Below are 57671 nucleotides of genomic sequence, written 5' to 3'. Positions count from 1 at the left end.
CGCTCGGGCCTGGCGGACCTCGGACGAGAGCCGCGCCTCCTGCTCCGAGCGCCTGCGGGTCAGCTCCTCGCGTGCCCCGGACTCCGCTTCCACCCGGGACTGGGCCTCGGCGTGCGCCTGCTCGGCGGCCTCGGCACGCGCCTCCGCCTCGGTTCGCGCATGCTTCTCCTCCGCGACCCGGGCCTGCAGGGCGGCGCGCGCCTTCTCCAAGCGCTCGGCCCGGGCCTCCAGCTCGACGAACTGCCGCTCCGCGTTCGCGGCCCTCGTCTCCGCGTCGACACGGGCCCGCTCCAGTTCCTCGGCGTGGCCGTCCGACGTGGCCCGCGCCTTCTCCAAGCGCTCGACCCGAGCCTCCACCTCGATACGCAACCGCTCCGAGGTCGCCGCACGCGTCTCCGCATCGACACGGGCCCGCTCCAGCTCCTCGGCCTGCCCGAGCGCCTCCGTGCGCTCCCGCTCCGCCTTGCTGGCGCGCTCGTCCGCCCGGGCACGCGCCTTCTCCGCGGCCTCGGCGTTCTGCTCCGCCCTGGCCCGGGCACGTGACTCCACCTCGGCCCGCGCTTCCGCTTCGGAACGAGCCGCGTCCGCCGCCTCGGCGCGAGACTCCGCCTCGGTGCGGGCCTTCATCTCCGACTGCACGCGCGCATCCGCGTTCGAGCGCGAGCGTGCTTCCACCTCGGCCCGCGCCTTCTTCTCGGCGGCGGCTCGAGCCTCCGCTTCCGCGCGCGCCTTCTCCACCGCGGCGATGCGTGCCTCCGCATCGACACGGGCTCGCGATTCGGCCTCGGCTCGGGCCTCGGCCTGTGCACGCGCCTGCCCCTCCGCCTCGGCCCGCTCTTGCGCCTCCGTCCGCCCGGCCTGCTCCGCCTCGGCTCGGGCCTCCGCCTTCGTCCGCCTTGCCTGCTCTGCTTCGGCCCGCGCTTCCGCTTCCGCCCGCCTGGTCTGCTCCGCCTCCGCCCGCGCTTCCGCTTCCGCCCGACTGGCCTGCTCCGCCTCCGCCCGCGCTTCCGCCTTCGCCCGACTGGCCTGCTCCGCCTCCGCCCGCGCTTCCGCCTTCGCCCGACTGGCCTGCTCCGCCTCCGCCCGCGCTTCCGCCTTCGCCCGACTGGCCTGCTCCGCCTCCGCCCGCGCTTCCGCCTTCGCCCGACTGGCCTGCTCCGCCTCCGCCCGCGCTTCCGCCTTCGCCCGACTGGCCTGCTCCGCCTCCGCCCGCGCTTCCGCCTTCGCCCGACTGGCCTGCTCCGCCTCCGCCCGCGCTTCCGCCTTCGCCCGCCGTGCCTCTTCTACCTCCGCCCGTGCTTCCGCCTCCGCCCGCCCGTCCTGCTCCGCCTCCGCCCGCGCTTCCGCCTTCGCCCGAGCCGCATCCTCGGACGCGGCGCGCCGCTCCGATTCCGTACGCCGCCGCTCCTGCTCCTCGGCCTTCGAGCGCCACTCCCCGAGCTGCCTCTGGAGCACCTCCAGCTGCTGGTCGCGCTCGCGCACCCTGGCCGCCTCGGTCTCCACTTCCTGGCGCCGCTGCGCCTCGGCCGTGCGCGCCTGCTCGAGCTCCACCTCCCGCGCCCGCGCCGCCTCCAGCTGCCGCTCCACCTCCAGCCGCAGCGAGGCCTCCAGGCCCCGCTCCTCCGCGAGCGTCGTGAGCCGCGTCCGCTGCGCCTCGGCCTCGCGCCTCAGCGACTCCTCCCGGGACCACGCCTCCTGCTTCAGGCGCTCCAGCTCGGAACGGAGGGAGGCCTCGCTCGCTCGCGCGGCCTCCAGCTCGCGCTGCATGCGGCCAAGCGATTCCTCGTAGGTGTTCGTCGCCTCCGCCCGCTTCTCCAGCGAGGCCTGGAGCTCCGCCACAAGCGTCTCGAGCTCCGTGATCCTGTGCTCCGACTCGCGCCGGCGCCCCACCGCGCCATCCCGCTCGGACAGCACCTGCGCGATCCGCCGCTCCGCCCGCATCAGGCGCACTTCCAGCACCGCGACCGCGTCATCCGCCGGGAGCGACCCCACGTCCGGCGCATCCACCGACCCGGCCACGGGCCTCAGCGGGAACTTCGCCGTGGTCTCCACCACTCCCTTCGACACGGGCCGAGCCTCGTCCTCCCCGTCCGCCTCCCGCGCCCCTTCCGGTGCCGCCCCGGTCTTCACCGGCGCGGCCTCGACCGGCTCGCTCCGCGGCACATCGGCGGTCTCGGAGCCAAACCAGTCCGAGCCCACGCTCTCCTGCTGCGGCTCCTCCCAACCTTCCGGTGCGTTGCCCTCGGCCGGCAGCGGCGCATCCGCCGGCACAGGCTCCAGCTCCGAGCCATCCAGGTGCCGCTGGGATGGGGGCTCCGACTCCTCCGGCGGGAGGGCCGGCGTGCGCCCTATCGGGGTCGGCTCCACATCGAAGAATCCCTCCTCCCCGAGCCGGGGCACGTCCTTCTTCCGCGGCTCCGCGGACGACAGTGCCTCCGCCGCCCCCCGCGCCTCCCGCTCGCGCGCCAATGCCGCTTCAATCTCCAGTTGAGCGAGCCGCTCGGCCTCCGCACGGGCCTCCGCCTCGATGTCGACGACCTTCACCGGAGGCAACGAGGGCAGAGGATGGAGCGGTTCCGCCACGGGCGCCGCTCCCGTCACGGGCCCCATCTCGACCGGAGTCACCGCCGTGATGGTGGGCAGCGCCGACCCCATCGCGGGGGTGCGCGCGAAGAGCCCCGCCGACGACGTGGGCAGCGAGGGCTCCTCCTGCCGCAGACGCCGCTGGGCGGAGGACTCCCGGCGCACCTCGACCTCCGCGCGCCGCAGCTCATCCTCGCCGGGCCTGGCGGGAACCTGGGCCGACCCGGCCACCGCCTGCTCCGTCTGCCCGAAGAGCGACTCCGCCTCGGCGCCAGGGTCCGGCTCGAACATCCCCGCGGCCGCCGGGCCCGGAGCCTCCCCCATTCCGATGGCGGGTGGCGTGGTGGGAACGGTGCCCACCGCCTGCTCCGTCTGTGAGAACAGATCCTCGGCGTCGAGGGAGGGCGCGGCGCCCCGGGGCTCGTCCGGCTTCGGCAGATCGTCGAAGAGCGCGTGCTCCAGCGCGGCGTTGCGGCCCGGCGCGGAGGACCGGGGCACGAGTCCCGGGGGCCCGGACCTCACGGGGACGGGCTCCGGAGCCGAGGGCGTCACGTCCTCCTTCACCGCGTACCAGGCCTCCGGGCCCGAGGGCGAGCGGATGACGGCGGCCACCTGCTCCATGAACCCGGGACCATCCAGGGGCAGGGGCGCCACCGGAGCGGCACTGCCGGGCACGGGCTCGCCGAGCAGCAGCACGCGCGCCAGCCGCATGTCCGGGTGCAGCCCGAGCTCCTCCAGGACGAGGTGGCCCCGCCCGCTCTCCACCCCGGGCGCCAGGATGATGAGCACGGGCAGGTGGTGGCCGAAGGCAATGAGGGCATCGGCCACGGAGGTGGCGAGAATGACCTCATAGCCCTCGCGTGCGAGCAGCCGGCGCACGGTGGCGATGGTGGCGATGTCGTCGTGTACGAGGAGGACCGATTCGGCCATTGGAAATCGGGGGCGAGTCTACAGCATGGCCGCCGGATCCACGTCGATCGTGACACGCACGGCGGACGGAAGGTCGACCAGCTTCGCCTCCAGGCGGGCGAGCAGTGGGGCGAGCGCCGCGTGGGTGGGGGCCTTGAGGAGCAACTGCCACCGGGTACGACCGCGGATGCGCGCGATGGGAGCCACGGCGGGCCCCAGCAGGCGCACCCCCCAGGAGGCCGGGGGCATGTTGCGGCCGATGAAGTCCCCGAGGAAGCGGGCCACGCTGGCGGTCTGCTCGGCGCTCTCGCCCTCGAGCCGCACCGCCGCCATGCGGGTGTAGGGCGGCCAGGCCAGCACCTTGCGCCGCTCCAGCTCCCGCTGGGCGAAACCGTCGAAGTCGTGAGCGAGCACGCGCTGCACCGGGTCGGCCTCGGGGTTGTAGGTCTGCACGAGCACCCGCCCCGGCTCCTTCCCCCGCCCGGCGCGGCCGGCCACCTGGGTGAGGAGATGGAAGGTGCGCTCGGAGGCGCGGAAGTCGGGGATGGCCAGAGAGGTGTCCGCCATCACCACGCACACCAGCGTCACCCCGGGGAAGTCATGCCCCTTGGCCACCATCTGCGTGCCCACCAGCACGTCGATCTCCCGGCGGGCGAACGAGGCGAGCATCTCCGTGAGGCGCTCGGCGCTGGTGGCCGAATCCCTATCCAACCGGGCCACGCGGGCCTGGGGAATGCGCTCGGCGACCTCGGCCTCCACGCGCTCGGTGCCAACGCCCAGCTTGAGCAACGGGCCGGTGCACTCGCGGCAGTGCTCGGGCACGGGGTGGGCGTCGCCACAGTAGTGACACACCACCCGGTTCTGCGAGCGGTGGTAGGTGAGGCACACGTCGCACTCGGAGCACTTCACCGAGGTGCCACACACCTCGCACAGGAGGAAGGTGCTGTGGCCGCGGCGGTTGAGGAAGAGGATGACCTGCTGGCCACGCTCGATGGTCTCCGCCATGGCGTCGAGCAGCGGCGGAGAGAGGATGGGCGCCTCCTCCTGCACGAGCGGCTCGCGGGGACGCTCCTGGCGCAGGTCCACCAGGGAGATGGTGGGCATGGGCCGGTCGTCGACGCGGTTCTTGAGCTCCAGCTTGCGGTAGCGGCCGCGGCGGGTGTTCTCCAGCGTCTCGAGCGAGGGCGTGGCCGAGCCGAGCACCACCACGGCCCCGGCCTGCTTGGCGCGCACCACGGCGAGGTCGCGCGCCTGGTAGCGCAGCTTGTCCTCCTGCTTGAAGGAGGGATCATGCTCCTCGTCCACCACGACGAGGCCGAGGTTCTCCACGGGAGCGAACACCGCCGAGCGCACGCCCACGGCGATGCGCACCGTGCCCTTGCGCAGGGCCTGCCAGTGGAAGAGGCGCTCACGGTCCTTGAGGGCCGAGTGCAGCACGGCCACATCCCCGCCGAAGCGGCTGCGGAAGCGGCCCACGAGCTGCGGCGTGAGCGCGATTTCGGGCACCAGCACGAGACTGCCCCGGCCCCGCTCGAGCGCACGCTCCACGGCGCGCAGGTACACCTCGGTCTTGCCGCTGCCGGTGACGCCGTGGAGCAGGAAGGGCTGGAAGCCGCCGGTGTCGACGGCCACCTGGAGCTCCTTCACCGCGGCGTCCTGCTCTGGGGTGAGCTTCTCGGGACGACCCTGAGCGAGCCCCTCCTTCACGCCGGGGGCGATGACCTCCTCGTCGATGCGGACGAAACCCCGCTCCACGAGCTTGCGCAGCGTCTCGCGCGCACCGGGAATGGCGTGGGCCACCTCCTCGATGGGAGCCCTGCCTCCCACGGCGAGCAGATAGGCCAACGCGGCGGACTGGGCGGGGGCGCGGCGCAACACGGCGGGGGCCTCGGCGACGAGCGCCACGGCGAACTCCTGCACGTCCGGCTTGGCCTGCTTCTCCTCCTCGGCCTTGGTGAGCCCGGGAGGCAGCGCGCTCTTGATGACCTCGCCGAGCGGGTAGCGGTAGTGCTCGGCGGCGAAGCGCAGCAGCGCGATGAGATCCGGCGGGAGGGAGGGCGAGTCCTCCAACACCTTCATGATGGGCTTGAGCTTGACGCTCTCGCCCTCGGGAGGAGGCGCGGCGGGCCCGAGGAAGAAGCCGAGCGACATGCTGCGCCCGAAGGGCACGAGGATGCGTTGACCCGGCGACAGACGCCCGGAGAGGCCGTCGGGGACGACATAGGTGAACTCGCCCCGGACGGGACGGCCGACGGCGACGGAGGCGAGGTTCGAGGGGCTCACGGCGACTGGGGACCACTGTAGCGGCGCCCCCTGACACCGGTAGTTTCTGGCCGGAGTGCCCCCGAGGGTACGAGCGCACCGTCCGGGAATGCACTGCGGGTGCTGGAGGCAGAAGAACGCCTTACGCGGAGCCCTACTTCGTGGTGGGCAACGGGAGAAGCCCCCGCGGGTCCCACACGTACTCCTCGCTGGGCGTCAGCCGCATGTTGGTGAATCCATGCCGCGCCACGAAGCGCTCGAAGCGCTCGGAGACGGTCAGGATGCCCTGCAAACCCCGGGGATAGAAGATGTCCTCCCCCCGCCAGGTGCCCGGCTCCAGGGTGAAGCCGTGGATGGCATCGATGCCCTCCGAGCGGCACTCCTCGCACGTGGGAGGTTTCGAGTAGCGGATGCGGCTGTGCGAAAGGTCCACTGCTGCGCGACCGAAGCAGGGCGTGACGGCCAGGTAGCGGGGAATTGCAGCGGGCCTGGGACCACGCCGTTTTCTGCGCACCCGCACGACATCTACGAGGTGAAAACCCTCCAATCCCGTGAGCCCCTCTTCGTGGAAGGCCCGGGCGAACCGCTCGGACACGAGCAGGTCATCCCCAGCAACGTCCATGAAGTCGCCGAGCTCTTCTCCATGCAGCACCAGTTCGACGCGATAGGGAGGCAGCCACATCATCATCCCAATGGGGTCACCACATCGTGGGCAGTGGGCACCCTCTGCGCGATTAATGGGCTCGGTCTTTTCAGCAGCGGCGTCGTACCGGGACCAGAGAACGCCCTTTTTCAGGACGTAGAAGCGCGGGGCAGCAGGGAACTCAGAACCCATGCGGGAACCTCTTGAGCATCTCGGGCCGACTGTAGATCTCCCGAAGGAAGGTCTCGAACTGCTCCGCTGTCGCCTTGCGGTGACTCTGGAGCCATTCGATGACCTCCTCGTCCACTTTCCGGTGCCAGTCCTGATAACCACAGTGGGCAGCCTCATCCACAGCCCGGGTGACGAAGCGGGGATCGCGCGGTTTATAGAGACCTCGAAGGGTCAGGTGTTCCCCCAACTCCTTGGCGATGGGCCGGGAGATAATGTGGTGCTCCTGGCCCTTGCATTCGGGAGGCTCTGGCGAGGCGGGAGATGACTCGCCCTCGGCTTTGACCTCTTTGGCCGCTTTGTGTGCGGCCTCCAGCGTCGCCGCCGCCTGCGCCGCTGCTTCCAACCGGTTGGCCAGTTCCACGTTGGTCTGCCGCAGCGCCTCGCAAGCAGTGGCGACTCCCTGCTTGCAGTAGCACACCACCGAAGACTCGATCCCCTCACACGGAATCTGCGCGAGCAGGACCAGCAAGACGGCGAGCATGAGACACCTCCCGGGCGACGGCTTGGAGCTTGGGAGGCTACCCTCTCAGGGGTTGTCCCAGAGCCCACAAACGGCTGCGCGGCGAGCCAGGCTCCGAAGAGCCCGACCCGCCGCGCCCGAGACGGCCCACGCAGGGGCCGCGCTTCTTCACTCCGTCATGCCCTCAGCGGCTTCACGTTCCGCGGGCACTCCCAGTAGGTGTACTCGCACGTGGCGGTCGCGGGATCGCACGGCACCCGCATCACGGTGACGAGCTCGCACGGGTGCTTCGGCTCGTCGCGCACCGGGCTCGCGGGCACAGGGGCCGGCGAGAGCGGTTCTCGGCTTCGTGGCCATCGAAAGGCTGGCCCACCTGCCGCGAGACGCCTCCCCGCGGCTGCTCCTCCTTCGTCTGCTGCGTCGCGACCTCCGACGGCAGGCACACCACTGGCATCACCGACGCCGACCCCAACACCGCCCCCAACACGCACAGCTTTGTTCGCATGGAACCCCCTTGCCGGCTGACACCATCCTTCACGCCCATGGCGTGTCGGTTCCGGTTCAGCGGCAAGGGCGCAAACTACTCGATGGGTCTGACATACCCCGAGGCATCCACTGCGCCCTCTCGAAAGCCTCTCGCCCTCCGGTGGCCCAGTGTTTTCAGGCACTTATGAATCCAACCCAGACGAGCGGGAACACATCAGCCCACTTCTCCGGTCATATCGTCCATCGGGTGGCGGACGATGCGAAGTCGAACAGAGCCCTCAGGCCCTGAGCATCGCCAGGGCGCGCTGGAAGTCCTCGGGCAGCGGTGCCTCGACGCCCACCACTCCTCCCGTGGCGGGACTCGGTAGCGATAACCGAAACGCGTGCAGCGCATGACGGCCGAGCGCCTTCGCCGCCGGATGCGCCCGGGTCTCCTCGGGTCCGTACAGCGAGTCCCCGAGCACCGGGTGCCCCGCCTCCGCCATCTGCACACGAATCTGGTGCGTGCGCCCTGTCTCCAGCTTCACCTCCACCAGCGTCGCGCCCTTCAGCCGCTCGCGCACCTCGTACGAGAGCGCCGCTCGCCTCGCCGAGCGCACCTTCGTCGTGAAGCGCCTCGGGTCCTGGGGATCTCTCCCGTACGGCGCCTCGAGCCGATCGCGCTCGGGCGTCTCACCCAGCACCAGGGCCCAATACCGCTTGTCCACGCGCTTCTCCTGGAACGCACGGTCGAGCGCCGCCACGGCCGCATCGGTGCGCGCGAGCGCGAGACAGCCGCTCGTCTCCCGATCCAACCGGTGCACCACCCCCGGCTGCTGGACGCCCTCCACGTCGAACGGTGGCATCCGCGCCGCCACCAGCTCCACCACCGAGGGCACACTTCCCCCCTGAGGCTCCACCACCAGGCCCGCGGGTTTGTTCACGATGATCAGCGAGGCGTCGTCGTGGAGCACGGGCAACTCGGGCCCCACGGTGACGCGCTTCGCCGGGGCGCGCGGCGCGGGGAGGTTGAGCTCGACCTCCTCGCCGCCCCAGAGCTTGCGCGTGATCTGGCACTTCTTCCCCCGGATGCGCACGAGGCCCTGCTCGATGAGCACGCGTGCCCGCACCAACGAGAGCCCGGGCACGTGCGCCGAGAGGAACTTGTCGAGCCGCTCACCGGCGGACTCGCGAGGGACGGAGATCTTCTGGAGCGACATGAGGCCCCCCTTCTACGGCGGGGCCCTCCGAGAAACCACCGCCACCTCGCCGCCGAGGCCTCGCTCCGGGTGCTACTTCACCACGAGGTCCGAGGGCTGCCGGGGCGCCACCTCGTAGGTGTTCTCGTACTGCGCGGAGAAGCCCGTCACCTGGATGTGCTGGCCCACCGTGAGGGAGTTCACCGTGTCCGGCGCGAAGCCCGCGGACCCGTGGACGTACACCTGTACCTCGCCCGAGCCGTCATCGATATACACCTCATAGCCATAGGGCAGCTCCGCATGGACGGGCCGGGACACATTGCCGGAGACGCGCACCAGCAGGCCCTCGGTGGACTCATCGATACCCACGGTGCGCACGTCCTTGGGACCCACCTGCTGGGTGCCCTCCAGCTTCTCGACGGAGGCGGGCTCGCTCTCGAGAATGCGCAGGTTGGCCTCCTCGTTCAGCGTGCCCTTCACGCGCACGTGGGTGCCCAGCCCGAAGTCGAGCTTCTGCGCCAGCTTCACGTAGATGCCGCCCGTGCTGTCCTGGAGGGCGAAGCCCTCGTTGCCCAAGGCCGAGGCGAAGGCCCCGGGCTGCACCGTGACGTACCCCTCCACGGTTACCTCGGTGCCGTTGTCGCGCTTGCGCGCGTCGGTGATGGGCGTGGACTTGGGCTGCTCGGAGCCGGAGTCACCGCAGGCCGCGAGCACCGAGAGCGTCAACAGCAGGAAGCGCGGCCCCATGGGCACGCGCGACGAAACCGCCGAGCAGGAGAGGGTCATGAACCCCCGGATAACGAGCGCTCGATTGCACCGTCAAGCAACGGACGCACGAGGCGTGGGAATCGTTCGAAACCCGGCGCTTCGCGAATCACCCACCACGCGGCTGCGCATCCGCGCGCACGTGCGGTGAGCCCGGCGTGGCGGACGCCTGCCGGCGCTCCCAGCGGTACAACGCGGCGACGAGGGCGAGCGTCCCGGCGAGTCCCCCCACGAAGAAGGGCTGACCGCTCACGAGGACGGCGATGGCGCAGAAGGCCGCCAGCTCGAGCTTCCGGGCGCGCGTCATCGCCATGACCGTGCCCCGGTCGTAGCGCACGCTGACGATGGAGGCCTCGGGCACGCGAATCATCCGCCGGAAGAGCGCCAGGTTCTGCAGGTGGATGGAGATGACCGCGAAGCGTGTCACCACCAGGGCGCCACACACGACCTCGGACATCACACTGTAGGGCAGGCCCGTCGCCTGCTCCGCCGACCACTCGAGGTACGCCACCGCGGCGGGGAAGAAGACGGCCCCGAGCACCAGCGTCAGCAGGAACCGCCGGGACACCCACTGCCCCTTCTCCACCGCCTGAACGAAGAGGGGATTGAGCTCGATGCTGCCCCCGACCTGCATCCGCTCCGCGAGGTTCCCCCGCGCCCGCAGCCGCGCCGTGGCGATGGTGAGCAGATAGTCAGCACAGTGCAGCACGAGCCACACCACGCCGATCCCAACCGGACTCCAGAGCCAATCCATGACACCTCCTCCCGCCAGCGCATAGCACGAGGCCCCGGAGCTCCGGTACGGCCGCTCACCCTCCGCGCTGCCTGAGACGCTCCAGCTCAGCCTGTGACTCCGCGAGGCGCCGCTCCAGTTCCTCGCGCCGCCGCTCGGATTCCTCCAACTGCCGGGCCTCCTCGTCCGCGCGCCGCTGCAACCCCTCCACCATCCCCTGCATCCGGGCGATGAGCTCCTCATACTCCAGCAGCAGCGCGTTCCCCGCCCAGAAGCGCAGCCGCCCCTCCTCCACCTGCAACTCCAGCCCCAACACCACCGAGCTGTAACGGCCCTGCTCCACTGTGATGGGGGCGTAGATCCTCGCCTCGGCCGAGGGCAGCCGGTAGCCCTCCAGCCGCTGACGGGCCCGGTCGTAGATGAAGTACTCGGGGATGCCCAGCCGCGCGTAGCGCTTCACGTTGTACTCGGCGTCCTTCTTCCGGTCGCCTCCGACGTGGACCTCCAGCACCCAGTCCAGCCCCTTGCCCTCCTGGCTCACCACCCACTTGTTCCGAGGGTGTGTCTCGGCGTCCAGCACCACCAGCAGATCCGGCGCGAAGCGGCGCTCGGCGGGGTAGTACACCGGCAGCTCCGAGCCCAGGTACACCCGCCGCTGTTGCCGGGAGAAGTACCCCTTGAGGGCCTGCAACGCGCCCATCTTCGCCTGGGAGTGCAGATCTCCCTCGGGCATCGCCATCTCGTCCCACGTCACCTCCCCGGGCAAGGCATCCACCACCCGGGCCCGCTCCACCTCGCTCATCCGCTCCCACTCTTCCCGCGAGGGCGCCTGGGGAAAGGCGTCCTCCCGCTCGTGTTCGTCCCGTGCCATGCCCTCCAGAGTGAGACGCGCGGCAGGTCCGGTCAATCATCCCCGGGGGGGCCGGTGAGCAAGCGGTGGGCCATGTGACACGGGCTCGCCACGCCGAGTGGGACGCCGCCAGGGCACGTCTCACCCGGCGGACGGTTCAGGCTCGCGCCACCAGTCGCGCCTCGTGCCGCCCCTCCTCCGTCCACCCCTCGGAGTACGAGACGATCTCCAGCCCCTGGAGCAGCCGGGGCAGCTCGCCGTCCTCGAGCAGGAAGCGCGCGGAGGGATGCGCGTGCCGTTGCAGGTTGCTCCGGGTGGGCTGGGCGAAGACGAGCAGTCCGCCCGGCGCGAGCACCTTCGGGAGCTCGGCGAACAGCGGCCGCCAGAGGAAGTTCAAGCAGAGCACCAAATCGAAGGGCCCGGGCGGCAGCGGCTCCAGCTCCACGTCCAGCCGCTGAAGCCGGAGTTCCACCCCCGCTCCGCGCGCGGCCTCGGCGGCCCGCTCGAGCGCCACGTCCGAGATGTCCGCTAGGGTGACGTCCAGGCCTCGCCTCGCGAGCCACAGGGCGTCATGCCCGGCGCCTCCCGCCACATCGAGCGCCCGGCCCGTGCGCGGGAGCCGGTCCGCGAGCGAGCGGAGGAACCCGGAGGGCTCTCCGGTCCCCACCTGCTCGCGGTAGCGGGTGTTCCACCTCTGTCGATCCTGCTCGGGCATGGGGACGCCCGGACTCAGAGGAGCGTGTCGGCGATCTTCGCCCGCGTGTCGCCGGTGAGCACCGTGAAGCGCATCACCCGCTCGTCCCCGCGCCACACCTCGATGGAGCGCGGCAACATCTCGCCCGTCGCCGGCGAGGTGTAGTCCAGAAAGCGCACGTCCCAGGCCGTGCCCTTCGCGTCCTTGTAGCGCAGCCGCGCCGGCCGGAAGCCTTCCTTGTACACCCAGAACTGCGGCTTGCCCTCGCCCTGCTGTCCCAGCACGTACACCACGTCCCCGCCAAAGCGGGCCAGCGACGTCGTGCGCGGCTCGATTCCCAGCGAGCGCAGGTACGTCTCCACCGCCTCGCGCCCCTCCACCGCCGACTCCCAACGCGACGCCAGCAGGGCGCATACCTGCTGCACCGCCTCCGACAGCGCCGGAATCTCCGAGCCCTCCACGCGCTTGCGGCCCCCGGACATCACCGAGGCCACCGTGTTGCCCTCCCTCGCCTTCGCCTCGAAGCGGCAACGTCCCGGGACCTTCAGGTACACCGAGCCATCCGCCTCCAGCTCCGGCCGATCCGTGGGCAACCCCAGCGCCGCTCCGGCCTCCTTCACCGCCGGCCCGTAGAAGTGCAGCGAGCCGTCCGCCTTCAGCGCGGAGAACTGCACGTCCTCGCGCGCCGCCACCATGCGGCGCATGATGGCTCCGCCGGGCAGCACGTATGCGCCCGCGCCCATCGCCACCAACACTCCGAGCAGGAAGACCGCCCGCTTCATCACGGCTGCCCCGTGCGGACCACTTCCGCCATCCACGCGAGCAGACTGTCGCGCAGCTCGGGCCGCTTCATCGCGAAGGCGATGTTGGCCTTCAGGTAGCCCAGCTTGTCGCCCGCGTCGTAGCGCTTGCCCTTGAACTTGTAGCCCAGCAGGCCCTTCGTCTTCTGCAGCGTGGCCAGGCCGTCCGTGAGCTGGATCTCCCCGCCCGCGCCCGGCTGCTGCGTCTCGAGGATGCCGAAGATCTCCGGCGGCAGCACATAGCGGCCGATGACGGCCAGGTTGGAGGGCGCCGTGCCCTTCTTCGGCTTCTCGACAATGCGGTCGATGCGGATGACGCCGTCGCCGATGTCCGTGCCCGCGGCGACGCCGTACATGTGCGTCTCCTCTTCCGGCACCTCCATCAGCGCCACCACCGCCAGGCCGTGCTGGCGGTACACCCGCGCCAGCTGACGGATGCCCGGGTCGTCCGAGTCGATGATGTCGTCGCCGAGGATGACGCCGAAGGGCTCGTGGCCCACCACGTCCCGCGCGCACAGCACCGCGTGGCCCAGGCCCAGCGGCTCCTTCTGGCGCACGCTCACGATGTTGGCCAGCTCCGAGATGGCGCGCAGCTTGCGGAACTCCTCGTCCTTGCCGCGGGCCTTCAGCACCGCCTCCAGCTCCACCGCCAGGTCGAAGTGGTCCACCATGGACTCCTTGCCCCGGCCGCTGATGAGGATGACGTCCTCGATGCCCGCCGACACCGCCTCCTCGACGATGTATTGGAGTGTCGGCGTGTCGACGATGGGCAGCATCTCCTTGGGAATGGCCTTCGTGGCCGGCAGGAAGCGCGTGCCCAGGCCCGCGGCCGGCACGACACACTTGCGGATCAGGGGCTCTTTCGTCGTCGATGGGGTGGACATGGGGCGCCGAATCTAGTGATGGCCCTCTCCTCCATCAAGACAGTTAGGATGCACCCCCCATGTGGCACCGCTTGATGCTCCTGTCCGCCCTCCTTCTGTCCACTCTTGCTCTCGCCCAGGAGGATGCCGGGGCGGGGACCGTCACCGCACCGCGTGCCGAGGATCTCCGGGATATCCTGAGTGCCCGCGCTTATGGCATGGGCGGCGCCTGGAGAGCCCTCGGCGTCGGAGCCGAGTCGGGCACCGGCAACCCCGCCACCCTCGCGGCCTTCCACACCTACCGCATCGAGGCGACCGGCGCCTGGGACTGGGTGGGCAAGGATGCCTTCGGCATGGTGGCCCTGGCGGACTCGTCCACCAGCATGCTCGCCGCCGGGGTGTCCTATCAGCTCGTCTCCCTCGGCAAGGGCGCGGAGCGCGCCACCGCCCACGTCAACACGGTGTCCATGGCGCTGCCGATCGCGGAGAGCCTGATGATCGGCGTCACCTCGCGCTACCTGCTGATGCGCGGAGCCCGGCAGGCCAACGCCCTCACCGGTGATGCCGGCATCCTCTTCCGCCCCAGCGAGGCCTTCTCCCTGGGCGTCTCCGCCCACAACCTCATCAACACCGGCAACCCCGAGCTCACCCGTTACTACTCGGCCCACGCCGGAGTGTTCGCCGGGATGCTCACCATCGCGGCCGACGTGCGCGCGGACTTCGAGACGAACAACCGCACCACGTTCACCTATAACGGTGGCCTGGAGTACATCCTCGGGCAGAACATCCCCGTGCGCGCGGGCTACACCTGGGATGGCTTCACCCGCTCCTCCCAGCTCGGCGTGGGCATCGGCGTGCTGACGCAGGGCGGCGGTATCGACCTGGCGTACCGCCACGACTTCGGCGGAGAGAACGGGCGGCTCATCGCCCTCACCTTCAAGGTGCAGGTGCGCTGAGCGCGCTCAGCCGCGCAACGGCAGGTAGCGCTCGGAGGCGGAGAAGCGCACCAGCTCCACCAATTCCTGCTCGCTGGACTTGAGGGCCCGCAGCGCCGCCACGGCGGGCCCCGGGCCTCCACAGGCGACGAGCCCCGCGCGGTTGGCCGAGTGCCGGGCCGCCTCGGCGAGCGCCGCGGCGTCGAACTCCCGCTGAGCCGCTTCCAGCAGCACCAGCGCCCGCTCACGGGCCCTGGGGTGCAACGCCTCGCGCACCACGCGGGCCTCGGGGCCGAACTCCGTCCCGCCGCGCAGCACCGAGGCGAGGATGGCCACCGCGCGCAGCAACTGGTCCTTCTTCAAACAACGCAGCGCGAGCAGGTCCGGCCCGAGGCAGGACAGGGCACGCCCGGCGAAGAAGCGCAGCTCCGGCTCTGGCAGCACCTGACGCACCGCCCCCCTGCCCACCAGCAGTCGCGGGCCACCCGGGTGGACGAGCGAGAAGGGAGGGCCCTCGTCCTCGGAGAGGAAGAGCTCGGGCAGCTGCACGTCGAGGAGGCGGGCGACGGACTGCACCGCCTCCAGGGCGGCACGCGCACCCGGGCCCGAGTCCGGACGGAGCGGCTCGGAGGAACCCGCGGCCCTGCCGAAGGTGGGGAAGAGACGGCAGAGGGCCTGGCCCACGGAGGCGAGCAGCTCACCCGCCGGGTTGCGCAGACCGGGGTGGCGCAAGCCCGCGCGCTCCTCGGGAGTGAGCGTGCGGCGAAGGGGCCGGGGTACGGCGCCGCCCTTCTCTCCCACGAGTGCCGCGGCCACCTCCGCCATCAGCGAGCCGCGCGCCGTGTCGCCCCGGCCCGAGAAGAAGACCGAGAGCTCCCGGTAGGCCGCCGCGTCGAGAGGCCGCTCGCGCACGCGCTCGATGGCCGCCGGACGGGCCGTCTCCATCTGGGCCGGAACCGGAGCCGGGGCGGGCTTCGCGGGAGCGGCGGTGGGCCCTCCGGAAGCAACGGGGGCGGGAGCCTCGGGCACCCCGGGCGCGGAGACCCCGGTCGCTGCTCCCCGGGCACGGCGGCGCACGGCATCCATCTTCCCCGGAGGAGCCTCCCAGGCGATGACGCGGGTGCCCTCCACGGGCATCGGCGCGGCGGGAGGCTCGGGCGCGAGCGGGGACCGGCTCACGGGAGCGGCGGGCTCACGAGCCCGAGGAGGCGGACTCGCGGGGGCCTCGGGCTTCGCCGACAGCGTGACGACAACCGCGGGCATCTCGAGGACGGTGGGCGCGGACTCGAGCGCGGCGGGAGCCGAGGCCGCCGGCGTGGGAGTGAGCTCCACCGAGCCGGGCGGCGGGATGAGAATCGCGGTTCGAGGCCCGCTCGGCTCCCTCCTGGGAACGGCGCTGCGAGGCGACTCGGGGTGCATCGAGGGCGCGGCACGCTCGACGATGGCGGTGCGCAGGTTCTCCGCCCGGTTGGCGTACACCTGCGCGCGGGCCGCGTCTCCGAGCACCTCACGGCAGAAGCGCGCCAGGCGCTCCCAGGTGCCGCGGCGCTCCTCATCGTCCTCGGTGGCGGTGGCGGCGTGCTCCATCGCCCAGGCGGCCTCGCCGCTCTTCCCGAGCGCGATGAGCCGGTCCACGAGCAGCAGCCACGCTTCCTTGTGACCGGGCTCGAAGCGCACCGCCTGGCGCAGCTCGACGAGCGCGGCCTCAGGCTCGCCCAGGGCCTCCAAGGTGGCCACCAGCTCGAGCCGGGCCTTGCGAGCCACCAGTCCGCGCGGCTCGCGAGCGAGGCGGGCGCGCAGCAGCCGGCTCAACCCGGCCCTGTCCCCCAGCTGCCGTGTCAGCTCCAGGAGCTGGTCCTGGGCGAGGACGTCCTCGGGGCTCTCCGCGAGCACCTCCGACCAGGCCCAGTGGGCCAGCCGCGCATCGGCGAGCGCCCCACCCGCGAGCTCCGCGAGGCACCGCAGCCCCTCGGCGCGATGGGGAGTCCTGCGGGGCACGGCGGCGAGCGCGGCGCGCAGGCGCTCAGTGGTCCCCGCCCGGTCCGCGTCGGCCACGCACCGCGCGAGCCCCATCAACGCCGGAATCGAGTGGGGGGAGATGGCCACCGCCGCCTCGAAGTCCGGGCGGGCACGGTCCCGCTCACCGGTGGACAGCAGCCGCTCACCGCGAGCCAGGAAGGCGGCGGCACGGGCCCGGGGGTTGCTCGCGCGCTGCACCGCCTCGTCGAGCACGCGCCGCACCACCCAGTCATCACCATCAGCGCGCTGGGACAGCAGCCGCACCTGCTCGGCGAGCGCGGCCCGGTCTCCCGTGAGGGCGACAATCTGACCGTACACCCGGGCGGCCCCCGCCGTGTCCTGCAGCTCATCCTCGAGCAGCTCGGCGAGCCGGGTGAGCGTATCGGCGCGGACTCCCAGGTCCTTCGCCCGGTCCGCGCTGGCCAGATAGAACTGCGCCAGCTCGCGCCACGCCTGGCGCGCGATGAGCTGGGCTTCCTGACGCGTCTCCTCCGGATCCTCCTGCCGGGGCACCAGCTGGCGGGAGGGCACGGTGTCCTCGTCGCCGCCCCAGGGAATGGGGGCATCCGTCTTGAGCCCGGCCGGCAGCGGGATGAGTGGGGACTCGAGCCGGGACACGGGCGGCTCGGTGGAGGTCTCCTCTTCCTCCGGAAGGTAGGGAGTGACATCGACCGTCGTGCGCCGGTGGCTGGAGGCATCCCCGGCGGAGTCGTCCCGTGGAGCGGACGTGGGCGACTGGGCGAGCGCGAAGGGCAGATCGGACGCCTCGGAGGTGGCCTCGTCCTGCAACCACGGAGCGGGCATCTCGAGAAGGGTGCCGTGCCGATCGTCCGCGGGCTCCTCGGGGGCCTTGGCCCCGGGCGCGGGCATCTCGAGAAGGGTGCCGTGCCGATCGTCCGCGGGCCCCTCGAGGGCCTTGGCCTTGGCCTCGGGCGGGGGCGAACGCGGAACGAACCGCGCATCCGGAGGCCCCGAGACCTCCACCGTGTGCTCGTCTTCCAGCCAGGGTGCGGAGAACTCCACGGTCTCGCTCCGGTGAGCCAAATCCTCGGCGGCGCTGGCGTCCTGGCGCACCGGCTCCGGCACGTCCTCGAGCGCCTCGCCCTGCACGATGGGGAACACCCCGGAGCCCTCCTCGGCCTGGGGCACGGGGGACGCGGAGGCCAGGGATTCGGAGGAGTCCTGAGGAGTGATCTCCTCGCCGGAGATGCGGCGGAAGAGGACATCCAGAAGCCGGCGGGCGCGGCGATCTCCGGGGGCCTCGTCGACGAGCGCCTGGAGCGCCTCGACGGCGCGGGGGAGCTGATTCACCCGGCGCAGCACGCGAGCGAGCTGAAGCCGCACGGCGCGGCGGGTGTCGCCCCGGGTATTACCGAGCGAGGACGAGAGCAGCGCGATGGCGGCCGCCTCGGTGCCGGCGCGCAGCGAGAAGGTGACGAGCGCCGAGGCCAGACGCGGCGTCATGGGCAGGGCACGGCTGGCCCGCACGAGCTCACCGAAGGCCCGGGCGGCCTGTCCCTCGTTGAGCAGGCGGGTGGCGCGCTGACGGTGCCGCTCCACGAGATCGGGCACATCAGTGCCCTCCCTGGTCGAGGGCAGGCCAGCGGGCGAGCGCTGGCGCGTGTCGGCAGACTCCGACGAACCGGCGTCCTTGCCGTTTCTCACGCCACCCATGGGTGCGGCAGTCTACACATGATGCCGCCTCCGGTCGTCACCGTCCTGTTGCCCGCCCGAAATGCCGAGCGCACCGTGGCGCGCGCCGTGGAGAGCCTGCTCGAAGGCACGCTGCGTGAAATCCGGGTGCTGGCGGTGGATGACGGCTCCACGGACGGTACGCGCAAGGTGCTCGAGGGGCTGGCGGCGCGGGACAGCCGGGTGGAGATGCTCGAGGGGGAAGGCCGGGGTCTGGTCGCCGCGCTCAACCTGGCGCTCGCGCATGCCACCTCCCCCTACGTGGCGCGCATGGACGCGGATGACGAGGCGCTGCCCCGGCGCCTGGAGGCGAGCGTCGCCGCGCTGGAGGAGGACCCGGGCCTGGGCGGAGTGGGCACGGGCGTGGAGCTGTTCCGCGAGGACCAGCCGGTGAGCCCCTCGATGAGGGACTACGCTGCGTGGCTCAACGGCCTGACCACCTCCGAGCGGCTCCACCGGGAGCGCTTCGTGGAGAGCCCCATCTGCCACCCCTCGGTGTGCCTGCGACGGAAGGCAGTGGTGGCAGTTGGAGGATGGGAGCACGGCGACTTCCCGGAGGACTATGACCTCTGGTTGAAGCTCATCGACAGGGGCCACCGGATGCGCAACCTGCCGGAGGTGCTGTTGCGCTGGCGGGACAGCTCGGAGCGGCTGACGCGGACGGACCCGAGGTACGCGCACAAACGCTTCATCTGGGTGAAGGCGCGCTATCTGGCGCGCAGCCGCGAGGTGGCGGGGCGTCCGCTGACGGTATGGGGGACGGGACCGGGAGGGCTCATCCTCACGCGCTTCCTGCTCGCGGAGGGAGCGCTCGTGGAGCGCTTCATCGACGTGCACCCTCGCAAGGTGGGCACGCGCATCCACGGGATACCGGTGGATCCACCGGAGTCACTCGGAGCGCCGCCCGAGAACACACACCTGGTGGCGGCGGTGGGAGTGCGAGGCATCCGCGACGAGATCCGCGGAGCCCTCACCGCGCTCGGCTGGACCGAAGGCGTGCACTTCACCTGCGCGGCGTGACTCCCTTCGCAAAGCCTCTCACCCGAGAGACAGGCCACCTGGCAGGCAATTCCTTGCATGCTCCACCGGAGAGACTCCAGGGCGAAAGGAATTCTCGCGACGGTCCTCCTGTTTCCCGGACCCATGGCCCTCCCTTGAATGGACTCCGGGTACGCAGACAATGCCTGACATGTATATCCGCCAACCGGCGAAGCAGGGCCACGAATCACCATGCAGCCATCTTCCCGACCCAAGGCCCCACTCGCCCGAACCACGCTCCTCAAGATGGGGGTGCGCATCGCGGTCATCATCACCGTCTCCACCATCTTCAGCTACCTCCACATGCTGCGCACCCTGCGCGGCGAGGCCCTCCAGCAACTGAAGCAGCACGTCTCCGAGCGCAGCCAGCGTGAGCAGGCCCTCTTCGTGTTGGCGGAGGACAATCACGCGCTCATGAAGAAGGCCCTGGAGGAGAGGATCCGCGCCCTCCAGAAGGAGGACGTGAGCGCCCGTTTCGACAGCCTCTTCGTCCGGATGCCCGACGGCTCGGTCCGCAACCGTCCCGAGAGCTTCGACGGCACGAAGAGGCCCGGCGTCTTCGTCGCCAGGAACGTCCCGCTCGATGACGATCTGCGCCGCCGGATCCTCGCCTCGTATGACATCATCAACCAGTACGGGCCCGCCTTCCTGACGCGATTCAAGGACACCTTCTTCACGCTTCCCGAGGGGCCTGTCATCTCCTACTGGCCCGGGAAACCCAACTATTGTCTGGAAACCGCGCCCGACTTCATGCTCCTCGACTGGGAGTATTTCCAGATCAGCGTGCCCGAGAAGAACCCGAGCCGGCAGACGGCCTGGTCCAGCGTCTACAAAGAAGACATCAGCACGCAGTGGATGACCACCATCACCACTCCGCTGGACATGGACGGCCGCCATGTCGCGTCGCTCAGCCATGATGTCCTCCTCGATGAGTTGATGACTCGCACCATCAGCGACCACCTGCCCGGTGCGTACAACGTCATCTTCCGGGATGACGGTGCGCTCATCGCCCATCCCGATCTGAAGGTGCAGGGCAGCACCTTGCAGCTCGGCTCCGAGCAACAGCAGAAGCACCTGCGGAGCATCATCGAACGGGTGAAGGCGCGCCTGCCCAACGAGACCGTTCTGGAGCTCCCCGAATACGGCGAGTACATCGCCGTGGCACGGCTGAAGGGCCCCGGATGGAACTTCGTCACGGTGTTGCCCGGGAGCGTGGTGTCGCAGCCCGCCATCCTCGCGGCGCGCTACGTCCTGCTGCTCGGCGTGCTGTCCCTGCTCCTGGAACTGGTCATCATGTACTGGGTGCTCCAGCAGCACATCTCCCGCCCGCTGATCTCCCTCACCGAGGCCACGGATCGGGTGAGCGCCGGTGACTTCAAGGTCGCGCTGAGCACCTCCCGCGAGGACGAGCTGGGGCAGCTCGCCCGGTCCTTCCGGCTCATGGCGGACCAGATCCAGCGGCGCGAGGAGGAGCTGCGGCAGGCCAATGAAGGACTGGAGCAGCGGGTCGAGGAGCGCACCCGCGAGCTCAAGGAAGTCCATTCACAGCTGGTGAAGACGGCGCGGCAGGCGGGCATGGCGGAGATCGCCACCAACGTGCTGCACAACGTGGGCAATGTCCTCAACAGCGTCTACACCTCAGCCCAGGTGGCCAAGGAGCGGATGAACGGGATGCGGCTCGAGCACGTGGGCCGGGTGGCGAACATGCTCCAGGAGCGCCAGGACGACCTCCCGATCTTCCTCACCCAGGACGAGCGCGGGCGGCACCTGATGCCCTTCCTGAGCAAGCTGGGGCAGAACCTGCTCGACGAGCGCCATGAGATCGACATCCTGCTCGATGACGTGGGCCGCTACACCGAGCACATCGGCGACATCGTGAAGGTGCAGCAGAACTACGCCCGGACTCCCCGGCTGCACGAGCCGGTCGTCCTGGAGGAGCTGCTGGAAGACTCGCTGCGCATCAACGCGGCCGGGCTCGCCCGGCACCAGGTGAAGGTGGTGCGCAACCTGGCCCACCTACCCCCCCTGCTGACCGACAAGCACAAGCTGCTGATGATCCTCGTCAACCTGGTCAGCAATGCCAAATACGCCATGGATGATGTGCCCCCGGCCGAGCGGGTTCTGGACGTGAAGCTGGAGCAGCCTTCCCCCAACTACATCCGCATCGAAATCCATGACAACGGCATGGGCATCGCGCCGGAGATGCTCACCCGCATCTTCCAGTATGGCTTCACCACGCGAGAGGAGGGCCACGGCTTCGGCCTGCACTCCAGCTCCCTGGCGGCCCAGGAATTGGGTGGCTCGCTGAACGTCCAGAGCGCCGGAAAGGGACAGGGAGCCACCTTCACCCTGGAGATTCCCTACCACCCCGCCCCGGAGAAGTGACGCCCCACGGGAGTCAGGGCGAGGGCGCCAGGGGCGGGGGCTCTCCCGCCGTCTTGAGGAAGAGGACGACCTGGAGCCCTCCCTTCCCCGAGGAGAGGGACAACTGAAGCTCCTGCTCCCCCCGGCGGAAGAGCCCGGGCGACTCCTCCTTGTAGCCGGCGTGGGTGAGCTGCTCGCGGTACCAGGCCCGCACCTGGAGCTCCTTCGCCGCCACCTGATAGGTGAGCGTTTGCGCTCCCTCGAAGTTCCCCTGGAGGGCATTCGCCGCCCCGGGGAACACAGGCAGGAGGCTGGAGGACCCGACCGGTTGCAGCTCGCCCAGCTTCGCCTCGCCGAGCACCACCTCCGTGAGCCTTCCGGGCTGAGGACGGAGGATGACGGTGTACGAGGTGAAGGTCCGCGTATCCAGCGCGGTGAGTTGGGGCTCGGCGGACAACCGGGGCTGTTGGCGCTGGATGTAGAAGCCGGCCTCGTCGAAAGCGGTGGCGAAGTATTGGATGAGGCGCTCCACCTTCTCCCGCGAGGTGTAGACCTGGAAGCGGATGGGAATGCCTCCCACGTTCATCCGGTCGGATACGTCCACCGAGGACACCAGTCCTAGCACCTTCCAGTGAAAGGGATCCGGGGCCGCCTCCGCCGGAGGGGCCGCCATCAACAACTCGAGCACGAGCAGGCAGCTCAACATTGCGACAACCCCAGGAAGCAGATGTTGGACGGACGGCGCACGGCCGTCGGTTTGTGGTCGATGCCACCCGTGTTTCGCGGCCGATCCCTCTCATCCTGGGACTCGCCGCGCGGGGTGTCCCGCTCGATGTAGTCGTCCTCCTCGCCGCGATAGCTCATGAAGAAACCGCTCTCATCGATGGGGCTCGTCCCGACGAAGAACCGGGCGAATTGAGAGGCTTTGCGGCCGGCGGAGCGCTTGTTGTTGTCATACACCTTCTTCGCCGCGTAATAGAAAGCCGGGTTCTCGGCGCAGGGCGTGTCCGGCTGCTCGGGCTGAAGGGGGCAATGCCGGCTCACCTCGGGGTCGGAGAAACCGAAGTCTCCGAGGAGGATGCCGTACTCCCCTCTGCACTGGCCCCCCACGGGCCGGCCCACCGAGCACACCTTCATCTCCAGCCGGACGGCGTGCCGCTCCTTGAAGAACCCGTCCTTCCCCTCGAGGAATCGCGAGGGCAACGTGGGCAGCGCCTCGAGGTGGGCCTCCGCGGCGCAGCTGATGCCGCCCAGGTTTTCATAGACACCATCGAGCACGCTGTCCGTGGCGTTCCCCACGTTTTGCGGCGGGTAGGTGCCCCAGGTGCCGGGCTCGGGTGAGCGCAGGGCGGGACGCTGACCCCGGGGGAGATCGAAAGCCACCCGATCTTCCCGGGAGCACCGCACCCGCAGCTCATCCACCCGGGTGAAGACCTGGGTGATGTGAGCGCGGTCGCCTCCGGTGGAGCTGCGTCCGTCGAAGTCGCGGTAGCGCGCGTTGGCATTGGCCATCACCCGGGGCGCGATGGAGGGGAAGGCGCCGAAGTCGCCGACGGAGTCCTCCCGCCCCCGCATCCGATGCACCCGAAACGCTGTGCTGTCCCAGAGCGGAGAGACCGCCGCCTCGTGCACCTTGACCGACAGGTAGCCTACCTCGGAGAAATGAATGCCAAACATCACCACGGTGATGAAGACGAGCAGGCTCAACGCCAGCTCCAACGTGGACTGGCCCCGGGGGGCTCGCTGAAACGTGCCCATCAGTGCACCCCCCTGTAACCAGCGAGGATGAGCTGCCGGTAGGCCTCGGCGGCGCTGCCTCCCACTGTGTCTGGGATATCGGTGCCGCCGCGCCTCAGGTCGCCCCCGGCGTCGATGTCCGAGGCCACGAGGGTGGCGCGCCAGAAGGGGTTCCAGAGGTTGGGCGGCTCATTCCAACGTCCGCGCCGGTGGTAGTAGGCCAGCCCCGTGGCGAGCGCGGACTGCACGCTGATGTCCGTGCCATCCGCCAGGTGCAGGCCCCGGTTGTCGAACGTGCTGCTCCGGGCGGAGGTGAAGTGGAAGCGGAAGAAGAGGTTCCAGGGATCGCCCAGCGTCCCGCGCTCCTTGTAGTCCCGCTGGGCGAGCGCGAAGAGCTTCGGCTGGGCCCAGAGGTTGTCGGCCGTGCGGTCGGTCGTGTTGAACGCCATGCCCCCAACGAAGGTGTTCGGGCAGTACTCCCGCGGGAAGCAGGGCAGCATCGTGTGCCGGTATTGCTTCTCCATACCCGGGTCCTCGTTGCCGATCTGCGCGCTGGCGGGCGTCCACCAATGGTTGTCGCTCGTGTCCTGTTGGTCAGTGGCCTTCACGCCCGCGGTGGCCCCCACGCGGAAGGGCACGCAGCCGGGGAAGAGGATCTCCACTTGGGCATGGTCCTCGGCCCAGGTGAACCAGGTCTTGTCCGCCCGTCCGCCGTGCCCGAGAGCCGAGCCCCAATAGGCGCTGCCGCCCCCATTGGTGATGCGCATGCTGCCCCCCGCCGCGGCCAGTGCCCCCAGGATGCCCCGGGGACCCGTGAGGGCCGGCATTCCCTGGCGGCGGGTGATGAACTCGTAGCCCCGGCTGGCCATGGCCATGTCCATCGCGTGGTCGTCGCCCGCGCTGGTGGCATGCACCAGTTCGCCCACGGAGACCGGCGTGGGCCCCGCGTGCAGCTCGTGCGGGTAGCGGCTGCCTTCGCTCGCCAGCGTCGCCAGCTTCGCGGTGAACGACTCCTCCCCTCCCGAGACGCTCTCCTGCAGCTGCTCGAACATCTTTCCCTGCATGACGGCCAGATAGAACGCGAGGATCTGGATGTTGAAGGCTTGCACGCCGGCCTCGGCATCCAGCTTGTGCCACTGCTGCTCGATCTCCGCGTTCTGCACGTCCAGCGCTTCCAGGGCGGCGGCGGCCCTGGGGCAACCCCGAGCGGCCATGCGCGCGGCATTGACGTTCGCGCGCATCATGCTGGTCCAGCTGATGAGGCTCATCACCCCGGAAATGGCCACCATGTGACCCGTTGTGGCGCGGCGCATGAGGGCGATGCTGTTGAAGGTGCGCGCCGTGGCCACCGCGCTGCTGTAGGCAGCCAGGTCCGCCACGCTCTGTGTCTCCATCTTCTCGCGCACCTTCATGGAGAACGACAGCGTGAGGCAGACCATCAATGTCACCAGCATCATCGTCAGGCTGAAGAGCACCAGCGACTGGCCGCGGCGGAGGTGGGGGGAGCTCATAGGCCCTCCGGAGTGAGGGGACAGTTCTGCGTCCGGAAGTAGCGCAGACGCGCGGGCGTCATCATCCGCATGGCGTAGGTGGCCTGGAGCGGGAAGGCGTACTCCCGGCGCTGGGCGCGTGCGAGCAGCTCCTCCCGGATGGACACATCGAGCGGCACGGACGACTGTCCGGTCCAGCGCGCCTGGTGCGCCGGCTGGAGCGGATCCACCGAGGAGTATTCACGCAAGCCCAGGTGGGCCAGGAACATCCGCCCCAGGACCCAGTTGGCGAAGGGAATGCGCATGGGGAACCAGAAGATGAGCCGCGCCTCCAACCGCACCACGTCCTGCGCACCCGCGTAGCGGTTCACGTCATCGAAGGCCTCTTCCTCGTTCACGGAGACCGTGCCGCGCAGCGGGCGCTCCCGGGCAATCCATACAATGGTGCCGGTATGTCCCGTGTCTTGCTTTGGGTGATAGTAATTGTCACGGTGGGTGCGGAAGGCCGTTCCCAGCGCCATCGGAGAGTCTGTCCGGGCGAAGGTGGGCAGCAGCGCCGCAATGGCCGCGTGGGTCATCGCCTCGCAGTCACCATGTTTGACACTCCCCGTGCGTACAGCTCGGAACGCCGCGTACTCGGTCAGCACCCGCGCCTGCAGCAGCAGGAAGAGCTGGAGCGTTCCCAGAATGAGGAAGATCGACAAGGGCAGCGTGAGCGCCGCCTCCACCGCCGCCTGGCCAGACTGTCTGCCCGCGAGGCGATTCCCTGATTCCATGCGCGCGCACTTATGTCCTTGCCGGGTCCAGAAATCCACCCCGAACGGGCAGTCGCCGTAATTCCGGACTTCCGTGTTTATTGGAAGGCAGGAAAGACTCCCACCATTTGGGATTGGAAGATGAGCGTCCATGGCCGGGCGCTACTGCATTCTTCGAGCCATCCCCGGCCCGCGCCCTCGGCAATCACGGACATGGAAGCGCGCGGCACGGACCTACCCGTCGGCGCGGGTCGCCTCAAGTTGCACCCCACGTCATGCTTTGCGTATAGACGCCATCGGTGGAATCCTCGAAATCCCGGAGGGACCCCCAACTTCGAGCGGCTCGCCGTTTGAATCAGGTGCATCGTCATGAGAGAGCCAAGGAGCCGAGGTAGGGGAAGAGGCTCGCACGAGCCCGCGCCGGACACCGGCCGATCCACCCGGATCGTGGATCCGGATGACCTGCCGCCCATCTCTCAGGTGGGGCGCTACCTGCTACTCAAACGGCTGGGCGAAGGCGGCATGGGCGTGGTGTACGCGGCGTATGACCCCGACCTGGATCGCAAGGTAGCGCTCAAGCTGCTGCATCCGGACGAGGACCCGATGGCCGCGGAGACCGCGCGGGCACGGCTGCTGCGCGAGGCGCAGGCCATGGCGCGGGTGTCCCATCCCAACGTCATCCCCATCTTCGACGTGGGCCTGTGGGGCGCGCAGGTGTTCCTCGCCATGGAGCTGTCGGATGGGGGGACGCTGAGCGCGTGGTTGGAGGAGGAGCACTCCTGGCGCGAGGTGCTGGAGCGCTTCCTCGACGCGGGACGGGGGCTGATGGCGGCCCACGAGGCGGGGCTGGTGCACCGCGACTTCAAGCCCTCCAACGTGCTGGTGAGCCGCGCCGGCCGCGTCTACGTCACCGACTTCGGCCTGGCCCGCCAGGTGGGAGCCTCGCCCGAGGAAGAGCCCCTGTCCGAGGAGGCCCAACAGCTGCTGCCGCCCGAGCGCCGGATGTTGGAGACCACCATCACCCAGGACGGGGTGGTGATGGGCACGCCCAACTACATGTCACCGGAGCAGTTCCGGGGAGGTGAGTTGGATGCGCGCTCGGACCAGTTCAGCTTCTGCGCGGCGCTCTACTGGGGCCTCTACCGCAAGCGTGCCTTCGAGTCCGCGAAACTGAGGGCGTTCGCAATCACGCAGTCGCGGAAGCAAGCCCGCCGCACCGCGCCCCTGGAGCCAGAGCAGAAGGATGGGCCCGGGGACATCATCCTGGAGCCGCCGAAGGACAAGAAGGTGCCCGCGTGGGTGCGCCAGGCGCTGATGCGCGGGCTGGCGCTCGAGCCCGGGGCGCGCTTCCCCTCGATGAAGGCGCTGCTGGAGGCGCTGTCTCAGGAGCAGCGCCGCGTGAAGCGGCGGCGGTGGGTGGTGGCGGCGAGCACCGCGGCGGCAGGACTGGCGGTGGTGGGCGGGGCGCTTTACCAGCAGTCCCAGGTCTGCGCGGGCGCCCGGGAGCTGATGGCCGAGGTGTGGGGGCCGGCGGCGCGAGGGAAGCTGGAGGCGGCCTTCCTCGCCACGAAGAAGCCCTTCGCCCAGGAGACGGCCTCGCGCGTCACCCAGGTGCTGGAGGACTACGCGGCCGGTTGGACGCGGCAGCGCACCGAGGCGTGCGAGGCCACACGCGTGCAGGGGGTGCAGACCGACGAGCTGCTGTCCCGGCGCGTGGTGTGCCTGGAGCGGCGGCGCAAGGACCTGGCGGCGGCGGTGGAGCTGATGGCCGAGGCGAACGGGACGGTGGTGGAGAAGGCGCTGGACACGGCGCTCGCGCTGCCCTCGTTGCAGGACTGCGCGGACGTGGAGTCGCTCTCCGAGCAGCAGCGGCTGCCGTCGGACCCGGCCAAACGCGCCGACATCGAGCGGCTCGAGGGACGGCTCGCCGAGGTGAAGGTGATGGTGGACGCCGGCCTCTACAAGGCGGCGATGGAGAAGGCGCGCCAGCTCGAGGCGCCCGTGCTGGCCACCGGCCACCTGCCGCTGATGGCCGAGCTGCGCCAGCACCTGGGCTGGCTCCAGGAGCAGCTCGGCGAGTCCGCCGAGGCGTCGCGGCTGCTCTCGCAGGCAGTCTACGACGCCGAGGCGGGACGGGCGGACAAGCTGAAGGTGTCCATCTTCAACAAGCTGCTCTTCGTGGAGGACGGGCAGAAGCACTTCGGCCAGGCAGAGGGCTGGAGCGGGCTGGCGCAGGCCACGCTGCAACGCCTGGGCGGCGAGCCGGCACTGGAGGCCGAGGTGCTGGTGAACCGGGCCAACCTGGCCATCTCCCAGGAGCACTACCCGGAAGCTCGCACGCTGCTGGAGCAGGCGCGGGCGCTCCAGGCGAAGGCACTGCCTCCGGGCCATCCGAAACGGGCGCGCACCACCTTCCTGCTGGGCCGCGTGCTGCTGGACATGGGCGAGCGCCCGCTGGCGGTGGAGATGTTGGAGGAGGCGCTGAAACAGACGGAGGCGTCCGTGGGCGCGCTGCACCCGGACATGGCGCGGCGCCACGGTCTGCTCGCCGGGCTCCTGCGGGAGATGGGCCAGCCCGAACGGGCCCTGGAGCACGCTCGCGCGACGGCCCACATCCGCGAGGTCACCTTCGGCGAGGACAGCCCCCAGCTCGCCGAGGCCCAGGACGAAGTGGGCATGTGCCTGCTGGCGCTCAAGCGTTACGACGAGGCGCTGAAGGTGTATCAGAAGGCGCTCGAGGCCAAGCGCCAGGCGCTGCCCCCCGACGACGAGCAGCTCCAGTACTCCTATGACGGGGTGGGACAGGCGCTGCTGGGGCTGGGGCGGGCACGCGAGTCCATCGAGCCACTGCGCCAGGCCGTCTCCTTCGCCTCGGTGCCGCCCGAGGTGCTGGCGGACTCGGGCTTCGCCCTGGCCCGTGCCCTCTGGGAGTCCGGACAGCAGCCCGAGGCACGCACCGAGGCGGCCACGGCCCGCGAGCGCTTCACCCAGGCCGGGCTGTCCCCGCGCGTGGCCGAGGTGGACTCCTGGCTCCAGTCCCTCCCGAAGGAACCCGAGCACCGCACCGCCCGCCCCCCGCGTCCCACCCGCCGCCCGGCCCACAGATGAAACCGCTCCCATCCAACGAGTCCCACGCGGCCGACGAGCGTGGTAGCGTCCAACGCGTGGCGTTGCGCGATGACGAAGAGAATACGGCCGCGACAGCGACCCTGCAGCGATCGGGTCCCGGCCGGGTGCGGTTGAAGCTGCTGGTGTTGTCGGGTGCCGAGGCCGGACGCAGCTATTCGCTCGAGCAAGGCGAGTACACGGTGGGCAAAGCTCCCACGTGCGACATCGTCCTGGAGGACAAGACCATCTCGCGCCAGCACCTGAAGCTGGAGGTCCACGAGGACCATGTGCTGGCCACGGACCTGGACTCGCGCAACGGCTCCTTCTGCGAGGGGCTGCGCTTCTCCGAACTGGAGCTGCGCGCGGGCAGCGTCGTCACCCTGGGCACCACCGAGCTCAAGCTGGTGCCCGAGGACACCCGGGAGCGCTCGCTTCTGCTCTCCTCGAGGGACCACTTCGGCTCCCTGGTGGGCACCAGCCGCAAGATGCGCGAGGTCTTCACCCTGCTGGAGCGCATGGCGCCGGGCGGCTCGGACGTGCTCATCCAGGGCGAGACGGGCACGGGTAAGGAGTTGTGCGCCGAGGCGCTCCACCAGGAGAGCGCACGGCGCAAGGGGCCCTTCGTCATCGTGGACCTGGCGGGCATCGCCCCCTCGCTCATCGAGTCGGAGCTCTTCGGCCATGTGAAGGGAGCCTTCACGGGCGCCCAGAGCGATCGCGCCGGAGCCTTCGAGCGGGCCAACGGCGGCACCGTCTTCCTCGACGAGGTGGGCGAGCTGCCGTTGGATCTCCAGCCCAGGCTGCTGCGAGTGCTGGAGCGCCGGCAGGTGAAGCGGGTGGGCGCCAACGACTACCGCACCGTGGACATGCGGGTGGTGGCGGCGACGCACGTGGACCTGGAGGGCGCGGTGAAGGCGGGGAAGTTCCGCCGGGACTTGTTCCACCGGCTCGCGGTGCTGCGCGTCACGCTGCCGCCCCTGCGCGAGCGGCCCGACGACATCCCCCTGCTCATCGACACGGTGCTGGAGCGCATGGGCCGGCCGCCCAGCGCGCTGTCGGACCAGACGAGGGCACTGCTCGCCCAGTACCCGTGGCCGGGCAATGTGCGCGAGCTGCGCAACGTGGTGGAGCAGGTGGTGAACCTGGGCGAGGAGGCCCTGCCGGAGCTGGCTCCCCTCCCCGGCGAGGAGCTGCGCACCGGATCCGCGACGCTCGAGCTGGAGCTGCCCTTCAAGGAAGCCAAGGAGCGGCTCATCGAGGGCTTCGAGCGCGACTACCTCAAGGGCCTGCTCGAGCGCTGCGAGGGCAACATCTCCCGGGCCTCGCGCGAGGCCGGCATCGACCGCGTCTACCTGCGCAAGCTGCTGCGCAAGCACGGGCTCGAGGACCGGGACGGATAGGCCTCCCCGAGTAGGGACGCGACGCCTCCGAGGGGCACGCCGGACATCCGGTGTGCCCCTTTCGCTTTTCCTCGGGCCGGCCCTGCGGTGGTGGTGACGGTTGTCACCAGGTGGTGACTCTTGTCACCAGGCGGAGACACCAGCCCGAGCCGCAACCCGCCCGAATCTCATGGCGACAATCTCCTGACAGGCTGGGCCGGCGAGCGGATCGACCCAGTGGAATTGAAGGTTTCCGCTCTCAGGCCTCATGACGCGGTGCGTGGCACACAACATGCTCCATAGCACGCACATCAGACACCGCGGTGGGTGAAGCCCACCCAGAACAGAAAGCAGCAGCCATGCAGATCAACAACCGCCTCCCGAAGTCGCCCGTTGCCCCCACGTCGCCCGCGGCCAAGGAGACCGCGGTGTCCGCGCCGAAGGGCCAGGCCCGAGCCGCCTCGGGCTTCGAGTCGGGCTCGAGCTTCACGCCGGCCGCGAGGAACCCGGTGACGCTCACGACCCCGCGGGCCCCGAGCACCGGTCCCCTGTCGCTGAGCAGCAAGGAGGCGCAGAGCGCCATCCAGACGTCGCTGGACTATCTGCAGAAGCAGTCGAGCACCGGCAACCGCGGCATCGTGCCCGGCCCGAGCGCCTCGCAGTCCGTCGCGCCCCGCTCGGTGGAGAAGGATGACCTGGGCATGACGCACGTGCGGATGGACCGCCAGCACGAGGGCGTGAAAGTCTTTGGCGAGCAGCTCATCTCCCACCTGGACAAGGACGGCAAGGTGGCGAGCCTGACGGGCGAGCTGTCGAAGATTCCGGCCGGGCTGGGGAAGGATCCGGTGAAGCTGTCGGGCCAGGACGCGCTGGCGATCGCCCAGAAGGAGTTCGCCGGGAAGACAGACGCGGATCGCCCGCCCACCTCCGAGCGCGTCATCGTGCAAGGCAAGGACGGCAGCTACCACGCCGCCTACCACGTGCAGCTCACCAACACCCAGGACCTCGAGGGTGACAAGCGCCCGCGGCGGATGAACTACTTCGTCGACGCCAACAGCGGCGAGCTGCTCAAGAGCTTCGACCAGATGGGCGGCATCGAGCTGCCCCGGGCCGGCAAGCCCGGCGCCGGAGCGAGCGCCTCCACGCCGACCACTCCCACCACGCCGACGACGCCGGGCACTCCCGCCACGGGCAAGGCGGACGACACCACGATGTACAGCGGCAAGGTGGACCTCTCCACCACGAAGAACACCAACAGCACCTACAGCCTGGAGGACAAGAGCCGCGGCAACGGCATCGTGACGTACGACGCGAAGAACAAGACGGAGGCCAGCGGCCAGACGGGCTTCACGGACAAGAACGACGTGTGGGGCGAGGCGTCGGACGACGCGCGCAGCAAGGCCGCGGTGGACGCGCACTACGGCGCCGAGATGACATACGACATGTACAAGGAGGTGCTCGGCCGCAACTCGCTGGACGACAAGGGCGAGAAGCTCGTCTCGTACGTGCACCTCGACAAGAACTTCGTCAACGCCTACTGGGACGGCACGAAGATGAACTACGGCGATGGCGACGGGAAGGACGCCGGCCCGCTGACCACGCTGGACATCGCCGGACACGAAATCTCCCACGGCCTGACCGAGCGCACCGCGGGCCTCGTCTACGAGGGGGAGTCCGGTGGCCTCAACGAAGCGATGAGCGACATCTTCGGCACGGGCGTGGAGTGGTACGCCTCGCAAAAGAACTCGGCGGTCCAGTTCGACTGGAAGATGGGCGAGGACGCGTGGACGCCGGCCAACGGCAACGGAGACGCGCTGCGCTACATGGATGACCCGACGAAGGACGGCTACTCCGTCGACAACTACAAGGACTACCCGAAGCAGAAGGAGGTGCACGGCTCCAGCGGCATCGCCAACAACGCCTTCTACCTGCTGGCCAACGGCGGCACCAACCGCACGTCGGGCGAGAAGGTGGACGGCGGCGTCGGGATGGAGAAGGGCCTGAAGATCTACTACCGCGCCCTGGCCCACTACATGACGCCGCAGACCACGTTTGCTCAGGCCCGCCAGGCCACCATCAACGCCGCCACGGACCTGTACGGGGCCAACTCGGCGGAGGTGAACAAGGTGAAGGAGAGCTGGAGCGCGGTGGGCGTGAACTGATCCCTCAGGCCGGAGGCTCCAGGGGCCGGATGGGCCCCGAGGGAGCCTGGATGCCCGCTGCCGCGAAGAAACGCGCGAGGTCCTCGGGTACGGGGGCCTCGAACCGCACCGGTGCGCCCGTGCGCGGGTGGCCCAGCTCCAGTGCTTGCGCGTGCAGCAGGCACCGAGGAGCCGGAATGCCTCCCGCCTGCGCCGCCCCCGCGTAACGCTTGTCTCCGAGAATGGGAGCGCCCAGCGCCGTCAGGTGCGCACGCAACTGGTGCGTCCGCCCCGTCTGGGGCAACAGCTCCACCAGACAGAAATCCTTCCCCGCGTGCAGCACGCGGTACTCCGTGAACGCGGGGATGCCATTGGCCGCACGGGTCGCACGCCAGCGGCCCGGCCGGGATGGATCCTTCGACAGCGGCAGGTCGATGGTGCCCTGTGGCGGCAGCGCCACCGGCCCCACCGCCGCCAGGTAGCGCTTGCGGGCCCGCCCCTCGCGGAACTCCTCCGCCAACGCGGTCGTCGCCTCGGGCGTCTTCCCAAACACCGTCACCCCGGAGGTCTCTCGATCCAACCGGTGCACCAGCCCCGCCGTCCGCTTCAGGTGCTCGCCCACCCGGTCCGCCAGACTGTCCCCCACCCTCCCCTCCGTGGGCTGCGCCGTCATGCCCGCGGGCTTGTCCACCGCGATGACGTCTTCGTCCTCGTGCAGGATTCGAAGGGTGGGCGCCGGGCCCGGTGCCGCCGCGAGCGGGCTCTGTCCGCCCTCCTCCAGCACCACCGTCACCACCTGTCCCGCGGACAGCCGGGTCCGCGCGTCCCGGCTCCGGCGCCCGGCCACATACACCGCCCCCACGTCCACCAGGCGCGCCGCCTCCTCGAGTGGCACGCCCAGTTCCGCCGCCAGTGCCTCTCCGAGAGGACGGTTCACATGGGCGACTTCGGCTCGGAAGGTGCGGCGCTTCACTGCTCCTCCAGGGGCATCATCAGGTCGAGCTCCAGCGCATCCAGCCCCGTGACACTCGCGTCCTTCAGGTAGATCTCCACGGTGGGTGCTCGGCCAATCCGGTACGGCGAGTCCGATAGCACAACCGCCGCGACCAGTGCGTCATATGCCTCCCGGAAGGACGAAGCGGGGCCCACGAATCGAGTCACCGCGTAGAGGCGCTCCGGAAGCGAGTACCTGCCGAGCGGCTGTGGCAGAGGACCAGGCACGGAGGAGCCCGGCTGCAGCGCGGCCCGGTAGCGCAGGCGCTCGGTGGGAGTGACAGCCGGGTCGTCATAGCTCAGGCCCAGGATGGCGCGCGGAGGGCCTCGCAGGTGGGCCGAGACACCAGAGAAGAGCGCCTGGAAGGCCCGCCCCACCTCCGCGTAGGGACCGATGTGGTCCGCGTACACGAGCTCCGGGAAGGCGGCGCGCCGGACGGACCAGTCGAGAGGTGAGGCTCGAGCCGATGAAAGGCCGTGCGCATGGCGGTAGCGGGTGGGCGGAACGCCGAAGTGGCGCGTGAAGGCGCGGGTGAAACCCTCGTGGCTCTCGTATCCGGAGTCCAGTGCCACATCGAGCACGGAGGCCCGGGAGTAGCGCAGGCGGATGGCGCCCGCCTCGACACGCAGCCGGCGCACGTGCGCTTCGATGGACTCGCCCACCAGGGCCCGGAATACCCGGTGCAGGGAGAACTCGCTCAGACCGGTGAGCTCGACGAGCACATCGAAGTCCACGGGCTCCTCCACCCGGGACCAGAGATGGTCGAGCACCCGGGCGATGATGGCTTCGTGGAACGTGCGGGAGCCCATGGGGCGGCCAGGATAGCCTGGACCCGGGCCGCTCCTGTGGAAGTCCCTGTTCACGAAGCGCCGTGGAACACCGCCTCGACATTGTTGCCGTCCGGGTCGAACACGAAGGCGCCGTAGTAGTGGGCGTGGTAGTGAGGCCGCTCGCCGGGTGCGCCGTTGTCCTTCGCGCCGGACTTCAGTGCCGCGCGGTGGAACGCGTCCACGGCCGCCCGGTCCTTGGCGACGAAGGCGACGTGGCGGGGCGAGGCGGGCTCCTTCACCTCGATGAGCCAGAGGGCGGCCTTGCCGGGAGGGCCGAAGGCGCACATCCGGCGGCTGGGGAACTCCGGGTCCCACGTGGCGGTCATCTCCCGCACCAGGCTGTAGCCCAGGGGCGCGAACGCCGCCTCATAGAACGCCTTCGATACGGGGTAGTTGGTTGCGTAGAAGCTCAGGTGGTCGATCATGGTGACCACCTCGTATCAGAGCCCTTCGGACCGCGCTTGACCGTCCCTGCGCGGGAGCTTCAGGCAACCGCCTTGTTGCGGATATAGGTGGGGCCCGCCTTCGCCTCCACGGCCTGGCGCACCTCGTTACGCAATCCCAACATGAACCCCAGCTCGGCGACGACGAACAAGGGTCCGACGAGCAAGCCGATCAGGTCGTCCACGAAGGCCGGCTTGCGCCCTTCGTAGTAGTGGCCGACGAACTGGAACACCCAGCCGACGACGAAGAGACCAATGCCAGCGCCCAGCCAGGTGGAGGTCTCCTGCACGGCGAACGCATGTCCGGCCCACAGGTTCAGCGTCATGAGCGCGGCCATGGTCAGCCCGAAGCGGGCATCCAACCGCAGGTAGAAGCCCACCGCGGCGAGGCTGACCACGGCGGCCGGCGACAACCACAGCCCGAACGCCGCGAAACCGGTCCGGGATAGCAGGACTGCGACGGACAGGGTGATCATCGGAATGCCGATGAAGTGAGTGGCGATGTTGCGGCGGTCTCGGTGATAGGTGGCGTATTGCGTGAGGTGCTCAACAAGCGTTTTCATGGATGCTCTCCCTGTGCATGTTGAATCCCGATGATGGCCCTGACGCCGATCGGAACTCTGTCGGTTGGCCGACAGAGTCACGGCGCCCACCGCGAGGACCCATGAAAGACGAGCGCGTGCAGGACTGGAGGGAACGTGTCCTGAGCGGTCGATGGTTCCGGGCGATTCCCGAGGTGCTGCGCGACAGGCTACTGGAGGCGGCCGTGCTGCGCCAACTGGCGCCAGGACACCGGCTGTTCTCTCGGGGCGATCGCCCCTGTGGGCTGTACTGCGTCGTCGAGGGGGCCATCCGCATCACCGGCGTCAGCGAGGCCGGCAAGGAGGCGCTCCTGACGTTCATCGAGCCGCCGAACTGGTTCGGGGAAATCGCCCTGTTCGACGGCCAGGAGCGCACCCACGACGCGGTGGCGGAAGGCCCCACCCGAGTGCTGCAGGTTCCCCAGGCGGCGATGGAAGCGCTGCTGCATGACGAGCCGCGTTATTGGCGCGACCTCGCCCTGCTCATGAGCCACAAGCTGAGGCTGGCCTTCATCGAGCTGGAGGACAAGTCGCTGCTGCCCTCGGCGACCCGTCTGGCGCGCCGGCTGGTGCAGATCGCCGAGGGCTACGACGACGGGCCCGAGCGCGGCCGGCGGATCATCCACCTGTCGCAGGAGCAGCTGGCGATGATGCTGTCGATCTCCCGGCAGACGACGAACCAGATCCTCAAGGACCTGGAGGCCCGGGGCATCGTCCGCCTCACCTACGGGGAGATCGAAATCCTCGAGCTGGAGGAGTTGCGAGGCGCGGCACGGCTGCCCCCCTGAACAGACCCAAGGCCTCAACAATTTTCATCGAGGTCATCAAGAAAGGTCGGGAGAGGGGCGTGCCCCCGCTCCTGAGCCAGGTGCGTGGGAAGGACATCGGGCGTACGACTTCCGGCCGGATGGGTTCGCCCCGTGGAGGTCAAGAGATGGAAGCGTCCGATGGTCTGCCAACGCCGCGCAGGTACTGGTCCATCGTCGCCATCGCACTCGGGATCATCATGGCCGTCCTGGATGGGGCGATCGCCAACGTCGCACTGCCCTCCATCGCGAGGGATCTGAACGCCTCGCCGGCCTCGTCCATCTGGGTCGTCAACGCCTACCAGCTCGCCATCGTCGGCTCACTCCTCCCGTTCGCCTCGCTGGGAGACATCGTGGGCTACCGCCGGGTCTTCCAGGCCGGCCTGCTGACGTTCACGCTGGCCTCGTTGGCCTGCGCCATGTCCGGCTCGCTCGTGGCATTGACGCTCGCACGCATCCTCCAGGGCTTCGGCGCGGCGGCGCTCATGAGCGTCAACGCCGCCCTCGTCCGCTTCACCTACCCGAACCGTCTGCTGGGACGGGCCATTGGCATCAACGCCTTGGTGGTCGCGGTCTCCTCCGCGGTCGGCCCGACGGTCGCCTCGGCCATCCTGTCGGCCGCTCCATGGCCCTGGCTGTTCGCCGTCAACCTGCCGATGGGGACCCTCGCCCTGCTCATCGCTCACAGAGCGCTGCCTCATACCGAGCCCTCGCGCCAGCCCTTCGACCTGGTCAGCGCGCTGCTCAATGCCCTGACGTTCGGCCTGCTCATCGTCGGCGTCGAGAGCGTGATGCTCCACCCGCTGCCAGGCGCCCTCGCGCTCGCCGGCGGCCTCACCACGGGCGTGGTGCTGGTGCGGCGGCAGCTCTCGAAGACCACTCCGCTCGTGCCGATTGATCTGCTGCGGATTCCCGCCTTCGCCTTCTCGGTGGCGGCCTCCGTCTGCTCCTTCTCCGCGCAGATGCTCGCCCTCGTCTCCCTCCCCTTCTACTTCCAGAACGTCCTGGGGCGCACCCAGGTGGAGACCGGACTGTTGATGACGCCCTGGCCCGTCGCCGTCGCCGTGATGGCGCCGATCGCCGGACGGCTGGCGGATCGCTTCTCGGCGGCGGTCCTGTGCGGCCTGGGGTCGGTCATCCTGTCGCTCGGCTTGACGCTGCTCGCGCTCCTGCCGGCGACCGCGCCGAGCGGCGCCCTCATCTGCGGCATGGCCATCTGCGGTGTGGGCTTCGGCTTCTTCCAGTCGCCCAACAACCGCTCGATGCTCGGCTCGGCTCCGAAGTCCCGGAGCGGCGGCGCGGGCGGCATGCAGGCGACGGCCCGGCTCCTGGGACAGACGTGCGGCGCGGCCCTGGTCGCGGTGATCTTCCGGGCCGCTTCGAGCCATGGCTCCACGGTATCGCTGGGGGTCGGTGCGTGCTTCGCGGCCACGGCGGCCCTGGTCAGCACCTTCCGGCATCACCGGCAGGTGGACGTCCAGGTGGCACCGTAGAGCAAGACGCACCGGGTCCCCCATGGACCCGGGCGACGGGGAGGGCTCAACGAAGCTCGAGCGGGCTCACACCGGTACCGGTGAGCTCGCGGTATGCCGAAACCATCCCGCCCGCGGCATCCATGTAGAGGAGGGTGATGTAGGCACCGAACGAGTCAGCCCGGGCCGGTGCGAAGGTCACCACCATCGTGCAGCTCGCGCCGACCCCGAGCCTGGTAGCACAAGTGCCTCCAGTGCCAGGAAACGACCCGCCCTTGAAGGCGTAGGGCTCGTCGAGGCCTGACCTCCCATTGATATTGATAGCGTCCTCGCCTCCCGTGTTGGTGACCGTGAAGGTGTGCTCCGCGACCGTTCCGATGGCGACGGCGCCGAAGTCGAACGGCTCCGGCCCGGAGATGGAGAGTTTCGCGGGGGGCCTGCCCGAACCGGAGAGGACGAGCGGCATGCTCCGGAAGGAGACGCCATCCTCATACGAGAGCGACAGCGTGGTCTTCGCCAACCCCTCCTCGCCGGGGGAGAAGCCCAGGACGAGGGTGCAGCTCTCTCCGGCCGCCAGGGTAATCCAGCACGTGCCCCCCGTTCCGGGCTGGTATCCGCCCTTGAAGGAGAAGGGCGCCGGAGGCGTGCGCGCCGAGAGCTGGAGTGCATCCACATCGCCGGTGTTCGTCAGGGTCACGGTGCGCCACGCCGACGAGGCGCGGCTCACGACTCCGAAGTCGACGCTCGCCGGTTCGACGACCACGAGCGCGGGAGCAATCCCCTTCCCAGCGAGCGTCCGGACGATGTCACCATCCACCAGCCCATTGCCGGCCTGGACCTTGAGCGTTCCACTCACGGATGCGCGCTCGGAGGGAGTGAACGCCACCGCGACCTGGCACGAGGCGCCAGCGGCGAGCTCGCTCCCGCACGTGCCCCCGACGCCCGGGAAGGTGCCGCCCACGAACGAGAAGGAGGCCCCCGTCAGGGTCACCTCCAGCGGCTTCGCCGTGCCCGTTCCCCGGTTGTGCAGGAAGAATCGATGCTCGGCCGTGGTCCCGATGAGGGTCGAGCCATAGTTGAACCCGGACGCATCGGACACCTCGACCGCCGCCCCCTCCGACGAGCCCGCGTCCCCTCTCGTGTCCGTGCCCCTATCATCGATGACGCCATCGCCGTTGCCATCGCGCGGGTCGGTCCCCGACGATGACCCTCCGCACCCGGCGAGCACCACGAGCCCCAGCACCCACCCTCTGAAGAACACACGCTTGAACATTGATTCCCCTCTCTCGTGACCCCGCATGCCCACCACGCGGGGGAGCGGTGTTCTCTACCCGACATCACCCGCAGCGGGGAGAACATCGCGCCCCCGGCACCCGTGGTTGCCTCGGGCCTTTTCCCCCGTGACTGAAGTGTCTACCTTCCGTCACCGCATGGACCGCCCCCTCCCCACCCTGCGCGCGAACCTGGACGACTTCCTCGCCGACCTGGCCACGCTCCACTACCGCCATGCCGCCGGCCTCGCCCAGGCGCTCCCCCTGCGCGAGCTCTACGAGGACTCGCCCGAGATCTCCTCCCCCGAGGCCTTCGCCGCCGCCACCGAGACCGTCCCCAAGGCCCAGGCCAAGGGCGACTCGCTGGGCGTGCGCCGCCTGCGCCTCTTGCGCGACTTCATCGCCACCCAGGTGGAAGAGGCCCTCGCCGCCCCCGAGGCCGAGGCCGTGGCCCGGCTGGAGGCCAGCGCCCGCCTCCCCGTGGACGATCGGCTCCTCTCCTTCGGCGAGGCACTCGGCCAGCTTCCCCATGAGCCCAACCGCGGCCGGCGCGCCCTGCTCGAGAGCGCCGCGGGCGGCTTCCTCTGGGACAACCGGGGCCGCTACGGAGCCCGCCGCGACGCCGCCTTCCGCGTCGCCGAGCAACTGCGCGCTCCCAGCTACGTCGCCCTGCGCGAGGACGTCTCCGGCATCGAGCTGAGCAAGCTGGCCGAGGCCGCCGAGCAGACACTGCGCCGCACCGAGGACGCCTACCGCGACGTGCTCGGCTACGTCCTCAAGAAGGTGGACCCCCTGTTGCGGCCCCTGCCCTCGGGCAATGCGCGCCGGCACGACCTCCAGGCCGCAACCCAGGTGCCGTGGATGAGCACCTTCTTCCGGCGAGAGGACGGGTTGCCCGCCGTCGTCCGGTGGCTCGGCGAGTGGGGCTTCCACCCGTCCGCCGAGGGCCGCATCCGCCTGGATGACGAGGAGCGGCCCGGCAAGGCCTCGCGTCCCTTCACCGCCGCGGTGCGCATTCCGGACGAGGTGCGCCTCGTCTTCCAGCGGCGCGCGGGGATGGACGCCCTGGGCAGCCTCCTGCACGAGTACGGCCACGCGCTGCACCACGCGCACGTGTCGGAGCAGCTGCCGCTGGAGCTGCGCCGGCTCGGAGACGCCTCGGTGACGGAGGCCTTCGCCACCCTCTTCGAGCGGCTCCTCACGCAGGAGGAGTGGCTCAAGCGCTACCTGCGGCTGCCCTCGGCCACGGCGCGCGACGCGTCCCGCATGGCGGCCTTCCAGGGGCTCACGGTGCTGCGCCGGCACAGCGCGAAGCTCGCCTACGAGCTGTCCCTCTACGCGCACGGCGCCTCGCCCCAGCGGGCCGAGGAATACACGGAGGCCCAGCGGCGCGCGCTCTTCGTCGAGGCGCATCCGGGCTTCTTCCTCTTCGACGTGGATCCTCAGCTCTACGTGGCGCGCTACCTACGCGCCTGGGCGCTGGAGTCGCGGCTCACGGAGCACCTCACCGGGCGCTTCAACGAGGACTGGTGGCGCAACCCCACCGCGGGCCGCTGGCTCCAGGGCCTCTTCGCACGAGGCGGAACCGACGACGCCGAGGCACTCGCCACGGAGATTTCAGGAAAAGGGCTGACGCTCCCCGAGGCGGGTGACCGCCTCGTGGCTCTGCTCGACCGGTAAACGTCAGCCCGGGAGGGGAAGACCGGGGGACTACTTCTTCTTGCGCAGCGCGCGGACGATCTTGTCCTTCGTCGCGTTGGCGCCCGTGGTCGCCTTGGGCTTGCTGGCCGACTTCGCCTGGCCCGTGCGCTCGCGCATGGCCTTCATGAGCTGCATCTCGATGACGAGCAGCTCATCGCCGAGCTCCTCGTTGTTGCCCGCGGCACGCGGGAGCGGCGCGCTCTTGCTGGCGGCACCGGCCCCGTGCCGCATGCGCAGGACCTTGTCCTCTTCGGACGTCAGGGTCTGCGTCTTCTCCAGCGCGGCCTTGACCTCCTTGGCCGTCACCGTCGTGCTACTGCCGACCTTGCGCTCCATCTCCGCTCCCTTGCTCGTGGGCACCTGAACATCCGATCATGTCGGATGCGTCCGGGCCGCAACCGACGAGGATTGTAGAGATCGCAAGAGGAGGGTCAAATTTTCTTCCAACAGGCCGCTGCCTCCCTGTAGCGGCCTGCCTCACGCACAACACCTGGTGCGTCAGTTCCCCTCATCGTCCCCGGGCTCGTCCGAGGGACCGGGGGCGGCACCGGTGTCGGCGCCCTCGGGCTTGTTGCGGGGAATCCCGAAGCGGTCCAGCGCGTCCGCGATGCCCTGCGGCTTGTCCGCGTCCGGCAGGAAGCTCTCCGGCGGCTGCAACCTGGGGTCCTGCCCGATTTCACTCAGCGCGGAGTCCAGCACCATGCGCAGCTCGGCGGCGCCTCCGGCGTCACTGGCGGGCACGGTGATGCGCCCATCCAGGCGCACCTTGAGGACGACGGACGTGGAGGCGTCCACCAGCACCTCGCCGCTCAGCGACTTGGGGGTGCGGTGCTCGAAGAAGGCCAGGCGGCGCTTCGTGGTCTCGTCCCGGCCGCCCTTGGGCTCGATGAGGCCAGGCAGCGAGGCCGGCGTGGTGCCAGTGTTGCCTTCTGGACCCAGGTCCACGGTGTAGCGCCAGGCGGTGCGGCCCTCGTGGGTGACGGTGCCCTGGGGCGACAGGTGGATCCGTCCGCGGAAGAGCGCGTCCATATCCCGGATGGCGCCGGTGAGCTCGGAGCGGGTGCGCTCGGCCATGCCGCGGTCGCGCAGACGCTGGCGGAAGGTGCCGTAGCGGTTGCGGGCGTACACCTTGCCCCCCACGCGCATCACCTCCAGGCCCTGGTCCCGACTGTTCTCCAGCACACCATGGAAGTCGCCGCTGACACCGCCCGGGCCGGCGCGGAAGGTGCGGGTTTCCGACAGTTTGACGGGGGCGGTGCCCGGGGCTCCGGCCCACTCGGAGCTGACGGTGGCCTTGTAGGCGTGCGGTCCCAGACGCTCGGTCACCTCCGCGGCATCCATGGACAGGATGCGGCGCGCCACGCGGGGGTTGTCCGCGACGTCCTCGGGGGGAAGCTTCTCCGCGGCGGAGGCCACCACCTTGGGCGGGTCCTCGGGAGAGAAAATGCGCGCCTTGGCCGCCTTGTCGACAGGGTCCTGGCAGGCCACGGCGGCGAGCGCCAGGGCGGCGGCGATGGCGAACTTCGAAAAACGGGTCACGGCTCCTCCGGCTCCAAGCAGGGGGGGTTGCCCAAATTACGGGGCGAGTGCTGGAGCGGCAAGGGACGGCTTGCGCGCGCCAATGTACGGGATACAACGCCATCTATGCAGAACCTGCGTGACAAGCTCTTGAAGGCCGGCCTGGTCTCCGAGGACCAGGCGAAGAAGGCGGAGACCACAGCCCAGAAGGTTGCCCGCCCCGCTCCCACCCAGGCACCCCGGCGCGAGGGACCGCCCCGCCGCGAGCGCGACGAGCGTGAGCCGCGCGACCAGCGTGGGCGCGAGGAGAGGCCCCCGCGCCGCGAGGGCCATGAAGGTGGACGTCCCCAGGGAGGACGCCCGCAGGGTGGACGTCCCCAGGGCGGCCGGCCCCAGGGTGGACGCCCCCAGGGAGGGCGGCCGGGCGGTGAGCCATCGGGCGGCATCGTGCCCAAGCTGCCGCCGCTGCCGGGCTCGAAGGCGGCCCAGCGGATGGAGTCCAAGAAGCAGGTGGAGATCGACCGGAAGCTGCGCGAGCTGGTGCACGGCGGGCAGGTGCCGGTGGATGTGGGCGCCACCGTCTTCTACTTCATGACGCGCAAGGGGAAGCTGCGGCGCCTGGAGCTGACGGAGGCGCAGGCGAAGCAACTCGAGGACGGCACGCTGGCGGTGGTGGAGCGTCCGGAGCCGGCGCAGATCGAGCACTCGCTGGTGCCCGCGGCGGTGGCCGAGCAGATGTTCGCCGTCTCCAAGAAGGCGGTGCGCTTCCTGAACCGGAAGGACCAGCCCATCGGCTTCATGAGCGATGACGAGGTGAAGGAGAAGCAGGCGGCGGAGGCGCGGGGCGAGGAGCCGCAGGCGGAGGAGGACGACGAGTCCACCGAGGGCGGCGAGGAGTCCACGCCGGCCGAGGCCGCCGCCGAGAGCACCGCGAGCCCCGAGGGCAGCGCGGAGCCGACGCAGTCCTGACCGTGAATCCCTCCCCTCGCCCCTCGGAAGAGGGACGGGGTGAGGGCACCGAGAGCCCTGGCCACGGAGGACCAGGGCTCGCACCGGCGGCCGAGCGGACTACCGCGAGTGATGCGCGGAGATGACGCTGGCCACGCAGCAGGTGAGCTTCTTGCCGGTGGGGATGTGCAGGAACTCGTTGGGCCCGTGGGCGTTGCTGTTGGGGCCGAGCACGCCGGTGATGAGGAACTGGGCCTCGGGGAAGCGGCGGCCGAGCATCTCCATGAAGGGGATGGTGCCGCCCTCGCCCATGGCCATGAAGGACCGGCCGAAGAAGGTCCGCGAGGCCTCGTGGGTGGCGGACTCCAGCCACTTCTCGAGCGGCGGCGCGTCCCAGCCCGCGCTGGCCTTCTCACCCTCGAACGTCACCTTGGCGCCGTAGGGCGGATCCGCCTCCAGGGTCTGCTTGAGGGCCTGGGTGGCGGCCTTGGGGTCCAGGCGGGGAGGAATGCGCATGGACAGCTTCACGGAGGTGTAGGGGCGCAGCACGTTGCCCGCGCTGCCCAGGGTCGGCATGCCCTCCACGCCCGTGACGGAGAGCGCCGGGCGCCAGGTGCGGTTGAGGATCTGCTCGTGGCGGTCGGCCGTCGCGGGGCGCGCACCGGGCACCCAGGGGAACTTCGAGTACACCTCCTCGCCGAGCACCTCGGCCACGGCGGCGGCCTGCTCGCGGCGGGCCTGGGGGATGTGGACCTGGAGGCCCTCGACGCGGATGCGGCCGGTCTGCTCGTCCTCCACGCGCGAGAGAACCTGACGGAGGATGCGGAACGACGAGGGCACGATGCCGCTGGCGTCACCCGAGTGCACGCCCTCGGAGAGGATGTCCACGCGCAGGTTGCCGGAGACGAGCCCGCGCAGCGAGGTGGTCATCCACAGCTGCTCGTAGTTGGCGCAGCCGGAGTCGAGGCACACCACGAGCGACGCCTTGCCGATGCGCGGGGCGAGGTGCTCGATGTAGGCCGGAAGGTCGTAGCTGCCACTCTCCTCACAGGCCTCGATGAGCACCACACAGCGCGCGTGGGGCACGCCCTGCTCCTTGAGCAGGCGGATGGCCGCGAGCGAGGCGAAGGCCGAGTAGCCGTCATCGGCGCCACCGCGGCCAAAGAGCTTGTCGCCCTCACGTACCGGCTCCCAGGGAGAGAGCCCCGCGCGCCAGCCGGTCATCTCGGGCTGCTTGTCGAGATGTCCGTAGAGCACCACGGTGTCGTCACCCGTGCCCGGAATCTCCATGTAGATGACGGGGGTGCGCTCCTCGCCCTTCTCGTTCTTGAGGGTGATCACCTCCACCTTCAGCCCGGGGATGTGCTTCGCCTGGGACTCGCACCAGCCGGCGATGAGCTTCACCGCCTTGTCCATGTGCCCCTTCTTGGCCCAGTCCTGCTCGAAGGCGGGCGACTTGTTGGGGATGCGGATGTACTCGTGGAGCCTGGGAAGGATCTCCTCCTCCCAGATGCGCTCGGACGAGACGGTGGCGGTGGTGCTGTTCAGCCGGGGGCTGTTGCTCATTCGAATTGGCTCCGGTTCGGAATGAAGGCTTCCCCCCATCTACACCACCCGAGGCCATAATGGGCGTGACTCTCGTGATCGCAGGGCCGCTCCCCAGGCGAGCCACACTCGGGGTGCCCCGGATGGAAGACGGGATGCGTGGGTCTTGACGCAAGGCGCTACAGTGCGAGCCCATGCCGAGTCTGGACTGCATGCGCTGTGGGGCGTGCTGCTGCAACCCCGACGAGAACCGGGCCGAGGGCTTCCCCTATTACGTCGAGGTGGAGGACCCTCGCAGCCGGCTGCTCTCGCGGGAGGACCTGAAGAAGCGGTACGTGGTGCTCGACCCAGAGGGTATGCCTCACCTGCGGCTGGACCCGAGCGGCCGGTGCGCAGCATTGAGGGGCAAGCTCGGAGGAAACGTGAGTTGTGCCATCTACGCCGACCGCCCCCGAGGGTGCCGCAAGGTGGAGGCCGGCAGCCCACGCTGCCTCCAGGCACGACGCGAGCGAGGCATCGACCCCCCCTCCGTCAGGTAGTCCGCTCTCTTCCCAACCTGGGAAGGTCTCTTCCCGCTGTGCGGCATCCACGTTCCCACTCCCTCACCGGGGGATGACGCCCTGCCACAACCGCCTCCACTCCAGGCGAAGACCCACGGGCATACCGGGTGCACACCTGCCCCCCACGCGGCTGAACACGCTGCCCGGGGAGGCCAGGATGGGGCACGAGGGATCATGGGGACACAGGTGGGTGAGCGGGCTCGTGGCCCTGGTGCTGCTGACCCATTGCGGTGGCGGAAATCCGATGGAGGCCGCGCACGAGGAAGTAGGGCCGCAGGAGCCCGCCACGATTCAGCAGGAAGTGTCCACCACACGAAACTTCGCGGCGATCGCCGACGCGCGATTGAACGCGGCCGAGCCCACGCGGAACTTCGGCGGCGCGAGCACGCTGGTGGCGGACCTCTCGCCCCGGCAGGAGAGCTACTTGCGCTTCACCGTCAGCGGGGTGACGGGCAGGGTGACCCGGGCGGTGCTACGGCTGTACGCGACGGACGGCACCTCGGATGGGCCGCGGGTGTTCTCCACCTCGGGCTTCTGGACGGAGGGAGAAATCACCTGGAACAACCGGCCCGCTCCGAGCGGCAGTGCCCTGGATGACACGGGAGCCATCGCCAGCCGCACCTGGGTGGAGCTCAACGTGACGGGAGCGGTGCGCGGCAACGGCGAGTACAACCTCGTCCTGGTGGGCACCTCGGGCGACGGGACGAACTTCGCCTCGCGCGAGAACAGCCAGACGTCGCTGCGGCCCCAGCTCGTCCTCACCGTGGAGCCGGCTCCGACTCCCGACTGCATGCCGAGCACGGACACCTGGTCCTCCGACGTCGAGCCCATCGCGGACGGGTACGCGTCCCAGAGCGAGCCCACGCGCCACTTCGGCGACGCACCGGTACTGAAGGTGGACGGCTCGCCCCGGCTGGAGAGCTACCTCCAGTTCGGCTTCAGCTTCCCCGACGAGTGGCACGTGCGCGGGGCGAAGCTGCGGCTGTTCGCCACCGACGAGACCTCGAACGGCCCGCGCCTCTACCGCGCCAGCAATGAATGGCCGGCCTGGGACTTCGACTGGAACACCCGTCCTCCCCTCCTGGGCCCTCCGGTGGGATACGCCGGTCCCATCACCGCCAACACGTGGGTGGAATACGACGTGACGGCAGTGGTGCCAGAGAGTGGTGCCTACAGCTTCGGCCTCCTGCCCGAGTCCACCAACGGAGTGGATTTCGTTTCCAAGGACGAGGCCTCCGAGCACGCCCCTCGGCTGCGGCTCGCAGTGGAGACGGACACTTTCTGCACCTATCGAGGGACGGGCGGTGGCCTCACGGGCTGGGTCCGGCAGCTGGGTGGAATGGGCCCCGAGGTGCTGCACGCCCTGGCCACCGACACCACGGGAGCCTTCGTGGCGGCGGGCCGTTTCGGCGACGCGCCCTTCCCCAACGGCTCCGGCTTCGCCCTCTCGCGCTACACCGCGGACGGGACACCTGTGTGGACCCGGCAGGTGACCACCGGCAACGTCTGGGTGAAGGCCCTCACCGTCACGCCCCTGGGAAACATCCTCGTGGTGGGCCAGTACGGAGGTGCGCCGGACCTGGGCACGGGTCCCCTCCCCGTCGCGCCCGATTACGGCGACTCCGCTTTATTCATCGCGAAGTTCTCCCCCACGGGGCAGACCGAGTGGGCCCACGGCTTCCTGGCCACCTACGTCCGCCCGCCTGACAATGAGTTGGAGAACTGGCCCGTGTTTCCAATGGCCGTGGCCACCGATGCCCAGGGCAGTCTGATCGTCGGAGGCCTCTTCCAGGGCCTGATGGACCTCGGGGGTGGGCCGCTCTTCGCGGGCCTCGACAGCGTCTCCGAGTACGACTCGTCCCCAGGCGGATTCCTCGCGAAGTTCTCCTGGGAGGGCCGGCACCTCTGGTCCAAAGCCTTCCAGGGAAGAGACTCGGAGGTCATGGCCCTCTCCACCGATGGCGCGGGCAACATCCTCGTGGGCGGCGCGGTGGGTAGGAACGCGGACCTCGGCGATGGACTGCCGGGTGAGGCCGGCCCCTTCATCGCGAAGTACACGCCCTCCGGCGCGCTCCAGTGGAAGCGGCTGTTCCGTGGGGCCGACGGCGACGTCGTGGGCGTGCAGCCCCTGGGCACGAGCAGCGTGGCCTTCGTCGCCAACCTCGGCAGGACCTTCACCTTCCGAGGCCAGACGTACACCGGGGGCGATCCGTCGGTTCCGCCCTTTCCGGAGAACGTCAGTGGCTTCACCGGCACGCTGAGCACCTCGGGAGGGGACGGCTGGCTCCGGGCCCTCGGGCTCACCACCACTCACGGGCTCGTCACCGGAAGCGGCGGGACATTCACGATTACCGGGAGAGGCTCCGCCTTCGACCTGGGCGGAGGTGTCCTCGGCACGGGGGTCTCCGGTCGCTGGAGACCCTACGTAGCGCGCTACTCCTCATCGGGCGGGCCGCTCTGGTCCCGCGCCTTCGACAAGAACCTCGAGGGCGAATCCTACGGACAGAAGCTCTTCCTGGCGCCACAGCCGGGGGACGCGGTGGTGCTGGGCGGCGACTTCACCGAGCCCGTCCTGCTGGACAGCAGCACCCATCTCTCACGCGGAGCCAGCGACCTGCTCTACTTCCAGTTGAAGCCGTAGGCTCTCACCGCGAACGGCTCAGCTGAAGGCGTCGTAGCCGGTGATGGCCTTGCCGAGCACCAGCGTGTGCACCTCGTGGGTGCCCTCGTAGGTGTACACGCTCTCGAGGTTGAGCATGTGGCGGATGGGCGGGTAGGCGTCGGTGACGCCGTTGGCGCCGTAGATGCCTCGGGCCACGCGGGCGATCTCCAGCGCGGCCTTCACGTTGTTGCGCTTGGCCAGGCTCACCATGACGGGCGTGGCCTTGCCCTCGTCCTTGAGGCGCGCCAGCCGCAGCGAGAGCAGTTGCGCCTTCACGATCTCCTGCAGCATATCCGCCAGCTTCTCCTGGGTGAGCTGGTAGGCGGCGATGGGCTTGTCGAACTGGCCCCGCGAGAGCGAGTACTCGCGAGCCCCCTCGAAACAAGCGATGGCGGCACCGGTGACGGCGAAGGCGATCGTCATCCGCGCGTTGTTGAGACACGACAGGGGCCCTCGCAGGCCCGTCACTCCGGGCAACACATTGCTGTCCGGCACGCGCACGTCCTGGAAGGACAGCTCGCTGGTGGTCGACGCGCGCAGAGAGAACTTCCCGGGAATCTCGCGAGCGGTGAAGCCGGGCATCCCCTTCTCCACGAGGAAACCACGAATGGACTCGGGGCCACCCTCGTCCGTCTTGGCCCACACGACGGCCACGTTGGCGATGGTGCCATTGGTGATCCACGTCTTGGCGCCATTGAGCACCCACGCGTCCCCATCACGGCGGGCCCGGGTGCGCATGCCGGCGGGGTTGGAGCCGAAGTCGGCCTCGGTGAGACCGAAGCAGCCAATGATCTCTCCACGGGCCATGCCGGGCAGGAAGCGCTGCTTCTGCTCCTCGCTGCCGTAGGCGTGGATGGGGAACATGCAGAGCGAGCCCTGCACGGAAGCGAAGGAGCGCAGCCCCGAGTCCCCCCGCTCCAGCTCCTGAAGACAGAGGCCGTAGCTGACGGTGTTCATCCCGGCACAGCCGTAGCCCTGGAGGTTGGCGCCGAGTACCCCCATCTCCGCGAGACGGGGCACGAGGTGCGCGGGGAAGGAGCCCTCGCGGAAGTGCTTACCGATGATGGGCAACACCTCGGTGTCGACGAAGCGGGCGACGGTGTCGCGAGCGGCCTTCTCCTCGTCGGAGAGCAGGTCGTCGATGCGGAAGAGATCGGTGATGTCCGCGCGAGGCATGGGGGAGTCCTCCTGGGTATGGGCGGGGGGCTTGTATCACCGAGCGGGCGAGCCGAACGAGGCCCGGGTATTCTCCGGGGCCATGACGACGACCCAGAAGACGGCGGTAGTGACGGGGGCGAGCCGCGGTATCGGGCGGGCCCTGGTGCAGGCCTTCGTGAAGGATGGCTACACGGTGTGGGCGCTCGCACGGGCGGCGGACGCGCTGGCATCCCTCGAGCGCGAGTCGGGAGGCGCGGTGCGCCCGCTGGCGGTGGACGTGGCGGACGAGGCGGCGGTGCTGGCGGCGAGCAAGCGCATCCTCGAGGCGGGAGTGCCCCGGGTGCTGGTGAACAACGCGGGCATCACGGTGTCGGCGCCGCTGAACAAGACGTCCACCCAGGACTTCCAGAAGGTGATGGCGGTGAACGTGACGGCGCCGTTCCTCTTCAGCCGCGAGCTGATTCCGGCGATGGCGGCGGCGGGCGGCGGCCGGGTCATCAACATCGGGAGCATCGCGGCGACGCGGGGCGTGAAGTACACGTCGGCCTACTGCGCCTCGAAGCACGCACTGCTCGGACTGACGCGCTCGCTGGCGGTCGAGTGGGCGCGCAAGAACGTGACGGTGAACATCGTGAATCCGGGCTGGGTGGAGACGGACATGCTCACCAACGCCAAGGCCGCCATCTCCAAGACCACGGGCCGCTCGGAGCAAGAGGCACACGCGGCGTTGGCGAACATGAACGCCATGGGCCGGGTCATCCAGCCCGAGGAGGTCGCGGCGTTGTGCGTCTTCCTGGCCTCGGACGCGGCGGCCGGCATCACCGGCGCGTCGTACAACATCGACGGGGGCGAGGCGGGCTGAGCCCCCGTCCTGCATCTAAGGAGTTGGATCCCCCAGCACCTGCCGGAGCTCCTGGAGAAGCTCCAGGAGCCTGCGCCGGCGAAGCTCGGGAAATCCATCGAGCACCTCCTCGAAGTGCTCGAAGATGAGCGGAGGCAGGACCGCCTGCAGCTGGCGCCCCTCCCAGGTGAGGTCCACCCGGAACGAGCGCCCGTCCTTCGGGTCCTCCACCCTCACGATCCACCCTCTCTTCTCCATTCGGGAAATCATCCTGGAGATGGAGGGCAGATCCTGCAGGGTGACACGGGCAATCTCCGAGGGAGACAGCGGCCCGTGCGCCCAGAGGGATGCAAGGGTCTGCCATTGCTCGGGTGAGAGATCGTGTTCCCGCAGCGCGCGGATGAGTTCCCGGCGGAACAGGAGCGCAGCGCGGTAGAGGTTGTATCCAAGTTGATCGTTCAGTTCCACGGCGTCCTCCACATCGATGATGCCCGGTCTTTCTGACGTTGGCGCCAATCGCGGGAGTCGTCGGACCTCCTTGTTGAGCCGCATGGGTACATCTTAATCCGAGAATAGTTGCCCGGACAATTACATCTTGCCCCACCCGGAGTCACCCCCTATACTTGTCCGGACAACCAAATCACGAAAGGAGGCCGCCGTGCACAGAGTGGAGGTCGCCATCCGGTGGCTGATGGGAGCCGTGTTCGTGCTCTTCGGAGCGAGCAAGTTCTACCCGTTCATGCCCACACCACCGGTGCCCCCCGCGGCGAGCACGTTCATCGCAGCCCTGATGACCACCGGGTACATGTGGCCGCTGGTGGGACTCATCGAAGTCATAGGTGGAGCCCTGCTGCTGTCCGGACGGTTCGTCCCCGTCAGCGTGGCCCTCCTGGCCCCGATCATCACCAACATCGTGCTCTACCTGCTGCTTCTCGCGAAGACGGGGCCGGGCATCGTCATGGCCCTCTTCCTCACCTCCAGCGAGCTGTTCCTGTTCTGGCGGTACCGCCAACGCTGGAGCACGGTGGTCTCCGCATGAGGGGCACGGCTCGCTCCCGCGCCACCCGTGCCGCGGTCCCGGGGGCGCTCCTCGCTGCCTGGCTCCACCTGGGCTGCGAGGCACCGGACACGGTGCTCGCGAAACACGGATGCTCCTCGTGCCATGCCCCCACCACGGAGGGCATGGGCCCCTCCCTCCGCCGCATCGCATCGCACTACGACTCGCGGGAAACGCTCATCCAGTTCCTCGAGGGAAAGAGCACTCCGCGTGTCTCGCCGGAGGGCTTCGAGGCGATGAAGCCCATGGTGGCGCGGACCATTTCCCTGACGCCTGAAGAACGCGCGCGCGTCGCCGAGGCGATCCTCCGTCATCGCGCGGAGTGAGCGGCAACGGGCCGGAGCCCAACTCCGGCCCGTTCTCTTTCGTGACACCTTCTTCATGCTCCGATGGTCCACGGGCCCTCCCCACGAGGCCCGGTGTGACCCGGGCATGCGCACCCTCCTCTCACAATCAGGTGACGGCGAGCGTCCGGCGGAAGCCAGACAGCCATTCGCCATCACATTGATTGACCTGTGAATCAATCCCTCTCAACCAGACCAGGCGACGCAAATTTTGCCGTCCCGGGACCCCGGCGCGAAATCCGTGCACGGCATTCCGCCATTCATGATTTCTCACAATTCTCAAACACCCATCTCCCCAAGCGAGTCGGAAACCCAAGACACATGGCATCCACATTGCACGTGGAAAAGACTATTGCCAACGCACCTTGTTGTCTGCACAATAAAAAACACTGAGGGCGGACTTCTCTCCTTTTCCGGCTTGAATCCCTCTCTCGCCGACGCTCAAATGATTGAGCACCAGCGACCTCACCCTTCCGGCGGCACCGACTCGCGAAACAAGGCAGTCACAAAACAAAACATTCACACTCTGGCCACGACAACTCCTCGTAGCCCGGGCTTGATGCAATGAATTCTCCACTGACATGGCATGTCGGATGAGTTTCGTTCTCATCCCTCCGGCCTGCACTCGAATTGAGAGAGTTTCCTCGTGGAACTGCGCGCCAGAAACGATACCAGCACTTCTGGGAAGGATGCCGTCCGTGGCTTCATCCTTCATCTGAAGGACAACGGATACACCGCGTACCAGATCATCGCCGTCGCGAACCAGATCCTGGATATCGCCATCCATGATCTCAAGCGGCAGCCCTCCCCGGCTACCGACCTCGAGAACGGCGGTCCCTCGCAAGCACCAGGGCACATGGGAGCCTCCCATCCATGAAGAACCTCATGCACGCCATCCTCGGCACGACCGCGCTCCTCCTCATCCTGAGCTTCTTCACCACGTCCATCCTCGTCGAGCTCTCTGGCAGGACGGACTGGATCCTCGGGGCCAAGAGATACATCGCCTACGCGCTGATCTTCGCGATTCCCTGCATGATATCGACCGCGGGCATGGGGCGCTCGCTGGCCGCCAACCGCCAGAGCCCCCTCATCCAGAAGAAGCAGGCCCGGATGCGGTTCATCGCGGCCAACGGGATGCTGGTGCTCACCCCGCTGGCCATCATCCTCTACCAGTTGGCCCTCCGCGGCTCCTTCGGCCCCCTGTTCACCGTGCTCCAGCTCGTGGAGATCCTCGCGGGCGCCACCAACATCTACCTGCTCACCTTGATGATGCGGGATGGCTTCAACCTGAGCGGCAGGTTCGCCCGTCGCCAGGTCCCCAAGACCGAGTAACCCAGCTCCAGCAGTTCCCTCCGTCCCACCTCCCACACCTCTCCTCATCGCCGCCGCCCGGCGAACAGGGAGAGCCATGCCCGGAGTCCACCATGGAAACCTCCGTCACGAACGAGATCGTCATCAACAAGTCCCCGGACATCGTCTATCGCTGCTGCACGCAGGTGGAGTCCTGGCCGGGAGTCTTCCCCACCTGTCTGGCCGTGCGGCAGAACGCGCTGAACGGAAACACGAGCGAAGTCGTCATGGAGATGACGGTTCGCAACACCTTCGGCACCCACACCATCCGCTCTCATCGCAAGTACACGCACGAGAACCAGCACATCCAGTTCAAGATGCTCACCGTGCCGCCCCAGTTCAACGGGATGCATGGCACCTGGAGCGTCGAGCCCTGTGCGCAGGGCGCCAGGCTGGTGGTCATCCACACCTTCGAGCCGGCGCAGTCCACCGCGGAGTCTCGCGATGAGTTGGGACGGACCGTCTACGCCAACACCCATCAGGTGCTCACGCACCTCAAGGCCTGGGCCGAGCGCATCTAACCCCCCTTCCTCACATTCAGGAGCACACACATGCAAACCCTGGCGAAAGACCCTGGCCAATCCGTATCGAACGAGCTCCCGCTGACCCGGAGTCTGCCGGTGGAGGCCTTCCACGCGTGGGAGGCGTTCTTCACGCGTCTCGTCTTCGCCGGACTGGACTGGGGAGACATCACCATCGCCCTGGAGGGTTTCCAGGCCCGGTCCACGGGAGGAGTCGATTGGCGAGACTGGCATGACCGCTGGCTGAAGCTCGGGCAGGACTACGAGCAGTCCGCGGAGAAGGCCCTGGCGGCGGGCCATCACCTCACGGCGCGGCAGTGGCTGCTCAAGGCGGCGGCCTGCGGCCACTTCGCGGAGTTCATGTACTTCGACAACGCGCCGCTCAAGCACGAGACGCGCATGTGGGTCACCCGCGTCTTCCACCGCGCCATCCCCGCCCTGGAGTACCCCACGGAGCGCTTCACCGTGGCGTACAAGGGGCTCTCGCTGCCGGCCTACTTCATGCGTCCGGCCACCCCGGGCCCCCACCCCTGCGTCCTCCTCGTCAATGGTCTGGACTCGGCCAAGGAGGTGGAGCTGTATGTGTTCGCCCAGTCCTTCCTGGCGCGAGGCATGGCGGTGATGCTCTTCGACGGCCCCGGCCAGGGCGAGTTCATCGGAGTGGAGCCCCTGCGCCCCGACTTCGAGGACGTCGTGGGGACCGTGCTGCAACAGTTGCGCGGCAACAGCAACGTGGATCCGAACCGGATTGGCATCTTCGGGGTGAGCTATGGCGGCTACCTGGCCACCCGGGCGGCCGCCTTCCATCCCCGGGACATCAAGGCCTGCGTCAACCTGGCCGGTACCTTCGACCTCGACAACTACCTGAGCATCAACCCACGGGTGCGCACGGACTTCCGCTTCGTCTTCAAGAAACCCAACGACGAGGAGATGAGCCGTCTGGCCCGTGAGCGCCTGAACCTGAACGACGCCCCCGCCCTCACCGCCCCGCTGCTGTGCATCCATGGCGAGCAGGACAACGTCTTCCCCTACGCCTCCTGCAAGCGTTTCATGGACTGGGCCCGGGGTGAGCGCGAGCTCATCGCCTATCCCCGTGAACGGCATGTGAGCACCAATTACTTCGCGGACTTCATCCCGCGCTTCGGCGACTGGATGGCCGTGAAGCTCGGTGCGGTCCCCCAGCGGCGCTGAGGACGAGGACCCCTCTCACGCGCAGCCCCTCGAGCCACCCATCATGCCTCCCCAGACCTCGCAGACTTCCGCTGCAAGCTCCGCGCAGCAGATCATCGATCTGAGCGTCCCGGTGGACCCAAACCACTGGGAGCCAGACCCCATCAAGTTCCGGTACATCGATCACCGCCGGGGTGCCGACCTGCTCGGAAAGGCGCTCATCCACGCGGCCCGTGGCTCCTGGCTGGCCATGGCCCGCGAGTGGCTCAAGCACCACCTCGGCAAGGGGCTCGACCACCGCAACTTCCCGGACGGCAAGGGTCTGTCGTTGATGCATTACGACCTGACGACCCATACGGGAACCCACATGGACGCGCCGTTCCACTACGGCGACAAGAACGGCCGGGGGGAGCGGGCCCGCACCATCTGCGAGGTCCCCCTGGAGTGGTGCTTCCACGATGGGGTGGTCCTGGATGTCCGCGGGTCGGCGGAGCAGGGTCCCGTCACCCAGCAGGAGGTGGTCGCCGCGCTCGAGCGGATCGACTACCGGCTCAAGCCCTTCGACGTGGTGCTGCTGTACACCGGCGGAGATGCCCATCTGGGCAAGCGCGAGTACTTCACCCACTTCCGGGGTGTCACTCGCGCCGCGACGGCCTGGCTCGTCGAGCAGGGCATCCGGGTGATTGGCATCGACAGCTTCGGCTTCGACGCGCCCTTCCCCCGGATGATCAAAGCCTACATGCGCACCCGGGATCCGGCGGAGCTGTGGCCCGCTCATCTGTTCGGCCGGGAGCACGAGTACTGCCAGCTCGAGCGGCTGGGAAACCTCGGGGACATCCGCCAGCCCCATGGATTCAAGGTGGCGTGCTTCCCGGTGAAGTTGGCGCGAGCCGACGCGGCCTGGTGCCGCGTGGTGGCGATTGTCTGACACAGAAAAGGAGACACGAATGCATCTCATGGAACACCATATCGAGATCGACGCCGACGTCGAGGCGGCCTACAAGCTCTGCCTCGAGGTCGAGCGCTGGCCCCAGATCTTCCCGCCCTGCAAGGCCGCCAAGGTCCTCGAGCAGGACGCGCGCTCCCAGCTCATCGAGCTCACCGCGTTGGCCAATGGCCAGCCGATGACCTGGCGCTCGCGGCGGGAGCTCTTTCCCGAGGCGCGCGTCATCACCTTCCGGCAGGTCAAACCCTCACCCCTGCTGAGCTGGATGGAAGGCGTGTGGCACTTCTTCCCGCTGCGCAAGGGCACCCTGGTGGTGCTGGAGCACCGCTTCGACATCAAGGAGCAGCTCGACGCCAACCACGGCATCCAGGGGGTCTCCACCCCGCAGCAGGCCCTGGAGTTCATGACGCGCTCGGTGGACACCAACAGCCAGCGGGAGCTGTCCGCCATCAAGGAATACCTCGAGCGCGAGGCCACCCCGAGCCCCGCCACGGCGTGGCGCCGGCAGTTCGAGGAGCAGCTGGTCATCGCCGCCCGGCCCGAGGCCATCTTCGAGCTCTTGAAGCGGGCCGACGAGTGGCCCCGGCTCCTGCCCCACTGCCACTCCGTGGAGATGGTCTACGACGACGGGCACAACCAGGAGTTCATCATGACGGTGTCCGTCCAGGCCGGCCTGGAGCGCATCCGCACCGTCCGCCACTGCAACCCCTCCACCTGTGTCTCCTACTTCCAGTCCGAGCCCCCTCCCCTCCTGAGAATCCACACCGGGGAGTGGCTGCTGGAGCCGGTCCCCGGCGGGGTGCGCGTCATCTCCCGCCACCTGGTCGAGCTCAAGCCCGACAAGGTGAAACAGTTCTGGGGGGACCTGCGCCCGGAGGAGGCGCTCGACCGCGTCGAGAAGGCCATCAACGCCAACAGCCGCGGAACCATGCAGGCCATCCAGAAACGGCTGGCGGTCTGACATCCGTCCACACGCACATCACACCCGAGAAGAGGAAAACCCATGCAACAGGTGGCCAGGAACGACAACGGCAAACGGAAGCGGGCCCTGGTGACAGGGGCGGGCCGCGGCATCGGCAGGGCGGTGGCCCTGCGGCTGGCGAAAGATGGATTCGACGTGGCTCTCACGGCACGCACGCGTGAGCAGCTCGAGGAGGTGGCCGCGGAGATCCGCAAGCTCGGCACCCAGGCGGTCATCGCCCAGTGTGACGTGCGCTCGCCGGACTCCATCTACTCGATGGTGAATGACGTCATCTCCACCCTCGGTGGCCTCGAGGTGCTCGTCAACAACGCGGGCCGCAGCGGCGGCGGCACCACCGTCGACGTGGAGGACACCCTCTGGCGGGAGGTCATCGAGACCAACCTGAACAGCGTCTTCTACACCACCAAGGCGGTGCTCAAGGCCAGTCCCCCCCTCGAGAGCATCATCAACATCGCCTCGACGGGCGGCAAGCAGGGCGTCCTCCATGGCGCGCCCTACAGCGCCTCCAAGCACGGCGTGGTGGGCTTCACCAAGTCCCTGGGTCTGGAGCTCGCGAGCAAGGGCATCACGGTCAACGCGGTGTGTCCGGGGTTCGTGGAGACCGGGATGGCCGAGAAGGTCCGGGGCAACTACGCGCGCATCTGGGGCGTGCCTGTGGAAGAGGCCAAGAAGCGCATCGAGCAGCGCGTCCCCATCGGGCGCTACATCACGCCCGAGGAGGTGGCCGACATGGTGGCCTACCTCGCCTCGGACCATGCCAGGGGCGTCACCGCGCAGGCCATCAACATCTGCGGGGGTCTGGGTAACTACTAGCAACTCACCATCCGGGAGCGGCAGCAACGTGAAAACACATATCAACAGAGAACGACGTGTCGTCGTGACCGGGATGGGCATCGTCGCCCCGAACGGGATCGGCTTGAAGGACTTCTGGAACAACACGCTGGAGGGCAGGTCCGGCATCTTCGAGGTGGACCGGTTCCCGCTCGATGGACTGAAGTCCAGGATCGCCGGGCTGGTGAAGGACTTCCGTCCGCGAGAGCTCGGACTGAGGGAGGAGCAGATCCGCCGGCTGGACCGCTATGCCCAGTTCGCCCTGGCGGCGGCGCGCATGGCCACGGGAGATGCCCGGCTCGACCTCCAGAACCTGGACCACGAGCGGATGGGCGTGTGCGTGGCCAACGCCATCTGCGGCACCCGGTTCATGGAGGAGGAGTTCCTGGCGCTCACGGAGCGGGGCACCGCGCCCCTGGACGGAGCGTGGGCCCAGCGCTGGCTCTACCAGGGCGCCACCTTCAACGTGGCCTCGGCGGAGCTGGCCCATGAGTACAAGGCCCTCGGGCCCTGCTTCACCCTGAGCACCGGCTGCACCGCCGGGTTGGATGCCATCGGGTTCTCCCTGGACCGCATCCGCTCGAACGAGGCGGATGTGATGATCTGCGGTGCGTCCGAGGCGCCCATCACCCCCATCGCCATGGGAGCCTTCGACGTCGTCGGCGCGCTCTCCAGCAAGCGCAACCACGTCCCGCACCAGGCGTCGCGCCCCTTCGAGGCGGACCGCGACGGCTTCGTGCTCGGCGAGGGCGCCGGCATCCTCGTCCTCGAGGAACGCCAGCACGCGCTGCGGCGCAACGCCACCATCTACGCCGAGGTGCGTGGGTTTGGCTCCTGCAACAACGCCTTCCACATGACGGACCTGCCACCGGACGGCCACGACCTGGCACGGGCCCTGCGGGCCGCCATCGAGGACGCTCGGATCCTCCCGCAGGAGATCAGCTATGTCTCCGCGCACGGCAGCTCCACCCGCCAGAACGACGTCAACGAGACGACGGCGCTCAAGGAGGTGCTCGGCAGGCACG

50 protein-coding genes (2 of these 50 only partly in view) are annotated in these 57671 nt (G+C 69.2%); 23 read left to right on the top strand and 27 right to left on the bottom strand.

Annotated elements, in window-relative coordinates:
• The 12 genes from DAT35_RS36215 to galU all read right to left on the bottom strand — a co-directional run.
• Positions 1–3513 carry the 5' portion of a hypothetical protein gene (locus tag DAT35_RS36215; protein WP_108073823.1) on the bottom strand. It extends 1410 nt beyond the left edge of the window, so the window shows 3513 of its 4923 coding nt (coding positions 1–3513); it begins with the start codon at positions 3511–3513; its stop codon lies off the left edge, out of view.
• Positions 3514–3531: 18 nt separating this feature from the next.
• Positions 3532–5775, bottom strand: a complete 2244-nt coding sequence (gene priA, locus DAT35_RS36210) for a primosomal protein N' (protein ID WP_108073822.1) — start codon at positions 5773–5775, stop codon at positions 3532–3534.
• Between the two features lie 133 nt (positions 5776–5908).
• Positions 5909–6442, bottom strand: coding sequence for a hypothetical protein (locus DAT35_RS61210; protein WP_233261931.1), 534 nt, complete (start codon positions 6440–6442; stop codon positions 5909–5911).
• A 136-nt stretch (positions 6443–6578) separates the two neighbouring features.
• Complete coding sequence (locus tag DAT35_RS36200) at positions 6579–7109, bottom strand: Wall-associated protein precursor (protein WP_108073821.1); 531 nt, start codon at positions 7107–7109, stop codon at positions 6579–6581.
• A gap of 241 nt (positions 7110–7350) precedes the next feature.
• The gene (locus DAT35_RS58420; protein WP_233261930.1) at positions 7351–7593 is read right to left on the bottom strand and encodes a hypothetical protein; all 243 of its coding nucleotides are present in this window, start codon (positions 7591–7593) and stop codon (positions 7351–7353) included.
• Between the two features lie 259 nt (positions 7594–7852).
• Entirely contained in the window at positions 7853–8773 is a 921-nt protein-coding gene (locus tag DAT35_RS36195; protein WP_108073820.1) for an RluA family pseudouridine synthase, read from the bottom strand.
• A 72-nt stretch (positions 8774–8845) separates the two neighbouring features.
• Entirely contained in the window at positions 8846–9538 is a 693-nt protein-coding gene (locus DAT35_RS36190; RefSeq protein ID WP_108073819.1) for a DNA-binding protein, read from the bottom strand.
• 88 nt (positions 9539–9626) lie between these two features.
• Entirely contained in the window at positions 9627–10271 is a 645-nt protein-coding gene (locus DAT35_RS36185) for a hypothetical protein (protein WP_108073818.1), read from the bottom strand.
• Positions 10272–10326: 55 nt separating this feature from the next.
• A complete protein-coding gene (locus DAT35_RS36180) occupies positions 10327–11121 on the bottom strand; it encodes a Uma2 family endonuclease (protein ID WP_108073817.1) in 795 nt (264 codons plus the stop codon).
• A gap of 136 nt (positions 11122–11257) precedes the next feature.
• Positions 11258–11815, bottom strand: coding sequence for a bifunctional 2-polyprenyl-6-hydroxyphenol methylase/3-demethylubiquinol 3-O-methyltransferase UbiG (locus tag DAT35_RS36175; protein ID WP_108073816.1), 558 nt, complete (start codon positions 11813–11815; stop codon positions 11258–11260).
• 14 nt (positions 11816–11829) lie between these two features.
• On the bottom strand, positions 11830–12576 hold the full coding sequence (locus DAT35_RS36170; protein WP_108073815.1) for a hypothetical protein: 747 nt from the start codon (positions 12574–12576) through the stop codon (positions 11830–11832).
• Complete coding sequence (galU, locus tag DAT35_RS36165; RefSeq protein WP_108073814.1) at positions 12576–13478, bottom strand: UTP--glucose-1-phosphate uridylyltransferase GalU; 903 nt, start codon at positions 13476–13478, stop codon at positions 12576–12578. The genes DAT35_RS36170 and galU overlap by 1 nt, the downstream gene beginning before the upstream one ends.
• A 59-nt stretch (positions 13479–13537) precedes the next feature.
• Here galU and DAT35_RS36160 point away from each other — a divergent pair, with 59 nt between their 5' ends.
• Entirely contained in the window at positions 13538–14413 is an 876-nt protein-coding gene (locus DAT35_RS36160) for a hypothetical protein (RefSeq protein ID WP_108073813.1), read from the top strand.
• Positions 14414–14419: 6 nt separating this feature from the next.
• On the opposite strand, the gene DAT35_RS36155 is transcribed toward DAT35_RS36160, so the two are convergent.
• A complete protein-coding gene (locus DAT35_RS36155) occupies positions 14420–17983 on the bottom strand; it encodes a tetratricopeptide repeat protein (RefSeq protein ID WP_233261929.1) in 3564 nt (1187 codons plus the stop codon).
• Between the two features lie 120 nt (positions 17984–18103).
• On the opposite strand from DAT35_RS36155, the gene DAT35_RS36150 reads away from it, so the two are divergent.
• Positions 18104–19123 (top strand): glycosyltransferase, encoded by a 1020-nt coding sequence (locus DAT35_RS36150; protein ID WP_233261928.1) that lies wholly within the window; start codon positions 18104–18106, stop codon positions 19121–19123.
• Between the two features lie 210 nt (positions 19124–19333).
• Complete coding sequence (locus DAT35_RS36145; RefSeq protein ID WP_233261927.1) at positions 19334–21526, top strand: ATP-binding protein; 2193 nt, start codon at positions 19334–19336, stop codon at positions 21524–21526.
• 13 nt (positions 21527–21539) lie between these two features.
• On the opposite strand, the gene DAT35_RS36140 is transcribed toward DAT35_RS36145, so the two are convergent.
• From DAT35_RS36140 to DAT35_RS36125, 4 genes are read right to left on the bottom strand one after another with little or no spacing between them, the layout of a single operon-like run.
• Positions 21540–22211: a hypothetical protein gene (locus DAT35_RS36140; protein ID WP_108073811.1), complete on the bottom strand. Its 672-nt coding sequence runs from the start codon at positions 22209–22211 to the stop codon at positions 21540–21542.
• Positions 22205–23263: a TadE family protein gene (locus DAT35_RS36135; RefSeq protein ID WP_108073810.1), complete on the bottom strand. Its 1059-nt coding sequence runs from the start codon at positions 23261–23263 to the stop codon at positions 22205–22207. The genes DAT35_RS36140 and DAT35_RS36135 overlap by 7 nt, the downstream gene beginning before the upstream one ends.
• Positions 23263–24753 carry a pilus assembly protein TadG-related protein gene (locus DAT35_RS36130; RefSeq protein ID WP_108073809.1) on the bottom strand — a complete coding sequence of 497 codons (1491 nt, stop codon included), beginning with the start codon at positions 24751–24753 and terminating at the stop codon, positions 23263–23265. Before DAT35_RS36130 ends, DAT35_RS36135 begins: the two co-directional genes overlap by 1 nt.
• Positions 24750–25508, bottom strand: coding sequence for a TadE/TadG family type IV pilus assembly protein (locus DAT35_RS36125; RefSeq protein ID WP_108073808.1), 759 nt, complete (start codon positions 25506–25508; stop codon positions 24750–24752). The genes DAT35_RS36130 and DAT35_RS36125 overlap by 4 nt, the downstream gene beginning before the upstream one ends.
• Before the next feature lie 348 nt (positions 25509–25856).
• On the opposite strand from DAT35_RS36125, the gene DAT35_RS36120 reads away from it, so the two are divergent.
• The 3 genes from DAT35_RS36120 (at position 25857) to DAT35_RS36110 (ending at position 32136) form a co-directional block, all read left to right on the top strand.
• The gene (locus DAT35_RS36120; RefSeq protein ID WP_108073807.1) at positions 25857–28595 is read left to right on the top strand and encodes a tetratricopeptide repeat protein; all 2739 of its coding nucleotides are present in this window, start codon (positions 25857–25859) and stop codon (positions 28593–28595) included.
• Entirely contained in the window at positions 28592–29995 is a 1404-nt protein-coding gene (locus tag DAT35_RS36115) for a sigma 54-interacting transcriptional regulator (RefSeq protein WP_108073806.1), read from the top strand. Before DAT35_RS36120 ends, DAT35_RS36115 begins: the two co-directional genes overlap by 4 nt.
• A 338-nt stretch (positions 29996–30333) precedes the next feature.
• Positions 30334–32136 carry a M4 family metallopeptidase gene (locus DAT35_RS36110; RefSeq protein ID WP_108073805.1) on the top strand — a complete coding sequence of 601 codons (1803 nt, stop codon included), beginning with the start codon at positions 30334–30336 and terminating at the stop codon, positions 32134–32136.
• A 4-nt stretch (positions 32137–32140) separates the two neighbouring features.
• Here the strand turns inward: DAT35_RS36110 and DAT35_RS36105 are convergent, their stop codons facing one another.
• Genes DAT35_RS36105 through DAT35_RS36090 form a run of 4 tightly spaced genes read right to left on the bottom strand, consistent with a single transcriptional unit; the run spans position 32141 to position 34945 of the window.
• Positions 32141–33088: an RluA family pseudouridine synthase gene (locus tag DAT35_RS36105; RefSeq protein ID WP_108073804.1), complete on the bottom strand. Its 948-nt coding sequence runs from the start codon at positions 33086–33088 to the stop codon at positions 32141–32143.
• A complete protein-coding gene (locus DAT35_RS36100) occupies positions 33085–33918 on the bottom strand; it encodes a GyrI-like domain-containing protein (RefSeq protein ID WP_108073803.1) in 834 nt (277 codons plus the stop codon). The genes DAT35_RS36105 and DAT35_RS36100 overlap by 4 nt, the downstream gene beginning before the upstream one ends.
• A gap of 50 nt (positions 33919–33968) precedes the next feature.
• Positions 33969–34364: a VOC family protein gene (locus DAT35_RS36095; RefSeq protein ID WP_108073802.1), complete on the bottom strand. Its 396-nt coding sequence runs from the start codon at positions 34362–34364 to the stop codon at positions 33969–33971.
• Positions 34365–34423: 59 nt separating this feature from the next.
• The gene (locus DAT35_RS36090) at positions 34424–34945 is read right to left on the bottom strand and encodes a DUF962 domain-containing protein (RefSeq protein ID WP_108073801.1); all 522 of its coding nucleotides are present in this window, start codon (positions 34943–34945) and stop codon (positions 34424–34426) included.
• Between the two features lie 101 nt (positions 34946–35046).
• Here DAT35_RS36090 and DAT35_RS36085 point away from each other — a divergent pair, with 101 nt between their 5' ends.
• Positions 35047–35751, top strand: a complete 705-nt coding sequence (locus tag DAT35_RS36085; protein WP_108073800.1) for a Crp/Fnr family transcriptional regulator — start codon at positions 35047–35049, stop codon at positions 35749–35751.
• 146 nt (positions 35752–35897) lie between these two features.
• Complete coding sequence (locus DAT35_RS36080; protein ID WP_108073799.1) at positions 35898–37262, top strand: MFS transporter; 1365 nt, start codon at positions 35898–35900, stop codon at positions 37260–37262.
• A 46-nt stretch (positions 37263–37308) separates the two neighbouring features.
• Here the strand turns inward: DAT35_RS36080 and DAT35_RS36075 are convergent, their stop codons facing one another.
• The gene (locus DAT35_RS36075) at positions 37309–38514 is read right to left on the bottom strand and encodes a choice-of-anchor D domain-containing protein (protein ID WP_158502054.1); all 1206 of its coding nucleotides are present in this window, start codon (positions 38512–38514) and stop codon (positions 37309–37311) included.
• 157 nt (positions 38515–38671) lie between these two features.
• Here DAT35_RS36075 and DAT35_RS36070 point away from each other — a divergent pair, with 157 nt between their 5' ends.
• Positions 38672–40192, top strand: a complete 1521-nt coding sequence (locus DAT35_RS36070) for a peptidase M3 (RefSeq protein WP_108073797.1) — start codon at positions 38672–38674, stop codon at positions 40190–40192.
• A gap of 30 nt (positions 40193–40222) precedes the next feature.
• On the opposite strand, the gene DAT35_RS36065 is transcribed toward DAT35_RS36070, so the two are convergent.
• On the bottom strand, positions 40223–40549 hold the full coding sequence (locus DAT35_RS36065) for a hypothetical protein (protein ID WP_108073938.1): 327 nt from the start codon (positions 40547–40549) through the stop codon (positions 40223–40225).
• 162 nt (positions 40550–40711) lie between these two features.
• Positions 40712–41752, bottom strand: coding sequence for a hypothetical protein (locus DAT35_RS36060; RefSeq protein ID WP_108073796.1), 1041 nt, complete (start codon positions 41750–41752; stop codon positions 40712–40714).
• 105 nt (positions 41753–41857) lie between these two features.
• On the opposite strand from DAT35_RS36060, the gene DAT35_RS36055 reads away from it, so the two are divergent.
• Complete coding sequence (locus tag DAT35_RS36055) at positions 41858–42700, top strand: DUF2058 family protein (protein ID WP_108073795.1); 843 nt, start codon at positions 41858–41860, stop codon at positions 42698–42700.
• 99 nt (positions 42701–42799) lie between these two features.
• On the opposite strand, the gene DAT35_RS36050 is transcribed toward DAT35_RS36055, so the two are convergent.
• The gene (locus DAT35_RS36050) at positions 42800–44245 is read right to left on the bottom strand and encodes a M20 family metallopeptidase (protein WP_108073794.1); all 1446 of its coding nucleotides are present in this window, start codon (positions 44243–44245) and stop codon (positions 42800–42802) included.
• 173 nt (positions 44246–44418) lie between these two features.
• Between DAT35_RS36050 and DAT35_RS36045 the strand changes: the two genes are divergently transcribed.
• Together DAT35_RS36045 and DAT35_RS36040 are read left to right on the top strand one after the other, a co-directional pair.
• Positions 44419–44763, top strand: coding sequence for a YkgJ family cysteine cluster protein (locus tag DAT35_RS36045; protein ID WP_146210042.1), 345 nt, complete (start codon positions 44419–44421; stop codon positions 44761–44763).
• 223 nt (positions 44764–44986) lie between these two features.
• Positions 44987–47425 carry a DNRLRE domain-containing protein gene (locus tag DAT35_RS36040; RefSeq protein ID WP_158502053.1) on the top strand — a complete coding sequence of 813 codons (2439 nt, stop codon included), beginning with the start codon at positions 44987–44989 and terminating at the stop codon, positions 47423–47425.
• Positions 47426–47443: 18 nt separating this feature from the next.
• Here DAT35_RS36040 and DAT35_RS36035 read toward each other — a convergent pair whose 3' ends face one another.
• On the bottom strand, positions 47444–48622 hold the full coding sequence (locus tag DAT35_RS36035; protein WP_108073791.1) for an acyl-CoA dehydrogenase family protein: 1179 nt from the start codon (positions 48620–48622) through the stop codon (positions 47444–47446).
• An 82-nt stretch (positions 48623–48704) separates the two neighbouring features.
• Between DAT35_RS36035 and DAT35_RS36030 the strand changes: the two genes are divergently transcribed.
• Positions 48705–49466, top strand: coding sequence for an SDR family NAD(P)-dependent oxidoreductase (locus DAT35_RS36030; protein WP_108073790.1), 762 nt, complete (start codon positions 48705–48707; stop codon positions 49464–49466).
• Between the two features lie 15 nt (positions 49467–49481).
• Here the strand turns inward: DAT35_RS36030 and DAT35_RS36025 are convergent, their stop codons facing one another.
• Positions 49482–49913, bottom strand: coding sequence for a MarR family winged helix-turn-helix transcriptional regulator (locus tag DAT35_RS36025; RefSeq protein WP_199243094.1), 432 nt, complete (start codon positions 49911–49913; stop codon positions 49482–49484).
• Positions 49914–50103: 190 nt separating this feature from the next.
• On the opposite strand from DAT35_RS36025, the gene DAT35_RS36020 reads away from it, so the two are divergent.
• The 10 genes from DAT35_RS36020 to DAT35_RS35980 all read left to right on the top strand — a co-directional run.
• Positions 50104–50484, top strand: coding sequence for a DoxX family membrane protein (locus DAT35_RS36020; protein ID WP_199243093.1), 381 nt, complete (start codon positions 50104–50106; stop codon positions 50482–50484).
• Complete coding sequence (locus DAT35_RS36015) at positions 50481–50828, top strand: c-type cytochrome (RefSeq protein ID WP_108073788.1); 348 nt, start codon at positions 50481–50483, stop codon at positions 50826–50828. The genes DAT35_RS36020 and DAT35_RS36015 overlap by 4 nt, the downstream gene beginning before the upstream one ends.
• A 664-nt stretch (positions 50829–51492) precedes the next feature.
• Positions 51493–51723 (top strand): hypothetical protein, encoded by a 231-nt coding sequence (locus DAT35_RS59395; protein WP_108073787.1) that lies wholly within the window; start codon positions 51493–51495, stop codon positions 51721–51723.
• Positions 51720–52178 (top strand): hypothetical protein, encoded by a 459-nt coding sequence (locus tag DAT35_RS59390; RefSeq protein ID WP_158502052.1) that lies wholly within the window; start codon positions 51720–51722, stop codon positions 52176–52178. Before DAT35_RS59395 ends, DAT35_RS59390 begins: the two co-directional genes overlap by 4 nt.
• Before the next feature lie 92 nt (positions 52179–52270).
• Positions 52271–52717 (top strand): SRPBCC family protein, encoded by a 447-nt coding sequence (locus DAT35_RS59385; protein WP_158502051.1) that lies wholly within the window; start codon positions 52271–52273, stop codon positions 52715–52717.
• A 30-nt stretch (positions 52718–52747) separates the two neighbouring features.
• Entirely contained in the window at positions 52748–53908 is a 1161-nt protein-coding gene (locus DAT35_RS36000) for an alpha/beta fold hydrolase (protein ID WP_108073786.1), read from the top strand.
• Positions 53909–53951: 43 nt separating this feature from the next.
• Positions 53952–54815: a cyclase family protein gene (locus DAT35_RS35995; protein WP_108073935.1), complete on the top strand. Its 864-nt coding sequence runs from the start codon at positions 53952–53954 to the stop codon at positions 54813–54815.
• 28 nt (positions 54816–54843) lie between these two features.
• Positions 54844–55794 carry an SRPBCC family protein gene (locus DAT35_RS35990; protein WP_158502050.1) on the top strand — a complete coding sequence of 317 codons (951 nt, stop codon included), beginning with the start codon at positions 54844–54846 and terminating at the stop codon, positions 55792–55794.
• A 42-nt stretch (positions 55795–55836) separates the two neighbouring features.
• Positions 55837–56628 (top strand): SDR family oxidoreductase, encoded by a 792-nt coding sequence (locus DAT35_RS35985; RefSeq protein WP_108073784.1) that lies wholly within the window; start codon positions 55837–55839, stop codon positions 56626–56628.
• A gap of 28 nt (positions 56629–56656) precedes the next feature.
• Positions 56657–57671 carry the 5' portion of a beta-ketoacyl synthase gene (locus DAT35_RS35980; protein ID WP_199243092.1) on the top strand. It continues 281 nt past the right edge of the window, so only the first 1015 of its 1296 coding nucleotides appear in the window; the start codon lies at positions 56657–56659; the stop codon falls past the right edge of the window.

Origin of the sequence: Vitiosangium sp. GDMCC 1.1324 (genome assembly GCF_003044305.1) — a bacterium.
Taxonomy (GTDB): domain Bacteria; phylum Myxococcota; class Myxococcia; order Myxococcales; family Myxococcaceae; genus Archangium.
Note: the sequence above shows the minus strand (reverse complement) of the source record. Positions and strands in the feature narration are given on the sequence as shown.

Coding starts and splice junctions, on each gene's coding strand:
- DAT35_RS36085 (WP_108073800.1), top strand. CDS start 35,047: ATGAAAGACGAGCGCGTGCAGGACTGGAGGGAACGTGTCCTGAGCGGT.
- DAT35_RS36135 (WP_108073810.1), bottom strand. CDS start 23,263: ATGGGCACGTTTCAGCGAGCCCCCCGGGGCCAGTCCACGTTGGAGCTG.
- DAT35_RS36175 (WP_108073816.1), bottom strand. CDS start 11,815: ATGCCCGAGCAGGATCGACAGAGGTGGAACACCCGCTACCGCGAGCAG.
- DAT35_RS36180 (WP_108073817.1), bottom strand. CDS start 11,121: ATGGCACGGGACGAACACGAGCGGGAGGACGCCTTTCCCCAGGCGCCC.
- DAT35_RS36185 (WP_108073818.1), bottom strand. CDS start 10,271: ATGGATTGGCTCTGGAGTCCGGTTGGGATCGGCGTGGTGTGGCTCGTG.
- DAT35_RS36015 (WP_108073788.1), top strand. CDS start 50,481: ATGAGGGGCACGGCTCGCTCCCGCGCCACCCGTGCCGCGGTCCCGGGG.
- DAT35_RS36110 (WP_108073805.1), top strand. CDS start 30,334: ATGCAGATCAACAACCGCCTCCCGAAGTCGCCCGTTGCCCCCACGTCG.
- DAT35_RS36200 (WP_108073821.1), bottom strand. CDS start 7,109: ATGCTCGCCGTCTTGCTGGTCCTGCTCGCGCAGATTCCGTGTGAGGGG.
- DAT35_RS35985 (WP_108073784.1), top strand. CDS start 55,837: ATGCAACAGGTGGCCAGGAACGACAACGGCAAACGGAAGCGGGCCCTG.
- DAT35_RS36130 (WP_108073809.1), bottom strand. CDS start 24,753: ATGAGCTCCCCCCACCTCCGCCGCGGCCAGTCGCTGGTGCTCTTCAGC.
- DAT35_RS36065 (WP_108073938.1), bottom strand. CDS start 40,549: ATGGAGCGCAAGGTCGGCAGTAGCACGACGGTGACGGCCAAGGAGGTC.
- DAT35_RS36055 (WP_108073795.1), top strand. CDS start 41,858: ATGCAGAACCTGCGTGACAAGCTCTTGAAGGCCGGCCTGGTCTCCGAG.
- DAT35_RS36080 (WP_108073799.1), top strand. CDS start 35,898: ATGGAAGCGTCCGATGGTCTGCCAACGCCGCGCAGGTACTGGTCCATC.
- DAT35_RS36095 (WP_108073802.1), bottom strand. CDS start 34,364: ATGATCGACCACCTGAGCTTCTACGCAACCAACTACCCCGTATCGAAG.
- DAT35_RS35995 (WP_108073935.1), top strand. CDS start 53,952: ATGCCTCCCCAGACCTCGCAGACTTCCGCTGCAAGCTCCGCGCAGCAG.
- DAT35_RS36075 (WP_158502054.1), bottom strand. CDS start 38,514: ATGTTCAAGCGTGTGTTCTTCAGAGGGTGGGTGCTGGGGCTCGTGGTG.
- DAT35_RS36070 (WP_108073797.1), top strand. CDS start 38,672: ATGGACCGCCCCCTCCCCACCCTGCGCGCGAACCTGGACGACTTCCTC.
- DAT35_RS36160 (WP_108073813.1), top strand. CDS start 13,538: ATGTGGCACCGCTTGATGCTCCTGTCCGCCCTCCTTCTGTCCACTCTT.
- DAT35_RS36115 (WP_108073806.1), top strand. CDS start 28,592: ATGAAACCGCTCCCATCCAACGAGTCCCACGCGGCCGACGAGCGTGGT.
- DAT35_RS36035 (WP_108073791.1), bottom strand. CDS start 48,622: ATGCCTCGCGCGGACATCACCGATCTCTTCCGCATCGACGACCTGCTC.
- galU (WP_108073814.1), bottom strand. CDS start 13,478: ATGTCCACCCCATCGACGACGAAAGAGCCCCTGATCCGCAAGTGTGTC.
- DAT35_RS58420 (WP_233261930.1), bottom strand. CDS start 7,593: ATGCGAACAAAGCTGTGCGTGTTGGGGGCGGTGTTGGGGTCGGCGTCG.
- DAT35_RS59385 (WP_158502051.1), top strand. CDS start 52,271: ATGGAAACCTCCGTCACGAACGAGATCGTCATCAACAAGTCCCCGGAC.
- DAT35_RS36000 (WP_108073786.1), top strand. CDS start 52,748: ATGCAAACCCTGGCGAAAGACCCTGGCCAATCCGTATCGAACGAGCTC.
- DAT35_RS36100 (WP_108073803.1), bottom strand. CDS start 33,918: ATGGGCTCCCGCACGTTCCACGAAGCCATCATCGCCCGGGTGCTCGAC.
- DAT35_RS36120 (WP_108073807.1), top strand. CDS start 25,857: ATGAGAGAGCCAAGGAGCCGAGGTAGGGGAAGAGGCTCGCACGAGCCC.
- DAT35_RS36090 (WP_108073801.1), bottom strand. CDS start 34,945: ATGAAAACGCTTGTTGAGCACCTCACGCAATACGCCACCTATCACCGA.
- DAT35_RS36150 (WP_233261928.1), top strand. CDS start 18,104: ATGATGCCGCCTCCGGTCGTCACCGTCCTGTTGCCCGCCCGAAATGCC.
- DAT35_RS36125 (WP_108073808.1), bottom strand. CDS start 25,508: ATGGAATCAGGGAATCGCCTCGCGGGCAGACAGTCTGGCCAGGCGGCG.
- DAT35_RS61210 (WP_233261931.1), bottom strand. CDS start 6,442: ATGATGATGTGGCTGCCTCCCTATCGCGTCGAACTGGTGCTGCATGGA.
- DAT35_RS36190 (WP_108073819.1), bottom strand. CDS start 9,538: ATGACCCTCTCCTGCTCGGCGGTTTCGTCGCGCGTGCCCATGGGGCCG.
- DAT35_RS36050 (WP_108073794.1), bottom strand. CDS start 44,245: ATGAGCAACAGCCCCCGGCTGAACAGCACCACCGCCACCGTCTCGTCC.
- DAT35_RS36045 (WP_146210042.1), top strand. CDS start 44,419: ATGCCGAGTCTGGACTGCATGCGCTGTGGGGCGTGCTGCTGCAACCCC.
- DAT35_RS36140 (WP_108073811.1), bottom strand. CDS start 22,211: ATGTTGAGCTGCCTGCTCGTGCTCGAGTTGTTGATGGCGGCCCCTCCG.
- DAT35_RS59390 (WP_158502052.1), top strand. CDS start 51,720: ATGAAGAACCTCATGCACGCCATCCTCGGCACGACCGCGCTCCTCCTC.
- DAT35_RS36030 (WP_108073790.1), top strand. CDS start 48,705: ATGACGACGACCCAGAAGACGGCGGTAGTGACGGGGGCGAGCCGCGGT.
- DAT35_RS36145 (WP_233261927.1), top strand. CDS start 19,334: ATGCAGCCATCTTCCCGACCCAAGGCCCCACTCGCCCGAACCACGCTC.
- DAT35_RS35990 (WP_158502050.1), top strand. CDS start 54,844: ATGGAACACCATATCGAGATCGACGCCGACGTCGAGGCGGCCTACAAG.
- DAT35_RS36170 (WP_108073815.1), bottom strand. CDS start 12,576: ATGAAGCGGGCGGTCTTCCTGCTCGGAGTGTTGGTGGCGATGGGCGCG.
- DAT35_RS36195 (WP_108073820.1), bottom strand. CDS start 8,773: ATGTCGCTCCAGAAGATCTCCGTCCCTCGCGAGTCCGCCGGTGAGCGG.